General features: G+C 40.5%; 53 protein-coding genes (2 of these 53 running past the window's edge). 21 read left to right on the top strand and 32 right to left on the bottom strand.

Translation table 11 applies throughout. The features are described from left to right. Nucleotides 1-1,194, top strand: partial view of a helix-turn-helix domain-containing protein gene (locus NST65_RS03945; protein WP_251232617.1) — the 3' portion only. Its footprint begins 315 nt before the window's first position; 1,194 of the gene's 1,509 nt are visible here — the last part of the coding sequence; its start codon lies beyond the left edge, outside the window; its stop codon occupies nucleotides 1,192-1,194. 53 nt (nucleotides 1,195-1,247) lie between these two features. Here NST65_RS03945 and NST65_RS03940 read toward each other — a convergent pair whose 3' ends face one another. The 8 genes from NST65_RS03940 to NST65_RS03905 all read right to left on the bottom strand — a co-directional run bounded on the left by NST65_RS03940 (nucleotide 1,248) and on the right by NST65_RS03905 (nucleotide 13,406). Next, nucleotides 1,248-1,529, bottom strand: coding sequence for a hypothetical protein (locus tag NST65_RS03940; RefSeq protein WP_024425245.1), 282 nt, complete (start codon nucleotides 1,527-1,529; stop codon nucleotides 1,248-1,250). A 333-nt stretch (nucleotides 1,530-1,862) separates the two neighbouring features. Further along, nucleotides 1,863-3,146, bottom strand: a complete 1,284-nt coding sequence (locus NST65_RS03935) for a hypothetical protein (protein WP_041116229.1) — start codon at nucleotides 3,144-3,146, stop codon at nucleotides 1,863-1,865. A gap of 23 nt (nucleotides 3,147-3,169) precedes the next feature. Then, entirely contained in the window at nucleotides 3,170-3,739 is a 570-nt protein-coding gene (locus tag NST65_RS03930; protein WP_034283720.1) for a hypothetical protein, read from the bottom strand. A gap of 225 nt (nucleotides 3,740-3,964) precedes the next feature. After that, complete coding sequence (locus NST65_RS03925) at nucleotides 3,965-5,149, bottom strand: DUF1835 domain-containing protein (protein ID WP_061110577.1); 1,185 nt, start codon at nucleotides 5,147-5,149, stop codon at nucleotides 3,965-3,967. A 250-nt stretch (nucleotides 5,150-5,399) separates the two neighbouring features. Then, nucleotides 5,400-6,587, bottom strand: a complete 1,188-nt coding sequence (locus tag NST65_RS03920; RefSeq protein ID WP_061110576.1) for an MFS transporter — start codon at nucleotides 6,585-6,587, stop codon at nucleotides 5,400-5,402. 33 nt (nucleotides 6,588-6,620) lie between these two features. Continuing rightward, on the bottom strand, nucleotides 6,621-7,430 hold the full coding sequence (locus tag NST65_RS03915; RefSeq protein ID WP_061110575.1) for a MerR family transcriptional regulator: 810 nt from the start codon (nucleotides 7,428-7,430) through the stop codon (nucleotides 6,621-6,623). A gap of 210 nt (nucleotides 7,431-7,640) precedes the next feature. Further along, entirely contained in the window at nucleotides 7,641-8,057 is a 417-nt protein-coding gene (locus tag NST65_RS03910; RefSeq protein WP_326135418.1) for a DUF6508 domain-containing protein, read from the bottom strand. A gap of 837 nt (nucleotides 8,058-8,894) precedes the next feature. Then, on the bottom strand, nucleotides 8,895-13,406 hold the full coding sequence (locus NST65_RS03905; protein WP_342489322.1) for a hypothetical protein: 4,512 nt from the start codon (nucleotides 13,404-13,406) through the stop codon (nucleotides 8,895-8,897). A 585-nt stretch (nucleotides 13,407-13,991) separates the two neighbouring features. Here NST65_RS03905 and NST65_RS03900 point away from each other — a divergent pair. Then, complete coding sequence (locus NST65_RS03900) at nucleotides 13,992-14,237, top strand: hypothetical protein (RefSeq protein WP_061110572.1); 246 nt, start codon at nucleotides 13,992-13,994, stop codon at nucleotides 14,235-14,237. A gap of 7 nt (nucleotides 14,238-14,244) precedes the next feature. Here NST65_RS03900 and rlmD read toward each other — a convergent pair whose 3' ends face one another. Together rlmD and NST65_RS03890 are read right to left on the bottom strand one after the other, a co-directional pair. Then, on the bottom strand, nucleotides 14,245-15,633 hold the full coding sequence (rlmD, locus tag NST65_RS03895; protein ID WP_251232620.1) for a 23S rRNA (uracil(1939)-C(5))-methyltransferase RlmD: 1,389 nt from the start codon (nucleotides 15,631-15,633) through the stop codon (nucleotides 14,245-14,247). Nucleotides 15,634-15,735: 102 nt separating this feature from the next. After that, nucleotides 15,736-16,605, bottom strand: coding sequence for a DNA-3-methyladenine glycosylase (locus NST65_RS03890; protein WP_034283708.1), 870 nt, complete (start codon nucleotides 16,603-16,605; stop codon nucleotides 15,736-15,738). A 434-nt stretch (nucleotides 16,606-17,039) separates the two neighbouring features. Between NST65_RS03890 and NST65_RS03885 the strand changes: the two genes are divergently transcribed. The 3 genes from NST65_RS03885 to NST65_RS03875 all read left to right on the top strand — a co-directional run bounded on the left by NST65_RS03885 (nucleotide 17,040) and on the right by NST65_RS03875 (nucleotide 19,171). After that, on the top strand, nucleotides 17,040-17,549 hold the full coding sequence (locus NST65_RS03885) for a hypothetical protein (RefSeq protein ID WP_024425256.1): 510 nt from the start codon (nucleotides 17,040-17,042) through the stop codon (nucleotides 17,547-17,549). 134 nt (nucleotides 17,550-17,683) lie between these two features. Then, a complete protein-coding gene (gene corA, locus NST65_RS03880) occupies nucleotides 17,684-18,643 on the top strand; it encodes a magnesium/cobalt transporter CorA (RefSeq protein WP_025093503.1) in 960 nt (319 codons plus the stop codon). Nucleotides 18,644-18,676: 33 nt separating this feature from the next. Next, complete coding sequence (locus NST65_RS03875) at nucleotides 18,677-19,171, top strand: DUF2716 domain-containing protein (RefSeq protein WP_342489321.1); 495 nt, start codon at nucleotides 18,677-18,679, stop codon at nucleotides 19,169-19,171. 34 nt (nucleotides 19,172-19,205) lie between these two features. Here NST65_RS03875 and pdaA read toward each other — a convergent pair whose 3' ends face one another. Together pdaA and NST65_RS03865 are read right to left on the bottom strand one after the other, a co-directional pair. Beyond that, nucleotides 19,206-19,997: a delta-lactam-biosynthetic de-N-acetylase gene (gene pdaA / locus NST65_RS03870; RefSeq protein ID WP_342489320.1), complete on the bottom strand. Its 792-nt coding sequence runs from the start codon at nucleotides 19,995-19,997 to the stop codon at nucleotides 19,206-19,208. A gap of 101 nt (nucleotides 19,998-20,098) precedes the next feature. Then, nucleotides 20,099-20,290, bottom strand: a complete 192-nt coding sequence (locus NST65_RS03865) for an SE1561 family protein (protein WP_012009274.1) — start codon at nucleotides 20,288-20,290, stop codon at nucleotides 20,099-20,101. Nucleotides 20,291-20,436: 146 nt separating this feature from the next. Between NST65_RS03865 and yfkAB the strand changes: the two genes are divergently transcribed. From yfkAB to NST65_RS03850, 3 genes are all read left to right on the top strand, one after another. Next, on the top strand, nucleotides 20,437-21,558 hold the full coding sequence (gene yfkAB / locus NST65_RS03860) for a radical SAM/CxCxxxxC motif protein YfkAB (protein WP_024425260.1): 1,122 nt from the start codon (nucleotides 20,437-20,439) through the stop codon (nucleotides 21,556-21,558). Nucleotides 21,559-21,565: 7 nt separating this feature from the next. Further along, nucleotides 21,566-22,402 carry a mechanosensitive ion channel domain-containing protein gene (locus NST65_RS03855; RefSeq protein ID WP_041116197.1) on the top strand — a complete coding sequence of 279 codons (837 nt, stop codon included), beginning with the start codon at nucleotides 21,566-21,568 and terminating at the stop codon, nucleotides 22,400-22,402. Between the two features lie 221 nt (nucleotides 22,403-22,623). Continuing rightward, complete coding sequence (locus NST65_RS03850) at nucleotides 22,624-23,343, top strand: YebC/PmpR family DNA-binding transcriptional regulator (RefSeq protein ID WP_024425262.1); 720 nt, start codon at nucleotides 22,624-22,626, stop codon at nucleotides 23,341-23,343. Nucleotides 23,344-23,698: 355 nt separating this feature from the next. Here the strand turns inward: NST65_RS03850 and NST65_RS03845 are convergent, their stop codons facing one another. From NST65_RS03845 to NST65_RS03835, 3 genes are all read right to left on the bottom strand, one after another. Further along, nucleotides 23,699-24,460 carry a YfkD famly protein gene (locus tag NST65_RS03845; RefSeq protein ID WP_223255680.1) on the bottom strand — a complete coding sequence of 254 codons (762 nt, stop codon included), beginning with the start codon at nucleotides 24,458-24,460 and terminating at the stop codon, nucleotides 23,699-23,701. 88 nt (nucleotides 24,461-24,548) lie between these two features. Continuing rightward, nucleotides 24,549-25,616, bottom strand: coding sequence for a calcium/proton exchanger (gene cax, locus NST65_RS03840; protein WP_342489319.1), 1,068 nt, complete (start codon nucleotides 25,614-25,616; stop codon nucleotides 24,549-24,551). Between the two features lie 65 nt (nucleotides 25,617-25,681). Next, nucleotides 25,682-26,059, bottom strand: a complete 378-nt coding sequence (locus NST65_RS03835; protein ID WP_034623162.1) for an OsmC family protein — start codon at nucleotides 26,057-26,059, stop codon at nucleotides 25,682-25,684. Nucleotides 26,060-26,134: 75 nt separating this feature from the next. Between NST65_RS03835 and NST65_RS03830 the strand changes: the two genes are divergently transcribed. Further along, on the top strand, nucleotides 26,135-27,298 hold the full coding sequence (locus tag NST65_RS03830) for an MFS transporter (RefSeq protein WP_326484276.1): 1,164 nt from the start codon (nucleotides 26,135-26,137) through the stop codon (nucleotides 27,296-27,298). A 16-nt stretch (nucleotides 27,299-27,314) separates the two neighbouring features. Beyond that, the gene (locus NST65_RS03825) at nucleotides 27,315-27,821 is read left to right on the top strand and encodes a GNAT family N-acetyltransferase (RefSeq protein ID WP_326484277.1); all 507 of its coding nucleotides are present in this window, start codon (nucleotides 27,315-27,317) and stop codon (nucleotides 27,819-27,821) included. 208 nt (nucleotides 27,822-28,029) lie between these two features. On the opposite strand, the gene NST65_RS03820 is transcribed toward NST65_RS03825, so the two are convergent. From NST65_RS03820 to NST65_RS03810, 3 genes are read right to left on the bottom strand one after another with little or no spacing between them, the layout of a single operon-like run. Next, entirely contained in the window at nucleotides 28,030-28,848 is an 819-nt protein-coding gene (locus tag NST65_RS03820) for a YhjD/YihY/BrkB family envelope integrity protein (protein ID WP_024425272.1), read from the bottom strand. A 27-nt stretch (nucleotides 28,849-28,875) separates the two neighbouring features. Further along, a complete protein-coding gene (locus NST65_RS03815; RefSeq protein WP_342489318.1) occupies nucleotides 28,876-29,199 on the bottom strand; it encodes a YtxH domain-containing protein in 324 nt (107 codons plus the stop codon). A 20-nt stretch (nucleotides 29,200-29,219) separates the two neighbouring features. Continuing rightward, complete coding sequence (locus NST65_RS03810; RefSeq protein WP_024425273.1) at nucleotides 29,220-29,690, bottom strand: low molecular weight protein-tyrosine-phosphatase; 471 nt, start codon at nucleotides 29,688-29,690, stop codon at nucleotides 29,220-29,222. Between the two features lie 173 nt (nucleotides 29,691-29,863). Between NST65_RS03810 and NST65_RS03805 the strand changes: the two genes are divergently transcribed. Beyond that, a complete protein-coding gene (locus NST65_RS03805; protein ID WP_034283694.1) occupies nucleotides 29,864-31,219 on the top strand; it encodes a sodium:alanine symporter family protein in 1,356 nt (451 codons plus the stop codon). A 77-nt stretch (nucleotides 31,220-31,296) separates the two neighbouring features. After that, nucleotides 31,297-31,512 (top strand): DUF1128 domain-containing protein, encoded by a 216-nt coding sequence (locus tag NST65_RS03800; protein ID WP_003214000.1) that lies wholly within the window; start codon nucleotides 31,297-31,299, stop codon nucleotides 31,510-31,512. Between the two features lie 107 nt (nucleotides 31,513-31,619). Here NST65_RS03800 and NST65_RS03795 read toward each other — a convergent pair whose 3' ends face one another. After that, the gene (locus NST65_RS03795; RefSeq protein WP_070326778.1) at nucleotides 31,620-32,138 is read right to left on the bottom strand and encodes a type 1 glutamine amidotransferase domain-containing protein; all 519 of its coding nucleotides are present in this window, start codon (nucleotides 32,136-32,138) and stop codon (nucleotides 31,620-31,622) included. 253 nt (nucleotides 32,139-32,391) lie between these two features. Between NST65_RS03795 and NST65_RS03790 the strand changes: the two genes are divergently transcribed. After that, complete coding sequence (locus NST65_RS03790) at nucleotides 32,392-36,684, top strand: multifunctional 2',3'-cyclic-nucleotide 2'-phosphodiesterase/3'-nucleotidase/5'-nucleotidase (protein WP_342489317.1); 4,293 nt, start codon at nucleotides 32,392-32,394, stop codon at nucleotides 36,682-36,684. Between the two features lie 38 nt (nucleotides 36,685-36,722). On the opposite strand, the gene NST65_RS03785 is transcribed toward NST65_RS03790, so the two are convergent. From NST65_RS03785 to NST65_RS03755, 7 genes are all read right to left on the bottom strand, one after another. Beyond that, entirely contained in the window at nucleotides 36,723-37,157 is a 435-nt protein-coding gene (locus NST65_RS03785) for a terpene synthase (RefSeq protein ID WP_342489316.1), read from the bottom strand. A 46-nt stretch (nucleotides 37,158-37,203) separates the two neighbouring features. Continuing rightward, a complete protein-coding gene (treR, locus tag NST65_RS03780) occupies nucleotides 37,204-37,932 on the bottom strand; it encodes a trehalose operon repressor (RefSeq protein ID WP_024425854.1) in 729 nt (242 codons plus the stop codon). 19 nt (nucleotides 37,933-37,951) lie between these two features. Then, complete coding sequence (gene treC, locus NST65_RS03775) at nucleotides 37,952-39,652, bottom strand: alpha,alpha-phosphotrehalase (RefSeq protein WP_041116184.1); 1,701 nt, start codon at nucleotides 39,650-39,652, stop codon at nucleotides 37,952-37,954. Nucleotides 39,653-39,667: 15 nt separating this feature from the next. Continuing rightward, nucleotides 39,668-41,104, bottom strand: coding sequence for a PTS system trehalose-specific EIIBC component (treP, locus tag NST65_RS03770; RefSeq protein WP_046314249.1), 1,437 nt, complete (start codon nucleotides 41,102-41,104; stop codon nucleotides 39,668-39,670). 168 nt (nucleotides 41,105-41,272) lie between these two features. Further along, nucleotides 41,273-41,659 (bottom strand): DUF1992 domain-containing protein, encoded by a 387-nt coding sequence (locus NST65_RS03765; RefSeq protein ID WP_041116179.1) that lies wholly within the window; start codon nucleotides 41,657-41,659, stop codon nucleotides 41,273-41,275. A gap of 179 nt (nucleotides 41,660-41,838) precedes the next feature. Continuing rightward, the gene (locus NST65_RS03760) at nucleotides 41,839-43,563 is read right to left on the bottom strand and encodes a methyl-accepting chemotaxis protein (RefSeq protein ID WP_342489315.1); all 1,725 of its coding nucleotides are present in this window, start codon (nucleotides 43,561-43,563) and stop codon (nucleotides 41,839-41,841) included. Between the two features lie 31 nt (nucleotides 43,564-43,594). Further along, the gene (locus NST65_RS03755; protein ID WP_342489314.1) at nucleotides 43,595-45,253 is read right to left on the bottom strand and encodes a pyridoxal-dependent decarboxylase; all 1,659 of its coding nucleotides are present in this window, start codon (nucleotides 45,251-45,253) and stop codon (nucleotides 43,595-43,597) included. A 579-nt stretch (nucleotides 45,254-45,832) separates the two neighbouring features. On the opposite strand from NST65_RS03755, the gene NST65_RS03750 reads away from it, so the two are divergent. Beyond that, entirely contained in the window at nucleotides 45,833-47,815 is a 1,983-nt protein-coding gene (locus NST65_RS03750; protein WP_034623135.1) for an LTA synthase family protein, read from the top strand. 98 nt (nucleotides 47,816-47,913) lie between these two features. Further along, the gene (locus tag NST65_RS03745) at nucleotides 47,914-48,492 is read left to right on the top strand and encodes a YjgB family protein (RefSeq protein ID WP_268423941.1); all 579 of its coding nucleotides are present in this window, start codon (nucleotides 47,914-47,916) and stop codon (nucleotides 48,490-48,492) included. A gap of 44 nt (nucleotides 48,493-48,536) precedes the next feature. On the opposite strand, the gene NST65_RS03740 is transcribed toward NST65_RS03745, so the two are convergent. Then, complete coding sequence (locus NST65_RS03740) at nucleotides 48,537-49,040, bottom strand: DoxX family protein (protein WP_135032911.1); 504 nt, start codon at nucleotides 49,038-49,040, stop codon at nucleotides 48,537-48,539. A gap of 195 nt (nucleotides 49,041-49,235) precedes the next feature. Here NST65_RS03740 and NST65_RS03735 point away from each other — a divergent pair, with 195 nt between their 5' ends. Further along, nucleotides 49,236-49,994, top strand: coding sequence for a DUF817 domain-containing protein (locus NST65_RS03735; RefSeq protein ID WP_125587257.1), 759 nt, complete (start codon nucleotides 49,236-49,238; stop codon nucleotides 49,992-49,994). A gap of 18 nt (nucleotides 49,995-50,012) precedes the next feature. Here NST65_RS03735 and nagE read toward each other — a convergent pair whose 3' ends face one another. Beyond that, complete coding sequence (gene nagE, locus NST65_RS03730; RefSeq protein ID WP_034623129.1) at nucleotides 50,013-51,380, bottom strand: N-acetylglucosamine-specific PTS transporter subunit IIBC; 1,368 nt, start codon at nucleotides 51,378-51,380, stop codon at nucleotides 50,013-50,015. A gap of 187 nt (nucleotides 51,381-51,567) precedes the next feature. Between nagE and map the strand changes: the two genes are divergently transcribed. From map to NST65_RS03715, 3 genes are all read left to right on the top strand, one after another. Beyond that, nucleotides 51,568-52,317 carry a type I methionyl aminopeptidase gene (map, locus tag NST65_RS03725; RefSeq protein ID WP_024424611.1) on the top strand — a complete coding sequence of 250 codons (750 nt, stop codon included), beginning with the start codon at nucleotides 51,568-51,570 and terminating at the stop codon, nucleotides 52,315-52,317. A gap of 124 nt (nucleotides 52,318-52,441) precedes the next feature. Further along, nucleotides 52,442-52,603 (top strand): hypothetical protein, encoded by a 162-nt coding sequence (locus tag NST65_RS03720; protein ID WP_087976421.1) that lies wholly within the window; start codon nucleotides 52,442-52,444, stop codon nucleotides 52,601-52,603. Nucleotides 52,604-52,737: 134 nt separating this feature from the next. Then, nucleotides 52,738-52,875: a YflJ family protein gene (locus NST65_RS03715; RefSeq protein ID WP_064497716.1), complete on the top strand. Its 138-nt coding sequence runs from the start codon at nucleotides 52,738-52,740 to the stop codon at nucleotides 52,873-52,875. Between the two features lie 42 nt (nucleotides 52,876-52,917). Here the strand turns inward: NST65_RS03715 and NST65_RS03710 are convergent, their stop codons facing one another. After that, nucleotides 52,918-53,568, bottom strand: coding sequence for an MOSC domain-containing protein (locus NST65_RS03710; protein WP_065215118.1), 651 nt, complete (start codon nucleotides 53,566-53,568; stop codon nucleotides 52,918-52,920). A 122-nt stretch (nucleotides 53,569-53,690) separates the two neighbouring features. Here NST65_RS03710 and NST65_RS03705 point away from each other — a divergent pair, with 122 nt between their 5' ends. Next, complete coding sequence (locus NST65_RS03705) at nucleotides 53,691-53,960, top strand: acylphosphatase (protein ID WP_034283670.1); 270 nt, start codon at nucleotides 53,691-53,693, stop codon at nucleotides 53,958-53,960. Nucleotides 53,961-53,979: 19 nt separating this feature from the next. On the opposite strand, the gene NST65_RS03700 is transcribed toward NST65_RS03705, so the two are convergent. After that, a complete protein-coding gene (locus NST65_RS03700) occupies nucleotides 53,980-55,086 on the bottom strand; it encodes a nitric oxide synthase oxygenase (RefSeq protein ID WP_061110557.1) in 1,107 nt (368 codons plus the stop codon). A gap of 104 nt (nucleotides 55,087-55,190) precedes the next feature. After that, nucleotides 55,191-55,748 carry a PadR family transcriptional regulator gene (locus tag NST65_RS03695; RefSeq protein WP_034283668.1) on the bottom strand — a complete coding sequence of 186 codons (558 nt, stop codon included), beginning with the start codon at nucleotides 55,746-55,748 and terminating at the stop codon, nucleotides 55,191-55,193. 112 nt (nucleotides 55,749-55,860) lie between these two features. Here NST65_RS03695 and NST65_RS03690 point away from each other — a divergent pair, with 112 nt between their 5' ends. Then, a complete protein-coding gene (locus NST65_RS03690; RefSeq protein WP_008341777.1) occupies nucleotides 55,861-56,346 on the top strand; it encodes a phenolic acid decarboxylase in 486 nt (161 codons plus the stop codon). 61 nt (nucleotides 56,347-56,407) lie between these two features. On the opposite strand, the gene NST65_RS03685 is transcribed toward NST65_RS03690, so the two are convergent. Then, nucleotides 56,408-57,671 carry the 3' portion of a M14 family metallocarboxypeptidase gene (locus NST65_RS03685; protein ID WP_111927619.1) on the bottom strand. The gene runs 368 nt beyond the window's last position, so the window shows 1,264 of its 1,632 coding nt (coding positions 369-1,632); the start codon falls outside the window, past its right edge; its stop codon occupies nucleotides 56,408-56,410.

Raw genomic sequence — 57,671 nt, 5'->3', positions numbered from 1 at the left:
TTCTATGAATGGATGGACACGCTGAATATCAGTAGATCCACATTGTATAACACCATTCATAAAATCAATTCGCTCCTTATCTCGTATGACATTGAGTTACGACCAGATAGTATGCAGTTCCATGGAAATGAGAAGGAGATTCGTCAATTTTTTGTGGAATTTTTGTTTGAAGTCTATGGAAGCAGGCTTTGGCCATTCGATGATATTCAAAAGCAAGATGCAGTTGATTTTTTACAAAAACTATTTCAGGTGCTCGAAGTCAATCTACCTGATGTGGCTATAGATAAATTTTGCCTATGGCTCGCCGTTTCCATACACCGAGTGAGGAAAAATTTTTCAATACGACGCAATTATAGGTACTCAATGGATAAGGAAAAACAAACAGCTACAGCTAAAGGTATCTATAATCAAATCAAAAACTTGGAAGAACACGTTTGCCAAATGACAAAGGACACTTTTGGTGTTACGTTGGATCGTCACGAATTTGTCTTTTTACTATTGATTGAACCAGCTATTGGCCATTATAAATCAATTGAAACTGTCGAAGAAAAATTGACGTTCTTTCAATCGCATACACCACACCTCTTCGAAGCCATTCATTCCTTTATCAATCAATTGGAGTTGATTTTTCATCAAGAGGTGGCTAATCGCAAGGTGATGACACTGATTCTTCTCCAATATTATGTGTATTCTAGGGAAATTACCGTAAGAGATGGATTCCTTTTCAAAAAGAAATCGAGGTATTTATCAGAGGTAAAAAAACAGCTTCCTTACTTCTATTCGAGGATTACTCATATCATTCAAGAGTTAAAAACAGACGATATACTTGCTTCTTTTGTGAAAAATGAACGAGAATTGATTCGTATCATTACTTCTAACTGGAGGGGGCTTGTTCATTTGGAAATGGATCGGAGAAACGTGTTGATCATTTTTGTCATTTCAACATTAGGTTATAATCATAGTTTGTTGATTGCAGATTTAATTAAATTAAGATTGCCTCCTCTCATTCATATTTTCACAAGTCCAGAAAATACATTAAATGAACTGACAATGGATCGACTTGGGATTGATATGATTGTGACCGATACTGAGCTTCCTAATCAATTAGGACGGTCTACACTGCTGATCAGCTCTTTTCCAACAAAGAAAGAATTGGACAACTTGCACTCAAGATTGGTTGATATGACAAACTAATATTCACAAGAAAAGCTGCTGAGGAGCTCTCAAGCAGCTTTTTTGCTTCTGTATTAATGAAGCGCTATTTGTTCATTCATCAAATCAATGGCGTAAAGCGATTGCTCATATTCATCTAATAAAAGGTAGACTTTGAGCGGTGCAGCGGTTTGATCTGTCTGCTGCGTGAATAGGACACAAGTGAATTTTTCGATTCCTTCTGGCAGCTTGCTTTTCAGAAAGGGATGAAGAATAGGAGAGATTCGAAGGGTATCAACATCTTTCAGCCAAAGCTCATCTTGTAACGCAGGATAATGGTCAACCAAAAACTGACGAAACACTTCCAATGTACTCAAGGTAGATATCCTCACTTTCTTCTATTTATGGCTTTAAGCTTACCTAAAAACAAACATGTTCAACTCATCCTATGATCTTAGTCCGCCTAGTTTCGCTTACTACTAGAGACACGAATTCCTCTAAAAGATTGTAGATCAACTTTACTGCAATGGGTTTTCAATATGTATGACGTTTACTATATGAAATACGAATTCCAACCGATGGACCTATGATCATATTCTTATCTGTTTCTTTCGTGATGAAACGACAACTTCCTTCTACAAAATTCCATTTTTCTTCAAAAAAGAGGGAGATGGGCAAAAAAGAACAGCTGCTCACTGTTCTTTTAGAAGTTATGAAAGGTCTGTCAAAGAGAACACTTCACCGCTCACTGCATCAACGCCTTCATGACAGTCGAGCTTTCCGCATAAAACATATTGTTTTTGCACATCGTCATAGACGTAGATGGGTGTAAGTTCGAGGCGCTCTCTCAATGTTTCAAAGGCTTCTTTCGGAGATATGGTGATTTCACTAACTGTTTGAGATGGATTGAGTATCCCGCATACTTGAAACATCTCTTTTTTATCTATGTAATTAATGACTTCAAAAGTGCTGGCATCAATGAAGACCTTGATCTTATCCATAAAACCACAGCCTTCTTGCTCATTCGTTTTTAATATCGCTTGGATGTAGCCATGATCACGGTGGAGTGTTTTTAGCACCCACTTCCCTGTATCCTTTGAATATTTTTGTGCCAAAAAGGTTCGAACCGCTTTGATACACGCAGCTTGCTCTTCTTTTGAGATTGGGAAGGTATCTGGTGAAGGCTCCAGTGACAAGGCTTGTTCAGCAGTAATGTCCTCGTTTATATCGATTTCCTTTTTTTCAAAGCCTTTGTTTAACGGTTCATTCCACTCCATCACCTGATTCATGTGTATACAATGTGTTTCTTCACGTCCAATTTCAAACGGTATCGTTCCTGTTCCATCGTTCTTGACATAAATTTCTTCTAACGCATATATAGGGCGGATTCGATTCTGCTCGAAGAATGGCCAATCAAACCGCTGCACTTGCTGCTGGGCTAAATCCTCGATCCTATCAATGGAAAGCACATATTCTTCAGTTTTTAGTCGTTTTTTTGCCATAAATGGCCCTCGATGTATATAGTGAATGAGCTGCCCATGTTCATCCCATTTCACTTCGATTCTGCCTGAAGGCGTCACTTTCACACCATCTATTGCTTCTTCGAAAAAAAGTTCCCCTTTCTCCTTTTGATGCATGTGAAAATGCTCACCATAGACCAATCCTGTTTCTTGTTCGATCCATTGAATGACATAAGCTGGATAAGGTCTCTTAAACGTGACACCATTCTTCGCGAAGGTTTTGTCCATGACAAAAATAACCGATTCAGCTTGGCCTGTATTTAAGTTCACGTCAATCACAGCTGTGCCGTCCGGGTTTAGATCATCGTCCTCGGGTTCAGCTTCATGAGAGGGAAACCATTCCATATTCAATGTATAAACCGTTTCATTGAACATATTGACGTAGCGATGAAAACTGTGTCTTTTTAAATAGTAAAGATCTAAACCAAATTTCGCCTTTGTCTGATCGATCAGTTGTTGAATGTTTGCATTCATTTGTTTCACCTCAACATTCTGTTTTATGGAAGAAAAAAGATGACGATAAATCCGAATATGACAATCACTGATAATAATCCTAAAGCCATTGCCATCATGTTTGATTCCTTTGTAAAGCCTTTTAATCCATGCGCTTCCGTCGATCGGTCGATTTTTCTAAAGCGAAAGAGCATGCTTATATTGATAATGGCTAGAGCCATAACAAATAAGAAAATGAGAAACTTAGGTTCTATATGAAAAAATGGATCTTGCATCGTTTGAAAACTAAATGACTGGAAGAACATTAGTCCGCTCAATATCAATTTCCAAATATTTTCCACTCTTTGTTCTTTCTCCCACTCTTTTCCCAATTTCTCTTTTTCATAAATGGCTACCTGCTCAAATATGGGAATGATAGACTTTGTTGATCCTTTTTTGATCAAGCCGTAAATGCCTTGAAGGAGCATGAAGATTCCTAAACAAAGAAAGAAATATGTAAATTGAATCTCAACTTTTTGAATCAAAACAAAAAAAATCAAGATCATCATGCCAAATAGCAAATTAGAGGTAACTACTTGTTTCGTCCTCATTTTTTTCAGTGCAGCTTGTTCCATGTAATACTCCTCTCCGTTTTAAATGTTTCTGTTGAACGCTCTATCTTTATTACGATTTTACCGAAAAAATGTTTCAATATTTTCCCTTTCCATTGCAGATTCCGTTTTTCTGCGGATCTTAAATTCTTTCATAAATAAAAAATAAGAATTAAACATTCATTTCCATCAGTTCAACGAATGTCTAATTCTTAGAAAACCTACATTTACTTAATTAATTCTATTGTTTTAAATAAAATATCTCGTCATTTCACTTGGGCTGTATTCAATTTGATACGCAGGAGATAATTCACGTTTCACTTCTTTCGTGATACGCTCTCCTTCTTGATTGAACTTCCTTTCCATGTCTACGCCATTTGGCAGCAAATCATCGGTTTCTTCGTCAAACCAGCGACCATACTGTACATTCCAATTCCAAATCTTTGAGAAAAGGGTATCGCTTACTGGTACATCATCTCTTTCTAAATGACATTGACAATGCCCGCAATGAAAGGGTTCACTACCGTAATCTCCTTCAATTTTCACAAAAGGATGATCTACAAACTCTCGACAGCATACCCATTTTTTGAAATTCTGACCGAACTCTGTCAGTTTAATCGAGTAATAACGCATGGAAGTTCGTTTTCCTTTCATGTCAAAAATCCCCTGATCAATTAATATCTTAAGTCGATACTCAATAAAATCATCCCCGATATACTGATCTAAATGACCAATGACTTCCCCTATCAGGCGTGGAGTTACGATGTACTCCTCTTCTGGCGCGGACTGATGAAGCCGCTTAGCCATTTTCACTAAATAAGCATCAAATTCATCTTCTGGTACGCTGATCGTTTGTCCTTTTTGCCATATCCGCAGCGTATGATTTTCTTTAGCAAATGAAAGCCATTCGTTTTGTAATCTTTCTCTTTCTTCTTTTGTCACTGTGTGAATATGCTCTTTACTCTCGTACAAAATTTTAAATTTTTCAGATGCAATTTCTCCGGAATGTCGAATATCCATTCTTCTTGTATTTGTATTGAACAGCTGATCAAATGCTGTCGTTATATTGATTACAGACAATTCAACCCTTTTTTCTTTTAATAAATAGACGGCATATCGCAAGCCAATTTGCTCATGGGCATTACTGCCTGTCCAGATAAGAATACGACTGCCTGCTTTTATCTCCTTTATTTGTTGAAGCATTTTATGCTGATCGTTGACCAAGTCATCAAAATAGCCAAATTCATTTGACATCACATTACGCAGCCATTCTATACGGTTCGCTTGTCCTTTATGTTCGTGTAAATGTAGAAGTGGTCCAATCGAATAAATATCATCAAAAGCGATGATATCATCTATTTGATCTTGCTTCATTTCACGTACTGCTTGTTTTAAACTACCGGCAGCTGCCGCCCCAAATATGATATGTATCATCATCCGTCTCCCTTTATCTTACAGTTTATTTCATCTTCACCTATTCATGGTTCTTACGTCAATTCTATTGAGTCAATTTCATTCAAAAGTATGACAAGGAGATCAGGTATTTACAGAAGTAATAAAGCAGAACTGCAGAGATAAGAATTTTTATAAAAAAAGCCCACGAAATGGGCCAAGGAACTACCCGAAATAAGTAGTTCCCACAATACAATACTAAATTTGTATGTTCACTAGTGAATCGATCATGTTATCTACCTTGCTCCATCACCTTCAAACTCTTCTGCTGAGAGATTCTGTCAAACGCCACCATCAAGATGGTCATGAGTAAAGCGAGAAGAACCGTTCCAGCGCTGATCCAGCTTAGGTGCAATATAGATGTCCTGCTCAATACAAGCCCTCCTAACCCCGAGCCTAAAGCAAATCCGAATTGAATAAACGATGTATTGACACTTAATGCGATATCAGGAGATTTGGGTACAAGTGTGACGAGATACAGCTGCTGAGCTGGAGATGTGCTCCATGTAGCAATCATCCATATCATGATCACCGCCACCATGACCACGAGATTCCCTGACACAAATGCCAGCAGCATCAGCATGATGATTTGTAGAATAATTCCGGAGAAAATCGTGAATGTTGGGCCTTTTTTATCTGCTGCAACCCCTCCAAGACTGGAGCCCAAAAAGCTGCATATTCCCGCTAGTAATAAAATGCCGCTGATTTCTGTTATGCTAAGGTTTGCTGATTCTTGCAGGAAGGGCGTTAAATAGGTAAATAAAGTGGAATATCCGCCTACATAAAAGAGTGTAACTGCCACTGCAAGCAAAATTCTCTTATCTTTTAATATCGATAATTGCATACCTAGCGTCACCGGTTCTTGTTCTTTCATAGAAGGGATGCGCCTATACACAACAATCAGCGGAATGAGCGTGATCAATCCAATAGCTGCGAATAATGCTTTCCATCCAATCATGCTGCTTAGAAATGTCCCGATTGGAACACCTAAAACTAAGGAGCTGCTTAATCCCATTAAAATGATGCCAATCGCTGTTCCTCTTTTTTCTCGTTCGACAAGGCGAGTAGCCACAGCCATTGCCACCACAATGGCCGTCCCCCCACTAATTCCTTGTAAAACCCTAGTCATCAGCACCATTTCAAACGAATGGCTGACACTTGTGATGATATTACTTAAAGTAAAAATGATCAGCATCCATGATAATATTTTTCTGCGGTCGATATTGATGGTCAGTGCAATGACAATCGGCGCGCCGATTGCTGCTGAGAGCGCTAATGATGTGACCAATAAACCAGCAGCAGATGTCGTGACCTGTAAATCATCTGCGACCATTTGAATAATTCCTGTAATGATATATTCGATCGTTCCAATTAAAAAGGCTGCTAAAGCAAGTAAATACACAACGGCTTTATTTTTCATAGTCGCTTTTCTCCTTTGGGCAATGTAGACGATTTATAGTTGAATGGGAATTTGAATTTCAATGAGTCTTCCTTCTTCATTTTCAGCCAACGGGTAATAAATCTCTCGGCCCGGCTGATCTTCTTTCACGCGGTATCCGTTATGTTCGATCCATGTCGCCAGGTCAACACAAGCAGTTTGTGCAAATGGAGAATCTGAATGAAATAAGAGCGTCGCCATGGTTTCTTCAGCTGGTAATGTGCGTATTGTGATGCCCTGAGGCAGAGAGCCTCTTATCGCTTTCGCGGAATACCCAACCTCAAATTCGAACTCACTTTCTTTAGCAATTGATTCCCTCCACAGCACGATTTGCGGCTCAGAGTTCAATTCTTGCGGATGTAACAAATGATGAAACGTTTGAAAGAAGGAAGGGATTTCGTCAACAGTTCCGTTGGATTGAAAAGACATGAAACGTTTGCTTTCAACCGATTTGATGATAACCTCCTGCTCTTTTTCCACACACCCCTCTCGTTTGATGAGGTGCATCCGCTCCTTAATACGCGCTAATTTCTGTTGTTCTCTCTCGATCAATTGCTGAATCTCACTCTCTTTCAAGAGAAACATGCCCTGAATCTGCTCGACAGAAATATCTTCACGAAGAAGCTGACCCATTTGCTTTAACGTAAAACCTAATTCCTTGTACAGAAAAATCCGATTGACCTCAAGCAGCTGTTCAGCTGAGTAATACCGGTATCCGGATTCTTGATCGATCTGCTTAGGCTTTAATAAATCTATTTGGTCATAATACCTTAAGGTTTTGACAGGGACTTTACTTAACATAGAAAAATCACCGATTTTGAACATCCTGCATCTCCTCCGATTTGTTGATCTGATCAAAGTATAAACCTTTCAGTAAAGGGGAAAGTCAATAGAAGAATTTTAAACATGTCGATTCAAACAAAAAAAGCACTATTTTCAAATAGTGCCTGAAACGAAATTTTTTCAATTCATTTTCCGAAAGTTATTTGATAAAAATTGAGCGCACGCCATCATCACATCATCGTTTAAATTTGTTCAATCATTCTCCAAACGTTCCAATCTTTCAAGCCACTTGACAATAGCTCCGTTTGTAAAGAAATCGAGTATGACACCATCGCAAAATCGTTCAGCTCTCAGAACCCCCATGATGAGAGCCAGTACACACTGCGCATTTACATTTGAGGTGTCCACATTCTCCATATCGTTCGTTCCACCCTCAATGCCATTTTCTTTGAGGATCTCACTGTAGCGGGTAAGCTCCATTTCTTGACGTTGTTCTGCAAAGGTATAGACATCCTCGATAAAACGACGGACCGTTTCGGAATAATTCACAAAGGGCGTCTGAATCGGGTGTTCTGCTGTTCCATCATTTTCTTTATCTATTACCCATTCACCAATATCATCGACTTGAAGCATAGGGATATAGTTTGTTAAGATTTTAAATTGACTCAATCTCATCCTCCACCTTTCCATGAATTAAAAATTCTTTGATCGACCTCTCTGAATAAGTTAATAAAAAGTCCGTGATGATCGTACAAACTAGAAGCCAGTATTCAAATCACGACCCATTTTTATTCATTTCACTTTTTACACTCGTACCATCGATACAATTGCCTCCACATGCACGGTATTAATCATCTTGCTCGTCAACGTTTATGTGTCATATTAAATAATAAGCTGATACCAGCTGTGAATAAAGCGTCAAGGAATTTATAAGACGATTCTCAAATATAAAAACACCTCTGTCACATCGTTGCGAAGAGGTTATGTTCACTATTTTGTCTTTATACTTCTTAGAAAGGCACTTCTTTTCTCTCTTGCATTTGTCAGCATCGTACTAAATGAAAACCCTCTTTATTTCTTGCCTCATTAAAATTTGTTATGTAAATTTTAATAAGTCTCACCTCCGGATAAATATTGTACACCTTGCTAAGTAAAAGACTTATTATTGGGCAGCTTGTAAACCTCATGTTGGTTTCCTTTAAATAATACTCGACCTTTTACATTAAACTTTTGTACTTTATATTTTATGAATATGATTTGTTAGATTCATTTCCTAAAAATTGATGAACTTCATGCTTTCTCTGAACACAAAAAAATATTTGGTCGACTAACAAATAACTGAGAAAGAATAAATTCAAACTTCAAAATCGGATCGAATTTAGTTTGGCATAAACAAATTTTTCATGAAGTCTTAAATTTAAAACTTCCTGATGGCAAACCCTATCCCTTCTAAATAACTACATCAGTGGATAATAATACTGTTCTTCCACTGATGCCATAAATTAATTAATTTTTAAAACTATAGTTATCTTTCCAATTTATTTCCATGAAATTTTCCTTTTCCATAGAAATTATATAGTTGAACTCTAATCTTTTTGAAACACTTCCTACATCATTGAAAATTTGCTTTTCTCCGCCGATAAACCAAGTCAACTGTAAGTCATTCTCTTCTAACCATTTTTCAAAATGATCTGATTTAACCAGAGCTGCCGATGGTCCTTTTTCTAATTCACTTGGATCCATAAAGATTATCTCGCCGTCGGAATTCTCCCATGTACTAAAATTCCCTAATGACCACTTTAAATTAAAGTCTTTAATTAATTGTTGATTAGGTAAATAGAGAGAAATATATTGGTCAATGGATTTATCTCTTTCACCTGTTTCCCATTCATATTCGTTAACTGGTACTAAATGTTGAATATTTAAAGTTCGAGAATCTTCACCATTACGCCAAACATCAAAATCCTTATAGTAAGGATGCCATGGATATTCTCGTAAAAAACCTTGGTGTGAGGAACCTCGTGGCGCAAAAGTAGAAGGGGCAAATAAAGCTTTATCCTTCATTTTTTCAAGTACATTATCTACATCATTTTTTGGTACAACGCATGTATTAATTCTATACCACAACTCTTCTTTAGATTTACCATCAATCGTTTTATTCGCCCATTTTCTAAAGCCACTCAAGTTACGCCACTTTTCACCTTTACTATCAGTTACTATCAATAAATTCTTGAAATCAGGAAGTGTGTCTTCATCGAACACCCAATCATCCGATTCATTGACACTAAAAATCGGTGTATATGGTGACCACCAAACCTTTCCAAACTCATCCCAATTTGAATCATTTGTAGCTCTCAGCCATATAGTAGGATCAATGTCGCGTTCCCAAAGCTGCCATGGCCCTTCATATTCTGTTTCATCTTCATATTTGTTAGCCCAAAATAAATTGTCTGCCATTCTAGCTAAAAGTTCATAAAATGCAATCCATTGATATTTCTTACCAATCCGTTCAATTTTTGAACCTTCCCTACCGTAAGTATTACTGTGTCTTCTTTCAAAATCACCAAACATTTTTGAGGTCCAACCAAACTCATATGCTTTTTTGCATACCCATCTTTGCGCCCATTTTCTACAAAAAATTGCTACTCTATCATTAACGCCTAAACCTGTTAGCCACCTAAAATATTCTTTAACCTCTTCTGACAATGCATCATTGATACGTTTCTTTAAAGAATCCCAATTATCACTTGGACTATCTATATTTTTAGTAACAACTGAAATTTCCCTAGGCATTTCATCAACCTCTTTAAATAACTCCTCAAGGTCATATTCTGAATCATTTAAAACATCGTCTATAATATTAACTGTAACGGGCTGACCATATGATTTAATTCTTTGATTGATTTCTTTTAAGTACTCTTCTCTTAACTCACTAGGTACTTTTTCAGCAAATTCTAAATGTAATTCATATGATGTTTTAGGACGACTTTCCGTTAGTGATGTTGCTGACCAGTTATGTACGCAGGACATAGTATAGTTACCAAAATCCCCTGGGAATCCCATAAGAGAACTTTTAATCGAAGAATATTCATCTTCATCTAAATCTTTAATGTCTGATTTAGTAGGATTTTCAATTGGCCATTCACTAATATACGGCGGTCTAAAATTTCTGCTCATTTCTTCAGCGATTAAGTTTTTATATAAAGCGTATTCCATTATCCCTCGAGCATAATCCCTTAAAAGAAGATGTGGTTCTGGTTTCTTATGGGTAAATTGCAACTCATAAACCTTCTCTGCAATTTCTCTTACTTCATCTAAATCATTAATATTGCAGACTACACCATAACTAACTGCATACAATCTTTCTTTTAAATATAAATCGTCTATATCATTAAACTTCGGTAGCAACTCATTAATGATATATGGACGATAACTTAAAATTCGAACTAATGATTTAGTAGCTTGATCCCTTACTTTTCTATTTGAAGTCGTTGTCATCCATAAAAGTGTGTAACTCAATAATCTTATTCGCTCGTCTTCTACATCGTTTAAATCCGCATACAATGCCCAATCAATTAAAGTTCGAGTTACAGATTCAGGTTGTTCTTCATCTTCCTCATAATCACTTACTGCTATATGCGTTGACCATAAGCGGTCTCTTTCCGTCAATTTTCTTCTTTTTAAATTTTCATGTAAAAATTCTGCATTTAATGGATGATTAGGTTCTGTAGATAAAGCTAATATCTTATCTAGCGACTCATTGAAAAAACCGTAACTAGAAATTTTATTTAATAATGCAACTGTCCTATCATTAATAGAGTCTTTGCTACGTAATAAAAGAACATTCGTAAACGATTTATCAAAAATCGAATTATAATGTGTACTTTCTTCAGAAACAAAATCAACAAACTCTAGATTGAATCTTTCTGGGAAAACTATGCCTAATGCTTCAATAATCCCTGAATACTTATATGGGTTCTTTATTATTTCTTCTAACTTCCCATGAGTTCCAAACTCCGCTTCAAGATTTTCTGCATTCAGATTATCAATAATGTTTTCTGCAATGAAATAATCACTAAATCTTTCGTATGTAAACCTAACAACTTCAATTGCATTTCCATTACTATCAGTTATCATATCTAATGCTAGTAAACCTTCTGAAATGAGTATATCGATTAAATCATCATCAAAGTTAGGTTTAGGATCCACTTCTCTAAAAACGTCCGCTGCTAAATTTATTTCAATTCCAAATAATTTATCTGGGTATATTAGTTCGATCAATTTTGATAAAATTCTACTAGAAACATTTCTATTCCCCATATATTTTTTTCTACGTTTAACAACATTTTCAATACTTTCCAAATAAAAATTAAAGATTGCAGTCTGGCCTTCAAGACCTTTAGGGAAAGAAGTCAACCCTTTTGATTTTATTGCTTTACAGCATGTTTTTAAAAACAATGGGTTACTGAATTCTGGAGATAGTAGTGGTACAGAAGGTTTGTCTATACCTTGTTTCGACAAATACTTCATAGCTGCTCGGTGTTCAAATCCTTTAAACCCTGTATGAAAAATCTCCACTATGTTCCCTTTAATATCTTCAGGTAATATGAAATCCTTATAAGTTGATCTACAGCTTATAAGTAAAGCGATATGAGGATAATTTTTTAATTCAGCTATAAATGACATTAGTTGATTTTGCCAATCAAAACGATTATTACCTTCATTTAAGGCATCAATAATAATTAATGTTCTAGTTTTCTTTGCTTCTCCAGCTGCATCCAAAGCCCCTAGTAACTGTTTAAAACTTACGCCCCTCAAATCAAGTTCTTCAGCTATAATATTAAGTGGATTACCTCCAGAATACCTTTGACCTAATAGAAAGACAGTAGGTAAATCTTCAGCTATACGCTTTTGTGCTATATCACATAATAAATGTGATTTCCCTATTCCAGCATCTCCTAATATGACTACACTTTTTGTTTCATATGCTTCCGTAGCAATACTAAATATAAAAGTCTCTATACTATCTAGTGCCTCAATAACTCCTCTAAATTGATACCTAATATCTTTCCATCCTTCGTTCTTATCATTGATATTATCCCAAATAAAATTATTGAAATCAGCAGCTAAGCCTCTTAAACCTTCAAATCCACCCCTAATATTTGTAATCCTAAGTTCATCGTATTTAGTAATTAAAATTTCTAAATACGATTCTTTAAATTTAGTTGCATTCTCTTTGAAAACAGTCCAGTTTGGTCCTTTATTCAAAGTTTTATTTTCAAAGCGATCTAACTGGTCTATCCTATGGATCAAATCGAACAGAATCTTTTTTTGATTATTAATTGCTTCTTTCCATTCAGGAGATATACCTAATCCCTCTACTTTTTTCTGAATAGGTAAATCAATATGATATTCCTCTGAAAATCGCTCACCTAAAGAAATTTTCGATTTATTAGCTAATTCCGTAAAAGTTCCCATACTCAATACTGGCTCATTAAACCAGTATAATGTTCTACCAATATAATTACTTTCGTCCCTTTGTAGCATCATACTTAATTCGTGACGACCCCAATATTCAAACTCTACGTTCATTCCCTTATCTTTGGCTAATTCCGTCCAGCTTTGAACATATTGATTCCATTTATCTAAGGAAGATACAACTTGCTTCCCACCACGACCAGTTTTTCGACTATCGTTTAAATCCTTTGGCACACTTACATAATATTTAGTTAATCTAGGATGTTTATCAATCGCTGTTCTAACTGAACCATCTATTTGACTCCATTGACTACCTTCGAGCCTGTCAGTAAAATATTTTGCTTGCCAAGCATGCTCTGAACCATCTTCCAGGATCCAATAACATTCAACACCGCCATCTCCACCAGCACCATCTTTTCGGATGAAATTCTTCCCTTGATTTGGTTTATTTAAATGGGCTATTTGACAAACTAACTCTTCAAAGCCCCCGTCTTTACTACCATCAAAAGACCGAATACGAGTAAAATCAAGTTCAATCATTTAAACAACCTCACTATTATAGTAAAATAATCATAAAAGTTCTTATATTCAATTATACAGCATTAAAACTAAATAATATAAAAATTTCAAATAATAACAAAAAAACCTAGTTTCCTAATTAGTTACACAATTTGATTCAGCTTGGTTTTTAATTATTTTTCTAACACAACTTAATTCAAATATCTTTTCTAATAATCCGACCAACAACTGGCACACCACTAATCATATCGATTCCTCCCGAAGATGTATAGAATACTGTCCACCCTGTATTTTATAATTTCCAAATCCAGACTTCTAATGATGGTCACCAATATTGGGCTCCCTAACATTCCCCCCTCCAACATAAAAATCTTTATGCTTCTTTCAGTGCAACAATCTAAAAAAGTTAAACTCAAAACCAGTGAATAATCATGAAAAATTACAAAAACAGCTTGCTAGTCTCCGTACTAAGAAACAAAAAGCACTCGATTTGTTGTTAGTTGACAAAATTAACTAAGAAAATTATGACGGTCTTGTAGTTATTTTAAATCCTGAAATAGAGAAACTAGTTGAAAACTAAATTTGTTGCAATATGAGGAAAGTAATATGCAAGTAGATGTTGCTAATTTGAAAGCATATATCCTAAATCAATTAAACCCTAAACAACCACTCACAGAGCTAACTCCAACAATTTTAGCTCGCTTCATTCATAAAATAACAGTAAAAGCAGACGGCCAATTAGAAGTGGATTATCGCACTTCTGAACCGTCTGCTTTTTATGTTTCAGCAAATATTAAATTAGCGATTCCTAAGACACACCCTAATAAAACGTATGTTAAAAAACACGCTTAACTTAGGATTAGTCAATTAATTCGAGCAACGCACAGCACTCAACATGCGCCGTATGCGGAAACATATCAACTGGCTGCATGTATTCGATCTTATAGTCTTTTGACATGTATTCAAGGTCTTTTGCTAGTGTGGATGGGTTGCAAGAGACGTAGACAAAGCGTTTTGGTTTGACTTGTTTGACGGTGTCTAAGAAGGTGCGCTCGCAGCCTGTTCTTGGCGGGTCGACGACGATGACGTCAGGGCGGAAGCCTTCTTTGACCCATTTTGGCAGCCAATGTTCAGCTGTTCCTGTTACATAGGTCGCGTTTTTCATGCCGTGTTTTTTGGCATTTTTCTTGGCATCATCAATCGATTCTTTGATGACATCCATTCCTCGTACTTCTTTGGCGCCATCTGAGAGCCACATCCCAATGGTCCCAACACCGCAATACGCATCGACAACCTTTTCTTTGCCTGTCAGTTTGGCCGCTTTTTTCGCTTCATCGTAAAGCTTTAGCGTCTGCTTCGGATTCAATTGGAAGAAAGCACGTGCACTCAATTCAAATGAGACGTCTCCTAAAAATTCTTGAATGACCATATTGCCAGCTAGGTGAGATGTTTTATGGCCGAAGATGACCGACGTTTTTTCACCATTAATATTGTGCATAATGGACGTCACTTCAGGCAGACGTTTTTGAATGGCTTCGGCTATTTCTTTTTTCTTTGGAAATTCAGGTTTTGATGTGACAAGAACGACCTGCACTTCCCCTGTTTCAAAACCGACACGCACGACAATCGAGCGTACGTCGCCTTTTCTTGTCCGTTCATTGTAGACCGATACGCCGAATTTCTCTAAAATTTTGCGGACAACGCCTGTTGTTTTGTTCGTTTTTGGATGCTGCACGATACATTCCTTGATCGGTACAAGCTTATGGGAATTTAGTCCATAAAGTCCTGCAATGATGTCTCCGCTATGAGAACGTCCTACTTGGAACTGACTTTTGTTTCGGTAGTGCCACGGATCTTCCATGCCGATCGTTGGCCGAATATCAAGCTTTTCAACCGATAGCTTTGTATGACGCTCCATTGATTGAATGACAATATCACGCTTTTCATTTAGCTGCTGCTCATACGCCAAATGCTGAAGCTGACAGCCGCCGCACTGCTCGTATACTGGGCATGGCGGTTTGACTCGATACTCGGAACGCTTTCGCACTTTTCTGACTGTGCCTTCTGCATATTTTGCTTGGACATTCGTTGCTTCAACTACCACTTCCTCACCTGGAAGCGCGCCTGGGACAAAGACCACTTGCTTTTTAAAATAACCGACCCCTTCACCATTAATGCCAAGGCGTTTAATGGTAAGCGGGAACTGCTGTCCCTTTTGCAAAAGGGCACCTTGCTGTTTTTCTTTCACTTTATTCTCTCCGTTCTATTTGAACCCTTAATAGGTTGTCTTCATTTTATTCCATCTCATTAGTATACCACGTCTTAGACAAAGAGAGAAAATGCCTTTCATTTATTTATCTGTCTCAATGCTTCTCCATAAATATAAAGAAGCGTAGCTTAAATATGGGGTCCATTCCTTGCTTAGCGCTGCCATTTCATCTTTTGTCGGTTTTTCAGGCAGGTTAAAATGACGTTTCATTGCGTTTTGAATGCCGATATCTGCCATCGGAAAAAGATTTGGTCTTCCAAGCCCATTCATGAGCACATTTTGAACCGTCCAAGGGCCAATCCCTCTAATCGGAAGCAGACGCTCTTCTACCTCCAGATCAGATAAATCGTGTAATTCCTCTAAACAAAGTGAGCCGCTCACAATTCGTTTCGATACATCGATGACATATTCTGCTTTTCGCTGACTAAATTGAAGCTTTCTCAAATCATCTGTTTCAAGAGAGGCAATGGTTTCTGGTAAAGGATCAAACCATACACCTTCTATTTGCTCGCCGTACGTATGGACAAATCGTTTCGTGAGCTCGTAAGCAAACGAAAGATTAAGCTGCTGATGAATGATGCATTTCATTAAACAATGATATAAATGAAAATCCAGCATGAGCGGCGTTCCAATATGCTGCTCAAAAATGGGCGCTAGATTGGTTTGAGAAAAATGGTCTTGAATCATGTGTAATTGATGCTCCATGCCAAATATCCGTTTCACCTCAGAAAGAAGGGGTTCCTCTGGGCCGTTTGATCGCACCCGGAACATAGGCGCATCCTTTGTTCCAGTAGCTTGAACGATGACCACGTACGGTTTTTGCTCTAATCTGATCGGCACTTTGATTTCTCTTTGACTCAAATCGACTGCTTTTAATGGATCACTTGATAAGCGTCTAAGCACTTGATCGAAATGATACGGCGGCTCTACCGCAAGCTGTTTTTCCCACATACATGTCCTCTTCCTTTCTGCAAACATACGCAGATGTGATTGTTTCATTTTGCATGAATGATTCTCTAGATTGAATACTTTTAAACATAAAGAGTACAAGAATTTATCAGTTATATCTTCCTTATTTGTGGTCATTCTCCTTTTGGATAGATGAAAGTTTTTAGTCGAATTCAGCTAAAATTCGACAGCATCCTTCAACATTTTAGGCTCATTTTCCTTAAATTAGAAATAGAACCTCTGGGTGATATCCTCCATTCAAAAAATATTTGTATAATTATGACATATCAAGGAGGTGAACAAAGAAATTAGCGGATTAGGCAATCATTTGTTTTATCTTGCAGGAACATATTTACCTCATTGATGACCGGCTTCACTTAGTTTCACATTTTACAAAAAAGAAGACCCAAAATTTAAAAACAAAGGAGATCCGACCAATGAAAAAAACAATTCTTTCTGTTGCCCTTGCCACTGCTGTTTCTTCGACACTGCCAGTATTCGCTGACGCTGCTGAGCCAAAAACTTCAGCACCTGTTTCTACTACACTTCAGCAAACTGTCTTAAACAAAGCTGCTGAAGGTAAGGCATCTACAACTGCAGGAAACGTTAATATTAACTTTGATGTACTTGGTATTGCAAATGCATTAATCAATGCTGCAAATGCTAACACAAACCGTGAAGGCTTTGTCAAAGGATTAATGGAGTCTGCTTTCTATGCTGCTGGCGCAAAATACAATGTCATGGTATTTAACTTAAGCCAAGGTTATGAGACTCGTTTCAACGGCGTCAAAACGTTTGCTACTGTGAAATACGGAAGTATTACGTACGGAGTCTGGGTATTCGAAAATGGATCTTTCACAAACAAAGGTGACGGCGGCTACATCAACTGGGCATTTAGAGGCTGGTTCGACCGTAATGGTGGTTTCGTCAACTTCCGTCGTCCTTAATTCTCGGTTTTATCCATCAATCATACACGCACATTGAACCGATCTCAAAAATGAGATCGGCTTTTTTTTATGAAGAAAACGTATAAGTTCACCGGTGCTGCTTCATGATATAATGCAAGTCTGGAGGGGTGCACATGCTGAGAAAACTTGCAGTGACAAAAAACGGCGACTTGATTGAACATGCAACATTGCAGCAGCTTTCAAGCCCCGATATCGCCTGGTATTGGATTGATTTTCATGCGCCAACGGAAAAGGAAGCAGCGCTTTTAAAGGAATATTTTCATTTCCATCCGCTTGCGATTGAAGATTGTTTTCATTATTTACAGCGGCCCAAGCTTGATTTTTATGAAGGGTATTTGTTTTTCGTGCTGCATGCCCTTAATCAAAAAACGCTTCGTTCTGAGGAAGTCGATCTGTTTGTTGGTGAAAACTATATCGTGACCTTTCATTTGAAGGAAGCGCCGTACGTTGAACGTGTGATTCGAAAGCTCAAAGGGTCTGATAAAGCAAGAAACAGCGGACCTGAGCATATTGCCTACATGCTGATTGATCAGCTTGTTGATGATTATTTCCCTATTATTTATCAAATTGAAGACAGGCTGAATGAAATTGAGGATGAAGAAGGGCATAAAACGTATGGCACGTTGATGAACGAAGTATTTGGTATTCGCTCAGATTTACTCAAACTGCGAAGAACGATTATCCCGATGAGGGACCTTTTATATCGTATTGTGAACACAAATATGATGAAAAGCGATACAAATCGTCAAGCGTATTTTAATGATATTTATGATCATCTATTAAAACTAACCGAAATTGTTGAGTCAAACCGTGATATGACAGCCGATTTACGAGACAGCTATCAGACGCTGAATTCCAACCGGATGAATGCGATCATGATGACATTGACCATTGTGTCGACCATTTTTATTCCACTGACCTTTATTGTTGGGGTGTACGGAATGAACTTTGACAACATGCCTGAATTACACTGGAAATACGGCTATTTTGGCGTGCTGATTTTTATGGGTCTCCTCGTTTCGGGGATGCTTTTGTGGTTTAAACATAAAGGGTGGTTTAGGATTTTTAAATAATGTTTTGAGAGAAGTGCTTGGGAGGAAGATCATATGGAAAACTGGATTCCACTGAAAGACAAAGAATTAAAATTTGCCTGGAAGACATTTGCTCGAGAGTTCAAATTTATACCAAGCATCTCTCGCTTTCCCGCTTTTCAAGCACCCCCTCCTTACATCACATATGATATCTCTGCTTATTTTGAGGACTCTTCTCTTCTACATACAGATGAAGATCTTGAAAAAAAGGCACTGCTCTCTTTTCAGGAGAATATCACCGGAACGGACGAATATATGCTGGCACTTGATTGGCAGCACGAATGCTACTGGATCACACCATATGGCTTGTTTGAAAAAGATGAATTTGGAGAATGGAAAGTTCCTGTTCTCCCTAATGGGGATTACTATTTCTTTTTATCAAAAGAAATGGATTGGGGCCTGCTAGGACATCCTTGGGAGCAAAGCATCACCGTTTTCGGTGAGGGCTTGATTGACTCTTTTTCACGTCATCATCCTCTTTTGTTTCAGTGTAAAATCAGAGAGGGATAATCAAAAAGCCTGCAGGTCTTCTGCAGGCTTCTTTCTATAGCTGTGGCAGATGCCATACTTTTTCAAGCATGAGATCGTCTAGGCTTTTAAAGGAATATCCTTGTTTTTTCAGAGCGGTGATGGCCTCATCCAGCGCTTCGGCATTGTCTCTTGAGACGGTATGAAGTAAGTAAATGGCTCCTGGGTGCGCCTGCTTCATCATTTGATCGTAAGCATACTGTTTTCCTTTTTGATGATGGATATGCCAGTCCACAAATGCCACTGACCAGAAAACGGTTTGGTAGCCGAGCTGTTTTGTTTCTTTTAGTACCCTTTCACTGAACACACCGCGCGGCGGACGAAGATAGAGGTTATCTTGTTTTCCTGTGATTTTGTACACAGCTTCATTGACACGGTCCAGTTCTTCTTTGATTTCTTTCGTGCTCTTTGTTGTTAAATCTGGATGATGATAGGAATGGTTGCCAATGATATGACCTTCTTCTGCCATACGTTTGACAAGCCCGGGCTGGTCCTTTACAAAGTGACCTGTCACAAAAAAGGTGCCTGGTACTTGATGTTTTTTCAGCACGTCTAAGATCTTGGGTGTGTACCCATTTTCATAGCCATTGTCGAAGGTAAAATAAATCTCTTTCTTTTTCGTGTTGCCTAAATAGAACGCATCATACTTTTTTAACAGTGCCGTCAATTCTTTGCCCGCATCCGGCGGCCTGTGCTCTTTACTTTTCGCAAATCCCCAGTGGATGGGCTTATTAGACACGGCTTCCGCTTCTGAGAGAGGCATGGAAACAAAAAGCGCACATAAACAGATCAGCATGTATTTTTTCATTTACGTCACTTCCCGGTTTTTCTTCTATTTTGCAGAATAAGACCGAGACTCATACACCGATTCACCTGCCAATTTAAAGAAAAAAGCCCGCATCACGCGAGCTATTCTTCCTTCCAATCGTTTTTAAACCGTTCATATTTCGCTTCCAGATCGTCAATCATCTGGATCAGTCTGTCTATATCCTCAACGTCTGTTGATTCGGGATCTAATGAATCAATCACATTCATAAACATATCTAATCGGTTCTTTAAATAATCAACCTGCTGCTCTTTGCTGTCTGCTGCCTTACCCATCGATACACTCCCTTTAGCATTTGTTTATAGCTTATCTTTTTTTCCCTTGCAAATCAATTGTGTCCCCCTTGCGTATAACCGTGATGAGGCTTAAAATTAACTGTTGGCGGGTCTACGTTTGCCCGAATGAAAAGGAGATAGATACCATGAACCAAAAAACAGCACTTCGTCCGATTACACCTGCATACGACCCCTGGGAAGCCTATCTCGATGTGCAGGATTACGGAGAAATGAAGCTGACAAATATTGAATTTACGACAACAACGCTGTGTAACATGAGATGCGAGCATTGTGCGGTCGGCTATACCTTACAGCCTAAGGATCCGAATGCGCTGCCGATTGATTTGTTACTTCGCCGTTTAGATGAAGTCCCGCTTCTGCGCTCACTTAGTATTACAGGCGGAGAGCCCATGCTTTCTCTTAAATCTGTACGGGAATATGTTGTCCCTTTATTAAAGTATGCCCATGAACGCGGCGTCCGTACACAGATCAATTCAAATTTAACCCTTGATTTGGCGCGGTATGAAGAAATTATTCCATACTTAGATGTCCTTCACATTTCACATAACTGGGGCACTGTCGAAGAGTTTGCAACGGTCGGTTTTGCCATGATGGATCGAAAACCAACCTTTGAGCAGCGCGAGAAATTATTTAACCGTATGATTGAAAATAGTCAGGCACTTGTCAAAGCGGGCGTAACCGTATCCGCTGAAACCATGCTGAATAAGCGCACGCTTCCATATATCGAACACATCCACCGGCAAATCGTCGAGGAAATGAAATGCCAGCGCCACGAAGTTCACCCGATGTATCCAAGTGATTTCGCCAGCGCCCTTGAATCTTTGACGCTTCCGCAAATGCGGGATGCGATTCATCAGCTGCTTGATATTCGTGATCAAAACACATGGATGCTGTTTGGTACCCTGCCATTTTATTCATGCAGCCCAGATGAAGAAGACCAGCGTCTCCTCAACCGATTGCGTCAGGAGAAAAATGTCACGGTACGAAATGACCCTGATGGACGCTCACGGTTGAATGTGAATATTTTTGATGGGAATATTATTGTGACAGACTTTGGCGATACTCCGCCGCTTGGAAACATTGCAACTGATACATTGCAATCAGCCTATACACGCTGGATGAATACAAAATTAGCAAAAGAACTGAATTGTCATTGCCCAAGCGTGCAGTGCCTCGGTCCGAATGTTTTAGTGAAAAACAGCTATTATCAAGATGTTGATTTTACTTCTCGTACAGCCAGGGGGTAACCGATAGATGGACGATACATTTCTGACAGTGGTCAAAAACAAATACATTGAAATTCTCCTTGTTGGACTCATTCTTTGGCTTGCCGTCTTTATGATTAACAAAGCCCTTCAAATTTTCTTTAAACGAACTGAGTTTATAGAGGACAAGAAGAAGAAAACGATCGAGAGCTTGGTGAAATCGGTCACGCAGTACACCGCGTCGATTTGCTTTGTGCTCTATGTCATTTCTCTTTTCTTTCATGACTTTGGGAAAATTCTTGCGGGTGCTGGTGTTGCTGGGATCGTCATCGGTTTTGGCGCACAGACACTGATTCGTGATATTTTAGCAGGCGTTTTTCTTATCTATGAACGTCAGATTCATAAAGGGGATTATGTGACGGTGAATAACCTCTTTAATGGAACCATTGAAGAGATTGGTCTCCGCTCTCTGCAAATTAGAGAATGGAGCGGCAAGCTGTTAACCATTTCTAACGGGGACATCCGTCAAATCCAAAACTATAACATGCACTACATGCGGATTACGGAATCTGTGTTAATTAGCGCGAATCAAAACCCAGATATCGCCTTCCAAGCACTTGAATCAGCATGTGACAATTTAAATCAAATGCATCATGATTTTCTTAAAAAAGATGAATTCCAAAACGCAATTGAACCCTTTCAGGTTCATGGAATTATGGGCTTGAATAAGCTGAATCGCGGGATTGAAATCACAGTAAAGGGAATGGTCGAAGACGAAAAATACTTCGAAGCCGCCCTCGCTGTGCGAAAAGAAATGATCAAACAACTTCATCAGCATGATGTCAAATTGCTTGAGGATCTCGCTTATCCCCAGCCTGCAAAATAACCTCATTTATGATGGGGTTATTTTTTTATATACATGTTGCCGGGCTGACTCGGGCTTGCGAGAAACATGGAACACTTGAACATTCGCTAACAATTCTTTTCATTCCAGCCCTCTTACTTCTATCCTCTTGACTGATTCATGTATAATAGATAGCAGAATGATTTCATGCAGCATGGGGACCCTCATACTGTGTATTTTCTAAGTGAAAGAGAGTGAATAAGATGGGTCGTAAGTGGAACAACATTAAAGAAAAGAAAGCATCAAAGGATGCCAGTACAAGTCGTATTTACGCAAAATTCGGGCGTGAAATCTATGTGGCTGCCAAACAAGGTGAGCCAAATCCAGAATCAAACCAAGCACTTCGTTTTGTCCTAGAACGTGCAAAAACATATAGTGTCCCAAAACATATTGTAGACCGTGCCATTGAAAAAGCCAAAGGCGGTGCGGAAGAGAACTTCGATGAGCTGCGCTACGAAGGATTTGGTCCAAACGGATCAATGGTCATCGTTGATGCCCTCACGAATAACGTAAACCGTACAGCTTCAGATGTTCGAGCAGCATTTGGGAAAAACGGTGGAAACATGGGCGTAAGCGGCTCTGTTGCCTACATGTTCGACGAAACAGCTGTCATCGGTGTCGAAGGAAAAAGTGAAGAAGAAACGCTTGAGCTTTTAATGGAAGCAGACGTTGATGTACGTGACATCATGGAAGAAGATGAAACGGTGATCGTGTATGCTGAACCAGATCAATTCCATCAAGTACAAGAAGCATTCAAACAAGCCGGCGTAGAAGAATTCACTGTCGCTGAAATCACAATGCTACCTCAAAACGAAGTGACATTAGATGATGAATCGAAAGCACAATTTGAAAAGCTGATCGATGTATTAGAAGAGCTTGAAGACGTGCAGCAGGTTTATCATAATGTGGATTTAGGGGAATAAAAAATTTAAGCCATAGTAGTCGTTGAGTTCATTCAACTTCTACTATGGCTTTTTTATTTTCTTAAAAAATGTAATATATGTATAAGATGTTAATGTCTACAATTTCCAAGGAGATGAGTTTCATTTTTAAAACATGGTGGTTTTCTTATTATGGATTTATGATCATCCCTTATTTTGGCCTATGTCTTATTTTCAACAACTTACCGATATTGACTAAAGTTATCTTCTTTCTTTTTATCATTTGGTATTTATATAACGCCTTTGACTTTTACAAAAATGAACTAAAAAGAAAAAAAGAGAAACCCTATTAGCAAAAAACAGTCATCTCCTCTATTGATAAGAGGAGATGACTGTTTTAATTCATCCCTTGAAACCCAAACGTCAAGTGATCCTGAACAGGAATCCAAGCGCCGATTCCTTGTGAGGTCACGTTTTTCACGACGAGTTTTCGTTTATTTCCTTTTAGCACAAGGTACACTTCTCCGTATGTGACCTTACCTTTTTCGTTAATCGCTGGTGCATAGGCATGAAGCGAGGCTGCTTTTTTCGGAGAGACGTGGTATGACTGATCTCGTTTTGTTCCTGCACCAATCACGGTGTCAAAAGCGAGGGGCAGCTTTGTTTTTTGAATCGCTTTTTGCATCATCAATGTTTTCACATCTTCTGGGTTCGGCACTTTTGCTGTGAGCCCGCCGCTTACTTTCACTTGCTGCTTTTGAACGTATTTTCCAATGGCTGTTTTGTTGCCGCCTCTGTTATCAATGTGGTTCGTATTCACTTTTTTGTATTCCCAGTTGGCGACCGTTTCGTTTGAATCGTAGCTCAGCGCCCACCTTCCGAGGAAAATGGTCGCACGGTATCCAACAGCTAATGGCGTTCCTGAAATGCTGGATTCATTTAGCATTTTAATCAAATGAGTATTCTCAATCGGTACACTTGTTGTTTTGAACAATTCAGCCGTCAGCTCGCTCGGCTGGAGCAGCGGCTGATCCTGTGACGCGTTTGGATACGTATTCTCCTTGGAGATACTGGCGACAGAGGATGGCACTTTAAATGGCTTTGCCGCCTCCGCTGGAAAGCTGTATAGAAAACTTAAGGATAAGAGAACAACAAACATGATGCGGAGCATCTTTTTCATATCATCACTCTTTCTCATTCATTTTTCCATAGTATTTTCCGCAAAGACGTCCCTTATCCACAAAAGATTATAAAAGGAAAAATCCAATCGCCATAATAAAATAGGCAGCGAGTAATGTGGCGCCTTCAAACCAGTTTGTATCCCCATCATTTGATAAAATCACCGTGAGCAGCACAGAGGATGCCATCGCAATGAGCTCTGGCAAGGAGAAAATGAGCGGCATCTGCTTATCAAAAAATAGCGAGCTGATGACAAGGATTGGCGCGACCATCATAGCAACCTGAAGTGTGGAGCCAAAGGCAATTTCCACTGCTACATCCATTTTGTTTTTATACGCCATGATAACAGCTGAGGCATGTTCTGCGGCGTTGCCGACGATGGCCACAATAATGACACCGATAAACAGCTCACTCCAGCCAAACTGCTCTCCTACCGTATCAAATGTATGAACAAGTCGCTCTGAAATGTACGCAACTGCGATCGTCGAAAGCAGCAAAATTACGGTGGCAAATTTCCCAGACCATTCAGGTGTTTCTTCTTCCGTCTCCGCTTCACCTTGCCCGCTCTCCTGCTTGGCAACATAAACACCGCGGTGGCTGACTAGTTTGAAATAAAGCGCCGCAACATAAAGCAAAATCATCACAATGCTGATCCCAATGCTTAAAACAAACTGTTTATTCTCTGCCATCTCCACCGAAAACACTTCTGGAACGACAAACGCTACAATGATAGCAAACATGAGCAAGCCTGAATTGTGCCTTGCATCATGGACATTGAACACTTGGCGCTTATATTTTAATCCGCCAACAAAAAAAGACAGCCCCGCCACAAGCAGTAAATTTCCGATGACTGATCCTGTTAAAGAAGCAAGTACGATGGCCGTCAGTCCTTGCTTTAAGGCAAAAAACGATATGATTAATTCCACTGCATTTCCGAATGTGGCGTTTAAAAGTCCGCCAATTCTAGGTCCCGCAATGATGGCAAGACTTTCTGTGGCTCTTCCCATAAAACTAGCAAGACCAATAATGGCGATACAATAAACGGCAAACATGACGACCTGCGGGAAATGAAGAAAACTGCCAATCACCGATAGCGGAACACCGATTGCGACAATTACAAGAAACAAACGATTCATACAGCCATTCTCCTTTACATATGTCTGACTGTTATTCTTTCGTGAGTGCCGGCATCGTATACATTTTAGATTCGCGCGTGTGAGAAAGTGATATCAATACTCCCTTTCACAGACTGCACCATTGAGCAATGCTTCAATGCAAGAGTGATCACTTTATCGATTTGTTCATCAGATGTATTGATGTCTTCAAATAAGATATGTAAATGAATGCAGGAAATTTTGTTTACAGCCCCTGCCCTTGTCGTTTCAGGTGTGATCGTCAGCCCTTCACAGGATATTCGCTTTTTACGGCATACATGAATAAGCATTTCTCCAAAGCAGCCTGCAATGGCTGAGGTGAATAATTGAGATGGGCGGAACCCCAGTTCTTCTGTTCCTGAAATAGGCAGCTGCCTGTCCTCAATATGTGCGATCCAATGATCCTTTTTGTATGTCAGCGTCATTCCTTTTCCACCTTTCTATTGAAACCCCTATGGTTCCATTGTACGATGAAAGCATGAACTTGTAAGGAGCATCTTATGTCGAGAATTCACTTTATGATTTTAATTTTACTTGTATCCGTATCTGGTTTTTCACAGGGGGCATTACTTCCTGTCATTTCCATTATCTTTGAACATGCCGGTACTTCTCCTACGTTAAACGGCCTGCATGCCACAGGCTTATATCTCGGCGTACTGCTTGCGTCTCCTTTTATGGAAGCACCGCTTCGCCGTTTTGGATTTAAGCCATTAATCGTCATTGGAGGCGCTGCTGTTTTTTTAAGCTTGTTTAGCTTTGTGTTTTTTGAATCTTATGTCGTCTGGTTCTTCCTCCGTCTCATGATCGGGATTGGTGACCATATGCTGCATTTCTCTACACAGACGTGGGTGACCTATGCTTCATCATCAAGAAATCGCGGACGAAATATTTCATTGTATGGATTATCATTTGGACTCGGTTTTGCCGCCGGCCCTTTTTTAACGCCGCTCATTGAGATCAATCCAGCCTTGCCTTTTATTGTTTCTGGTGCCGTTAGTTTATGTATTTGGCTGCTTGTGTTTGTTTTAAAAAATACATATACAGATACAGGCGAAGTGCAAACGTCAGAGCAGACAAACAGTTTAAAGCGCTTTAAAAAGGCCTTTCAATTTGGCTGGGTCGCCTTTATGATGCCATTTTGCTATGGCTTTTTAGAAACGACGCTTAATAGTAACTTCCCAGTGTATGCACTCAGAAGCGGTGTGACAGTAGATGCGGTTGCGTTTATTTTACCTGCGTTTGCCATAGGGAGCATTGTCTTTCAGCTTCCTCTTGGGATGCTCAGTGACCGGTTTGGCAGGCGCCGCATCATTTTATGTGTGACACTCGCTGGATCATTCTTTTTCCTTTTGGCAGGGATTTTCATTCAATCCGTTTTGGCTGTAGCCATCTGTTTCTTTATTGCTGGAATGGCTGTAGGCTCTACCTTCTCACTTGGCATCAGTTATATGACCGACTTATTGCCAAAGCATCTGCTTCCCGCCGGGAATTTGATGTGCGGAATGGCGTTTAGTGCAGGCAGTATTCTCGGGCCGGTACTCGGAGGATTCTTTGTGCAAACGTTTGAAGGAATGAATTTACTTTACCTTGTCAGCATCGTGATATTATTTGTGTTTTGCTGCGTTCGATTTGGGAGAACGCAGGCAGTGCTGGAAAGTCACTAAAATGGGGGATCAATCGTTGTTTACATATCACATCACAAATGAATTGACTTTGGCATCTCTACAATTAGATGATGCGGACTCACTATTTAGCCTTATTCAAAAGAATAAGGCCCATTTAGAGGAGTGGCTCCCTTGGGTTCATCAATGCCAAAGCGTAGAAGCTGTCAAAACGTTTATTCAATCAACTCAAACCATCTACAATGAACAAAAAGGGTTGGAAGCTGGCATTCAGCTGAACGAGCAATTAATCGGTGTGTTCCGTCTGACAATTAATCAACAATTAGGCAATATCGGTTATTGGATTGATGAAGACGCGCAAGGACAGGGCATTGTGACAACCATCGTCAAATCTATGACAGAAACCTTTGCTCCTAAAGTCGATGGATTTGAAATTTTTTGCCCTATTGGCCATGTCAGAAGTGAACGTGTAGCAATAAACGCAGGGTTTCAGCATGATCCTCATTACCAGTCAAAACCTGATACAGCTTTTATCCTTAAGCGATATATACGATTGTCGAAATAAAAACTCCCCTGCACCTATGCAGAGGAGTTTTTTTCATTTAATGATAACCATTTTGCCCGTTTGCACTGCCGCTTGTTTTGTGCTTTGGCTGATGGCCTTTGTTTTGTTTCGTGTTGCTTCCGCCTTTTTTCGATTGTTTGGACATATGTGATTCCCCCATCCATCAAGATTGAACATGTTCGTTCTTCTTTAGGATGCCCGGATTTCTTCACACCTTGCCTGGTACGATTTTACGCTTATGTAAAAGCGCATTGAGCTCGCCGCCAAGGATAATCATAATGCCGGTTAAATAGAACCAGATCATTAAAATAATGATTCCCCCAATACTTCCGTACATCGCACTGTAATTCGCAAACTCGCCTACGTAAAATGAGAACAGCATACTCACCAAAATCCATCCAATTGAGGCAAAAATGGCGCCTGGCAGAACAAATTTCAATTTCAGTCTAATGTTTGGGGCGAAATAGTACAAGGCTGTAAACACAATCAATAAAATCAGCGGGCTAATGATCCACCTCATGGCCGTCCAAATGGTGAGAAAGGCGTCTGACTGCCCGACTAATTCAGCGAGAAATAAGCCAAGTTCTTTTCCAAAGACAGGCAGCATTAAGGCAAAAATAATCGTAAGAACCATTGCTATGGTTAAGATGATTGATGTTAAACGTACGAGAATGAAGGAACGATTTTCCTCAACTTCGTAAGCATGGTTAAATGCTCTGACGACGGCATTAATCCCGTTAGATGCAGACCAAAGGGCGGCAATAATCCCGAATGACAGCAATCCGCCGTTACGGCTGTTCAGTGTCTCTTCGGCAATGGATTCAATCATCGAAAGCGCTCCTTCTGGCGCATAACCAGAGATGACGCTTAGGACATCCTTCGACGTCAGCGGCAAATATCCAACGAGCGTCAGCACGAAGATGAGAAACGGAAATAATGAAAGCAAAAAGAAGTAAGCAAGCTCAGCAGATTTTGCCGGTCCTTCATGCAGCAAAAAGCGTTCAATTAACGCTTTAATAAAACCCATACGCCTCATCTCCAATGATCAATCTTTCTATTTCGATCGAAAGTGATCCTTTGTTTCTTCAATAATCTCTAATACTTTTGGGGTTGTTTCCTTTAACTGATTGACTTGTTCATTTAAAAATGACAAATCATCTGAGACTGTTCGCATCAGCTGCTTCGTTTCTTCCATTTTTTTTTTCATGCAAGCAGAAATTCTGGCTGGCTCCTGACGGTATTCCGCCAGCTTTTCCTGACAGTCATTCCATTTGTCTTTGAGCGCGATTCTCGTTGGCCGATGAAATAATGTCAGCAGTGCGCCGCAAGCTGCTCCTATCACAGCTCCTCGAAGCATGATTTGATTTTTTTCTTCCATCTCGTCTGATCTCCTTTCAGTTAAAGGTGTTTCTCTTTTTTTACATACGTCAAAAAACGATCAATTCCTTTTTCAATTAAATCATGTACTTCCTCAAAGTTTCCAGTGTAATAAGGGTCTGGCACATCATCACGATCGTCGTCTTCAACAAAGTCAAGAAGACGGCCAATAAAGTGATGTTTCCCATAGCCGGCTATACTGCGAAGTGCCCCAACATTTTCAGCATCCATCGCAATGATATAGTCGTATGCTGTGATGTCCTCATCTATGATTTGTCTTGCGGACATCCCTTCATAGCTGATCCCTTTTTCATCAAGCAGCTTTCGTGTTCCTTCATGCGGAGGGCTGCCTTGATGCCAGCCGCCAATGCCTGCTGAATCAATGACAAAGTGCTCGCTTAGCCCCTCATCTTCTACTCGTTTTCTAAACATGGCCTCTGCCATCGGTGATCTGCATATATTGCCAAGACATACGAATAATACATGAATCATCCTTCATTCTCCTCCTATCTTTTCCCTAAGAACTGCTTTCGGAAACCTTTTCTCTATCATATCAAGCCCTTTTTCTTTTGAAAACTTTGCAAGAAAAACTCCCATCGGCATTGACACATTATACAAAAAAAGGTGACACTTTAGGAGAAATAAACAAATAAAGGGGGATACATATGGGATGGGTAGAACAGATTGTCAGCAGTATCAATGATGTATTATGGGGACCGCCGCTTTTGTTTTTGATCGTGGGGACAGGGATTTACCTTACCTTTCGCGTGCTCTTCATTCAAATTAGGCTGCTCCCCTATTCGCTTAAGCTGGCATTTTCAAAGCAAGATAAGACATCAGAAGGTGATATTTCTCACTTCCAAGCATTAATGACAGCCCTTGCTGCAACGGTTGGAACGGGAAATATTGTAGGGGTCGCCTCTGCTGTCATTGCCGGCGGACCAGGCGCTGTGTTTTGGATGTGGTTTGCAGCGTTCTTTGGAATGGCGACAAAATATGCTGAAGCTGTTCTCGCAGTGAAATACCGTGTCAAAAATGAAAAAGGGGAAATGTCCGGCGGGCCGATGTACTATTTGGAGCATGGCTTGAAGCAAAAATGGCTAGGGGTGCTGTTTGCTATTTTTGGCGCTACGGCTGCCTTTGGGATTGGGAATCTCGTGCAGTCAAATTCGATTTCTGGTGTCATGAATTCAACCTTTCAAATTCCAACATGGATCACCGGCATTATTATTACGGCCTTTACTGCCCTCGTGATTTTAGGCGGGATTAAAAGCATTGGCCGTGTGACGGCTATTTTTGTACCGGTCATGGCTTTATTCTACGTCATTTGCGGACTGATCATTCTTGTCATGAATGCGGATCTTGTCCCAAGTGCCGTCGGGCTCATTTTTACGGATGCATTTACAGGTCAAGCCGTTGCAGGCGGTGCAATCGGCACCGTAATCCGCTGGGGTGTGGCGAGAGGGGTATTTTCCAATGAAGCGGGTCTTGGTTCTGCACCAATCGCTGCAGCTGCTGCCAAAACAGATATGCCTGCTCGTCAAGCGCTTGTGTCAATGACGCAAGTCTTTATTGATACGATGATTGTTTGTTCCATTACAGGGATCACAATTGTCATGGCCGATATGTACGTCACAGAAAAAAGTGATGCACTCACCTCGTTATCCTTTGCTCATTTCCTTGGTCCAATCGGCTCAATCATTGTTGCAATCGGCTTACTTTTATTCGCCTATTCCACCATTATTGGCTGGTCCTATTATGGCGAAAAATGCTTTACATATTTGGCGAAAGATTCATATGTGATGTATTATCGTGTTGTGTTTGTTATTGCTGTCTTTTTCGGTGCCGTGTTTAAGAATGATTTCGTCTGGGGCGTGGCGGATATGCTAAACGGACTGATGGCTGTTCCTAACTTAATCGGCCTCATCGGTTTATCTGGGGTTGTCGTGTTTGAATCTAAACGAATCATTGATAAGATCAAGCAGGAGAAAAAGGAGAAAAACATCTCGGTGTCGTCTTAATAGCCCTTTTATTCTTTTGCATTTCTGTTAAAATAGACATATTATTCAACACATATGCAGGAAAGGACGTGCCGCCCTTGTCAGAGCAAAAAGCGGCTGAAGTCAATCAGCTGATTGAAGACATTTCGCAAAAGTTAAATATGCTGAACATTGGAGTCATCAAAGCCGAGGACTTCAGTCCAGACAAGTACGAAGATATTGAATTTCTACACCAAATGGTGATGAAAAAATCTTCATTCAGCCCAAGTGAAATGCAAGCCATCGCAAGCGAGCTAAAAAACTTAAGAAAATAATCGTGCAAAGGAAACTGGATTGCGGTTTACGCCGCTTTCTTCCATCCATGCGCAGAAAAAGCCAGCACCCCCCAAGGTGCTGGCTTTGTTTATCCTGTCAAAACTGCTTATTTTGCGAGCAGTTTTAATGATTCACGGTTAAATGCTGGAATGTCATCAGGTGTACGGCTTGTCACAAGCTGATCCTGACAAACGACAACTTCTTCATCTTTGAATTTTGCGCCTGCGTTTTCCATATCTACTTGAATGGATGTATAGCCAGTCGCGCCTCTGCCTTCCAGCGACTTCGCTGTAATGAGCAATTGCGGTCCGTGACAGATCGCAAATACTGGTTTTTTCTCGTCCATAAATGCTCTTGTAAATTGGACATAGCGATCATCTGCACGCAGAATGTCTGGGGAGAACCCGCCAGGAATCAGAAGTGCATCGAAGTCTTCAGGCTTCACGTTATCAATGGACGCATCCACTCTCACTTCTGCTTCTCCTTGCTTCCCTTTCACTGTTTTTCCTTTTTCGTTTTCAATCACTGTGACCTCATGGCCTGCATCTTTAAAGGCTTTTGCAGGCTCGGTGAATTCAACATCCTCAAAGTAATCTGTTAATACAACTGCAATTTTCTTACCCATGTAGAAACCCTCCTGCTTGATTATCGTTACACTACACACTATACCCGGGTACATTGAAATCAAACATCCTATCCCGATCAGAAAACCCCTTATGATGAAAATAAGCATTTAGACTTATTTATATTCCCTCAACAAGGTAATTCGTATGATTTATGTTATCTTTACAATAATCTGCAAAAAATAACTACAAAAGTTAACGAAACATTTCTACAATAGGTATTGTGGTCAAAAAAATTTGAAAGGCGGAGATCAGGTGAAGAAGCAAGCACATAGGTCTAAACGAAGGAAAAACCTGTCTATTCTGCTCACTTCCATTATGATGATTAGTCTCATTCTCCCAGCAGTACCTACTCATGCAGCAATAGAAAACGGCGATGCCGTAAAAGTCAGCATCTTAGCCACAACGGATGTTCATGCGAACATGATGAATTACGATTATTACAGCGACAAAGAAACAAATGAATTTGGTTTGGCAAAAACAGCCGAGCTGATAGAAAAGCACCGTTCACAAAATCCTAATACACTCCTTGTTGATAACGGAGACCTGATTCAAGGAACCCCTCTTGGAGAATACGTTTACAAAAATGAGAAAGACAGTATCATTAATCAAACAAAGGTTCACCCCATTATTCATACACTCAACAAACTAAAGTACGATGCAGGAACACTTGGCAATCATGAATTTAACTACGGATTATCATTTCTTGATGGTACCATTGCCGGCGCTAACTTCCCGATTGTCAATGCGAACGTCAAAAAGTTAAATGGAGAACACCGTTTTACGCCTTATGTGATCCAAGATAAAACCTTTAAAGATGCAAACGGAGCTTCACAAACTGTAAAAGTCGGTTACATAGGATTCGTTCCACCGCAAATTATGACGTGGGATAAGAAACATTTAGATGGACAAGTTCAAGTGCAGGATATCGTCGAATCTGCCAATGAAACCATTCCTGAAATGAAGGAAAAAGGGGCAGATATCATCGTCGCTCTTGCCCATACAGGAATTGAAAAAACCGCTTCGCCTAAAGGGTCAGAAAATATGATCTTTGATCTTGCCACGAAAACAAAAGGCATCGATGCGATCGTGTCCGGCCACCAGCACGGCACATTCCCAAGCGCTGAATATAGCGGCGTCGACAAATTCGATGTCTCAAAAGGAACCATCAACGGTATTCCAGTCGTCATGTCAAAAAACTGGGGAAGCTACCTCGGAGTCATTGATTTAACATTAGAGCCTGACGGCAGCAAATGGAAGGTCACAGATGGAACAGGAAAGATTGAATCTGTTGCAGGAGTCACCTCTCAAAACAGCACTGTGAAAGATGCCATTCAAACAACGCATCAAAACACACTTGATTATGTGAGAAAACCTGTCGGTAAAACAGAAGCAGACATTAACAGCTTTTTTGCTCAAGTGATGGATGACCCTTCTATTCAAATTGTGACAGATGCACAAAAATGGTATGCACAAGAAAAAATGAAGGATACCGCGTACAAAAACTTACCGATTTTATCTGCAGGCGCCCCGTTTAAAGCCGGCGGTCGAAACGGTGTGAATTATTATACGAATATCACAAAAGGTGATTTAGCGATTAAAAATATCGGCGATCTCTACCTTTACGATAACACCGTGCAGATTGTCAAACTGAGAGGCAGTGAAGTCAAAGACTGGCTCGAGATGTCTGCCGGACAGTTTAATCAAATCAAACCAAACGATTCAAATGAACAGCCTATTTTAAACGAAGAATACCGCTCGTATAACTTTGATGTGATCGATGGTGTCACCTATCAAGTCGATGTGACGCAGCCTGCTAAGTACAGCACAACAGGCACCCTTGTCAATGCAAATGCAAACCGCATCAAAAACCTGTCCTACAACGGGAAACCAGTCTCTGACAATCAAGAATTTTTAGTCGTGACGAACAACTATCGAGCTTCTGGCGGCGGAGGCTTCCCGCATCTGACGCAAGATAAAGTGGTGCTTGCCTCAGCTGATGAGAACCGCCAAGTACTGATGGATTATATTATCGAACAAAAAACCATCAACCCAAGTGCGGATCAAAACTGGTCCATTGCACCAATCAAAGGCGCAACAGTCACATTCGAATCTTCTCTTTTAGCTAAGCCGTTTGCTGAAAAATCAAGCAGCGTAGACTTTGTTCGTAACGCCAGCACAGATGGTCTTGGCGTGTACAAGCTAGCCTTTAAAGAGGATGGCACAACAGAACCGCCTGCATCAGACAACTGGAATTTAACGGTGATGCATACAAACGATACACATGCCCACCTTGATGATGCAGCAAGACGTGCAACCAAGATTAAAGAAGTTCGAGCCGAAAGCAAAAACAACATTTTATTAGATGCTGGAGACGTCTTCTCTGGTGACCTATATTTCACAAAATGGCAAGGACTTGCCGACCTAAAACTAATGAACTTAATGAAATATGATGCCATGACTTTTGGTAATCATGAATTTGACAAAGGTCCTACTGTTCTTCGTCAATTCCTGACGGGTGATGCTTCAGATGTAGATGCGAAAAACCGTCATCAATTTGAAAAGCCTGCATTCCCGATTGTGTCATCAAACGTTGATGTCTCTAAGGAAAAACAATTGAGCGGCTTAGTGAAAAAGCCAGCGACATTTAAAGCTGGTGAGAAAAAAGAAGCTGGGATTTACCCATACATCCTGCTTGATGTAAACGGTGAAAAGGTGGCTGTATTCGGCTTAACCACTGAAGACACGGCCATTACATCCAGCAGCGGTCCGAACATTCAATTCAAGGATGCATACAAGAAAGCAAAAGAAACAGTCAACACGATTCAAACAGAAGAAAAAATCAACAAAATCATTGCTTTAACACACATTGGCTATAACCGTGACCTTGAGCTTGCTCAAAAAGTAGATGGTATTGATTTAATCATTGGCGGTCACACGCACACCCTTGTTGAAAAATTAAAGGTCGTCAATAAGAAAGAACCAACGATTGTCGCACAGGTAAAAGACTACGGACAATTTTTAGGAAAAGTAGACGTGGCCTTTAATCAAAAAGGAGTCGTACAGCCAAAGGAATCTTCTTTTGATCTCATCACCATCGATGACTCTGTCAAAGAAGATGCTGATGCAAAAGCGATCCTCGATCAGTACAAGGCAGATATTCAAGATTTAAAAACGGAAAAAGTCGGGTCTGCTGATGTCCTCTTAGATGGACAACGCGAGCATGTCCGTGCAAAGGAAACGAACCTTGGGAACTTTATTGCTGACGGCATGCTGAAGAAAGCGCAAGAATCTGCTGGTGCTGATCTTGCCATCACAAACGGCGGTGGTATTCGAGGCAGCATTGAAAAAGGAGATATCACTTTAGGTGATATTTTAACGGTCATGCCATTCGGAAACACACTCTATGTCGCAGATCTAAAAGGCAGCCAAATTAAGAAAGCACTCGAACAAGGGCTTTCAGGCATTGAGGAAGGCGGCGGCGCATTCCCTCATGTAGCCGGCATTGAATATACGTTTACACTGAGTAAACCAGCTGGCAGCAGACTCATTGATGTCAAACTGAAAGACGAAAACGGCAAACTATCAGACATTGATGATAAGAAAACATACCGCGTGGCTACAAACGCATTTGTCGGCACAGGCGGAGATGGCTACAGTGTCTTTACAGAAGCCTCTCACGGCGAAGACTTAGGCTATGTTGACTATGAAATCTTCAAAGAGCAAATTGAACAGGCAGACGGCGGGCATATTTCTCCTGTCATCGATCACAGGGTGAAAGAAGTTTTCCTTCCGCGTGCGAAAGGAAAAGGCACCTATGACATTCAAGATGATGAGAAATTCCAAACGTATGTGCAGCATACAAACAAAGCATTGCTCTATTTAGACAAAGCGAGCGAAGCGAAAAACGTTCAATTGTCTCTATCAAAAGCGCAGGTAGCCGAGCTGAAGAAAAGAGAGCAAGATCCAAACGTCACCATCTATCATGACAAAGTGGGACTCGCATTACCGCTCTCTAACTTGTCCGAGAAAAGCGCAGATATATGGATGACAAAGACGGATAAGGTGAAAAATGCATTAACGGATACGTATGATTTCCAAATCAAACAAGATCAGAAAAAGGTTTCTACCTTTAAAGATCCTGTCACACTATCCTTTACATTAGATGAGCCTCAAAAGGCGAAGAAACCTGGTGTATATTATGTAGACCGCAAGAAAAACCGTTATGCAAAAACAAGTAACGGATCGTTCGAAAATGGTGTCGTATCAGGTCAAACTGAACACTTCAGCGAATATACCGTACTCAACCAAAGCGGGGCAGCTGGAACAACGCCAGATCAAACTGGCGGAGACGGCGGTACATCAGCGCCAGGCGGAGGTACAGGTACAAATCCAAACCAAGATGGAACCGGACTCCCAGGCGGCACACTCCCGAATACAGCAACAATGATGTATACAGCTGTATTGATTGGCGTACTCATGCTTGCCTCAGGCGGTATCCTATATTACTACCAGCGCAAGCGTACAAGAAAAAATGTATCATCCTAAAAGAAAAGGACAGAGCCTATGCTCTGTCTTTTCTCATCTCAATCTTGAGATAAATAAATCCAATTGCGTTTATCAAATTGTTTCACCTCATCTGATCCTATATGACGCAGCATTCTATTGAAGAATGTGATGTCATCTTCATCATCGACGGCATATAAATCCTCTTGAACATAATCTCTTATAATAAAATTCGTTAAGTTTGTATTATTCACAAAGTCTGCAAAATAATCTTCTACAAGAGTTAAATCCTCTTCACTTAATTTGTCATCATTGATAATGGAAATATGAAAAACATTCAAATACGCTTGTATATCTTCTTCATCCATATAACATAATGGATCTAGTTTTCGATCTTCTTCCGTAAACGGTTTTCGCGTATCTTCAATAATCACGTAACATAATATTCGATGATCTTTCATCACGCTAAAAATTTCTAAATCCCTTAATTTTAGTGGTCGATTCAGTCTAATCATTTTTCCTCCTATAAATCATTTCTCCAAAAATTGAAACGGACAGAGCCTATGCTCTGTCCGTTTTTTCTCTTCTAGCAAAATCGACGAATCTGAAGCGGTCTAATCGGTGACGGCTTTCTGTGTATTGAAATAGACTCGTATCCTCTAAGAACACATAATTCTTTACCACAACGACATGGTCAAATCCCTTCAAATCAAGGTACTTGGCGTCCTCTTCTGTACATGGCTCTACCACAAATTCTTTTTGAGCATAGCTGATCGATACACCGAGTTCTCCCTCAATATACTCGTAGATTGATCCTTCGCATATGTCTTTAGACAATACTTCGACATGCTTTTGCAAAAAGTAGTCCTTGTCTAAAATCACCTCTTCCCCGCTAATATTGCGAGATCGAATGACTTTCCAGACGTCTGTCTGTTCATCAATTTTCAGCTGAGACTGAATATACTGATCCGGTTTGATTAAACCAAATTCATGAACTGTTGTGACCGTCTTTCGGCCAAGCGTTTGGGAAAGCTCTTTAAAGCTGACAAGACCTGATACAGGAAACTGCATTTTCTCCCGATTCAGCAATACAGAGCCTTTCCCGCGGATTTTTTGAATATAGCCATTTTGCACAAGAATATTTAATGCCTTTCTCACCGTCTCCCGGGACGTGTCGTACATGATAGAAAGTTCATGCTCTGATGGGAGGATGCCTTTATCCTGCCATTCACCTTGCTCAATTCGTCTTGCGAGCTGATCATAAATCACTCGAAACTTATTCTCTTTCATTTTCCCTCCGCCCCATTTTCTAGCGTTTGGTTAAATGATAAACGATTGACTCATATGGGCGCAACGTAAATCCCTTGATATGTGCCGGCACATCCTCATAATTGGATAACAGGACTTGCCCCTCCATCTCATCTACAGCCTGCACAAGCTCATCAGGAAGCGTAAAGTCCGCCTCCCCTGCATAAAAGTGGTTGATCACGAGGAGCTTCTCATTCTTGCTTTCTCTAACATAAGCAAAAATCTTTGGATCTTCTGCTAAAAGTAAGGAGAAGCTGCCATATGTGATCACATCAAGTTCTTTACGCAGTCTGCAAAGGGCTTGGTAATGATAGAAAATGGACGTCCGGTCTTTTAACGCAGCTTCGACCGAAATGTCGTTATCGGCTGGCTCAATCCAAGGCGTTCCTGTTGAGAAGCCTGCATTCTTCTCTGAGGTCCACTGCATTGGAGTTCTCGCATTATCTCTTGACTTGACCTGTAAAATGGCGAGTGCTTCTTCCTTTGATTTTCCCTTTTCAAGCATGACTTCGTACATATTGAGTGATTCGATATCACGGTAAGACGAAATGTCCTCAAAGCGAGGATTCTTCATGCCAATTTCCTCACCTTGATAAATATAAGGAGTCCCCTGCATCAGATGAATCGTGGTCGCCAGCATCTTCGCTGATTGCTGATGATACGTGTCATCATCACCATATCTTGAGACGATACGCGGCTGATCATGATTGCACCAGAACAGCGCATTCCAGCCGCCGCCCTCATGCATTTTCGTCTGCCATTCAGACAGAATCGACTTTAATTCTTGAAAATCAAATGGTGCGATCGCCCATTTTTCGCCGTTTGGATAATCCACCTTTAAATGATGGAAGTTAAACGTCATATCCAGCTCCTGCCGATCAGGTCTTGTATACCGAATGCAGTCTGCGATATTCGTTGAAGACATTTCTCCAACTGTCATGCTATCGTATTTCGAAAAAACCTCCTGGTTCATTTCATGCAGAAATTCATGAATTCTCGGCCCGTCCGTATAGTACATGCGGCCGTCGCCTTGCACAGATTGTCCGGCATCATCTAAGAAGCGCTGATCCTTTGAGATGTTGTTGATGACATCCAGCCTGAACCCATCAATTCCTTTTTCAAACCAAAAGTGCATGATGTCATATACTTTCCTGCGCACCTCATCCTTCTCCCAATTGAGATCCGCCTGAGTGACATCATATAAATGGAGATAATAATCTCCTGTTATTTCGTCTAGTTCCCAGGCTGGGCCGCCAAATTTCGACTGCCAATCATTCGGAGGAGATCCGTCCGCTTTTGGCTCCTTCCAAATATAATAATCTCGGTAAGGGTTATCCTTTGACTCACGCGAGGCTTGAAACCACTCATGGAAAATGGATGTATGGTTAACGGCTAGATCCATGATGACTCGTATTCCTCTCTCATGCGCTTCCTTCAGCATGCGTTCAAAATCTGTCATTGTGCCGTACATGTCATGGATTTTTGTATAATCACTAATATCATAGCCGTTGTCATGCTGCGGGGACTCATACATTGGCGTGAGCCAAATACAATCCGCCCCAAGCTCTTTGATGTAATCAAGCTTTTTCGTCACGCCATTGATATCCCCTGTACCAGAGCCCGTTGTATCTAAAAAGCTCTTCGGATAAATTTGATAGACCACCGCTTTTTTCCACCACGGTTCATTTGATTGCTGATTCAATTTCCTTCACCACCACTAGTTAAGTTCTTCTGAAAAATCCTTCTTCTTTTTTAGTTTTGCATATAAAAGAGTACCGATGAATGGGAGGATGAGTACAATCACCATTCCAATTGCAAATGCCCCCCAATATTTCGGGATAATGGAGAAAATTCCTGGAATGCCTCCAACACCAACTGAGCTTGCCAGCACCCCTTGAGAGGCGATAAACATACCGGCTAATCCTGAGCTGATCAGTGCAAAAATAAATGGGAATCGATAACGCAGGTTGACCCCAAACATCGCCGGTTCGGTAATTCCTAAATAAGCAGAAATACTTGATGTCAGCGAAAGTCCTTTTTGCTTTTCATCTTTTAAGACAAACATCATTGCCAGTGCAGCTGATCCTTGTGCGATATTGGACAGTGCAAGCATTGGCCATAGGAACGTGCCGTGCAGCTTTGAGTTAATCAATTGAATATCCACAGCGAGGAACGTATGGTGCATTCCTGTAATGACTAATGCTGCATACAGTCCGCCATATAATAGACCGCCAAGTGCTGCGAATTGCTGGAATACAGCTACAAGTCCAGATGTTAAAACATTACCGATTGCAAAGGTAACAGGTCCAATGACGATAAATGATAAAAATCCAATGACTAATAACGTAATCGGTGCAACAACTAAAAGCTGAATACTTTCAGGTGTCCGTTTTGTAATAAATAATTCGAGCTTTGCAAGTAAATAAGAGGCAACGAGTATCGGAAGAACCTGTCCTTGATAGCCTACCTTCTGCACTTCAAGTCCAAACAAGTTCCAAACAGGAATGTCACCGGTCTTCTCAGCCGCTCCATAGCCCCATGCGTTTAACAAGTCTGGATGTACGAGCATTAGCCCAAGGACCATTCCTAAAAGCGGATTCCCCCCAAACCGCTTCACAGCTGACCAGCCAATTAATGCTGGCAGGAAGGTGAAGGCAGTGCCTGCAATTAAGTTGATCATATTCGCTAAATCAGCCCATGCCGGATACACATCCACAATCGATTTTTGATCAAAGAAAATATCAGGAGCTGTTAAAATATTATTAATTCCCATTAATAAACCGGCTGTGACGATGGCAGGAAGAATCGGTATAAAGATATCCGCAAGCGTTTTCACAGCACGCTGCAATGGATTCAATTTCTGATCAGAGGCACGCTTCACGTCCTCTTTTGTGGCTTCCCCAATCCCCGTCTGTTTCACCATTTCGGCATATACTCGATTGACGACCCCTTGACCGATCACCACTTGGTATTGACCGTTCGCTGAGAAAGATCCCTTCACTTCTTCAATTTGTTCAAGTGCTTTCTCATCCACCTTACCTTCATCTTTCAGCACAAAGCGCAGCCTTGTCACACAATGTGTCGCTTGATCAATATTTTCTTTGCCGCCGATGGCTTTCACAATCTGATCTGCTGCTGCCTGATAATCAGCCATACTATCCCCTCCGAGATCGTTTTTTTATATAAGAAAAAAGAACCAAAAAACTTGTATATACATGTTTGATTCTTATTTTATATTTATATATACATGTAGTCAACAACAAAATGTAGCGCTTACATAAAAAAAGCCCCCTCAATGTGCTCAGGGAGAGGCAGCGTGTCATCATCTTTTTTTATGCTCCGTTAATTTCTCGTAGACCTTATTTTTATAAAAGGAGGAAGCTGGACGGGCAAAAGTTTGGCGCTTAGATGTAAGTTCATCCAGACGTTTTTGTTTTTCTTCACATATGAGAGACAGCTTTTTTCTCTCCTCTCCGTCTATACTGGAGCGAAGCAGCTCTTTGACAGTCATGAGTTCTTTTTTCAGCGCTGTTTCTTCCCCAGCAAATCCGGCATTTTTCATGATGCGGTAGCCCATTCTAAGTTCTTCTGGTACATGAGCAGCATCATCTTTTGGCAGAGGCTTCCCAAAGCCAGATAATCCTTCAAAAGCCCCGTTATCCATCGCTTTTTTGATCCGTTCTTCTGATAATCTCTGCGCAAAATCCATAGCGTTTCTCCTTTCGCCGCAAGTATTTGATTAAGCATAGCAAAAAAGCTGGCTCTCTCACAAGAGCCAGCTTCAGCATCTAGACAACCCCTCGCATTCGGTGTCTATCCTGCGCTCAGGTGCTCGTCCCTTCTTCGCTGAAAAGAGAAAAAGGGCTAAAATATTTTAGCCCTTTCTCGTTATTTATTGTCGACTTTGAAGGTTGAGACCATTTGTGCTAAGTCATCCGACATATCAGAGAGCTGTTCAATCGCACTTGAAATTTGCTGCATACCAGCACTTTGCTGTTCTGTTGCTGCCGCTACTTCTTGAGAGCTGGCTGCATGTTCTTCCGATACAACAGAAATTTGCTCAATCGATGTAGAAATCGTTTGATATGCTTTCTCAACTTGCTTAATAGAAGCAAGCAAATTGTTCGTTCTTCTTGAAAACTGGGACACACCGTCGTAAATCAAAGCGAAGTTTTGTGACGTGCCTTCCATTTGCTCACGTCCTTCTTCCACTGCTTTACTGCTTTCCTCTACGCTTTCAAGAACGCGCTGACTGTTTTCCTGTGTACCGATTACAAGGTCTGAAACGGTTTTAGCCGCATCCGCTGATTGCTCAGCTAACTTGCGCACCTCATCTGCCACAACAGCAAAGCCTTTTCCTTCTTCTCCAACACGTGCCGCTTCAATGGAAGCATTCAGTGCAAGCAGATTCGTTTGTGCTGAAATGTCTGTAATAATCGAGATGACACTTTCAATCTCCGTTGAATGAGATTGTAATTCTTCTGCTGCCTGCTTTGAGTTGGTCATCTTGTCATGTAGCATATTCAGATGATCAAGCACATGGTTCACTAATTTTTGACCAGATTCTGACTGCTTTTGTACGTCAGATGAAACAGATTTCATTTCGTCAACTTCTTTTGTGACGCCTTCGATCTGAGTATCGATCTCAGCAACGGATGTCGTACAATCCGTAATATTTGCGACAGAATCATTGATTCCTTCACTCATATTCGTCATGGCTTCTGATACTTGCTGCGCACTTTGACTCGATTCGTTCGTCACCGTACGAAGCTGTGAAGACATTTTCGACACTTCACTAGATGAGTGTGAGATTTTCGAAATGAGCTCTTTGATCCGCCCCTGCATCTTTTGGAAGGATGCGGCAAGCTGGCCGATCTCGTCTTTACTTTCAACCTCTACCACACCAGTTAAATCACCGTCAGCAATTCGGTTCGCTGATTCCATCAATGAACGTGCTGGTTTCGCAATTCTTCTTCCCATAAAGTATGAGAAGAGTAATCCACCGATGAGCACAATGGCAGATGCCACTGTGATATAGATCGTCAGCTTCTGCGTTGTTTGAGGCACGACAGACGCATCTAAATCAATGCCTAAAATCCCTGTCAGCTCACCGCCTGAATCCTTGATTGGCAAAAAGACTGATTTATGTGTACCAAATGAATCTTTGTAAATATCACTTTTGACCATTTTATCTTCAGAAAGAGCTTGTTTCATCTCATCTGAAAATGCATAATCCTGGTCAAAATCATTGTCTTCTCCAGTTAATACGATAATTCTTTCTTTACCGCCTTTATTAGATAACACGTATAAGTTCTCAAGCGTATGATCTTTTTGAAGCTCTGTGAATTTCGTTTTAATCTCGGCATAAATGGGGTCATCCTTCCCGCTAATGCTGAGCACGTTTCCATCGATGTTATCGATTTCTTTTTTGGCAGTATCAATATCTGTTGTTAATCGATAATCAAATTGCTTTAATAACTGGGATGATAAATCCTGGCTGACTAGATAAAAGGTTAGAACGAATAATGCAACGGTTGCGAGTAATGTTACGGTAACGACTGACATGATTTTAGAGGATATCGTGTATCCTCCAAATTTCCTTTGTTTCGCCATTTTTTCCTACATCTCCACTCTCAGATTTGATTTAAGCATGTACATTTTCAAATTGTCCACAAACAGATGCAATCACATCTTTTAAATAAGATACGATATGAGGGATATGCTCTGGTAACGTATAAGGTGAGATGACAAAAAACTTACTAACACTTAGATAGAATTCTTGGCCTTCTTTCGAGTTGACAAGTAAAAACTTCGTTGTATCGCCAAAGAACATCTCATCTCTTTTCTCTCCAAGCTTTTCAAACAGCATTTTGTTCAATTCATTGTTCCGCTCAATTTCGATTGAAGTCGCTTCGCCAGAAATCTCTTCTTGAAAACGCGGTGAGCCGTCTAGGTAAATTCTAAATAATGTAGCCATTCCGACGTTGTCCTCATTCACGACTTCTGCTTGCGGAATTTCCCGACTAAGTGCTTCTCTGAAGGCAAGGTTCACTTCTAAGAATTGACCGAGCAAGCGCTGATAGCCTTCAATCCCAAACGTTAACAGCACACTCAGCATACTGATCGAGCTTCCCATTCTTGAGCATTCCAGTGTATAACCCGTATGGTATTCCCCGTAGCCTCTATGGCCAACATATGGTGTCTCCTGTTCTTCCAGGTCCAAACGCTTTAAGTCACCAGCGTTTTTCACTAGGAATAAACTGGATGTGTAAGGTGTTTGGCCAAGCTTTTGAAAATCAAAGCACATCGAGTCTGCAAGAGACAGATGCTGGAATTTCGCTTTGATTTCTTTTAGCATACGAAGAACACCGTCTGAGAATTGCAGCGGGTTTTCCGATACATCATACTCATTAAAGAAAGCAAAGAATCCACCCAGCGCCGAATCTGCATGAATATGCGGCACCTTTAGACCATACTCCTCAGCAATGGCTTCTGCTGTTTCACGTACCCCTTTTACATCATCAATTGCAATGGCATCTGTTGTTCCAGTTGTTGCAACAATATAAACGGGAATCCCGCCACCCTGTGCAACACGTTCCATTTGACAACGCAAATCTTCCATATCCATTGAATGATCTTTATTCGTCTTAATTCTGATTAAGTTGTTTGTGCCAAGTCCTGTTGCTTCCATTGACTTAAATAAGCTGTAATGTGCAGCATCAGAACAAAACGCATAAAGATTTTGTGGAACTCCTTTTCGCAGTGACTCCGGCGCAGCTTTTGCGATCGCTAAACGAAGTCCTGAAAAAATCGCTCCTTGACCTCCCCATGTTGTGTATCCCCCGCTCATATTTGGATCATATCCGATGAGCTTAGACATCATTGAGACCACTCTGACCTCAGCTTCCGCACCTGCTGGTCCATAAACATCCCAAAGGTTGTTTCCGTTTACCAGCATAGCTGTCAGCATGCCTAAAATTCCTGGTGTACTTGCCATTGGCAAAATGTTCGTGAAGAAATACTTGGTGTGGTATGGATGGTTATGTAAAAGCTTCAGTAATTCTTCATTTACAAGTTCCGCTTGCTGGCCGTTCATCGGAATTTGACTTGTTTCAGTGAGCTTTTTGTAAAAGTCCTCCCCACGATTCTTTTCACCTTTAAGGTGTGCACGGTTGGGATCTTTCAGGTCATCGACCCCTGAAATGATCTGCTCCATCAATTTGATGAGTTCTTTACGCTCTCCTGCATTTCCGTCCTCACTCGGAAACCAGTTCTGAACGAGGTTCTCTGCTCGTACAGTCATATACTATCAATCCTTTCAATGGAAGATTTCCTGTCACTGTCTATATCGACCCCAATTCAGAAGTTTATAGTCTCGATATGTTCACTTAAGTATATTTAGATAATTTGTTCACTTATTAAAATAAATGAAACCCTTAAAAAACACATGAAAACCATTATGTTCACGAAACACAAAAATATATTGATATATCGTATAGGAGGAATTTTTATCCATCGTCTTATTCCATTACATGGCTCATTTTTTTTGTTTAACCTGCATAAACATTAATAAACAATGGAAATACTCTCTAAATGACCATTGTAGAAATTAAATTAATTCTTTAGACTTGTATCTTTTTACCTGTTTTATTGATATAGCAACTGAAAAATTGCTGAATTTTCTGTAAATAATAGGTCGATTTTCATAAAAAGTTTTTCGACGGGCGAATATTTTCATTTTCTCTCCTTTTATTGCTCGGACAGGCTTGCAAAGGCTCTTCACTGGTTATGACTTTTCTATTTGTGCATTTCGTGGTATATTCTAATGGTTCGTTTTCTTTCGTTCCGCCTCTTCCGTTTAACGGAGAAAAGGAGTGTTTATATGAAAACATTTATTCAAAAAAGAGGTCTCGGCTTCTTTCTGATTGCAGCCACCTTACTATGGCTCAAAACGTATTCAGCGTATTTAATCGAATTTAAACTTGGTATATCAAATGTGCTTCAGCATATTTTGCTTTTCGTGAATCCTATTAGCTCCAGCTTGTTCTTTCTTGGCTTTGCATTATTGTTCAAGAAAAAATGGCAGCCTGCCGCTATCATTGTGATTCACTTTTTCATGTCTTTTTTACTATACGCAAACATCGTGTACTATCGATTCTTCAATGACTTTATCACGCTGCCTACAGTGATGCAGGCAGGAACGAATGGCGGACAATTAGGTGATAGTGCATTTTCACTCATGCGTTGGACTGATGTGTTTTACTTTATTGATACAATCATTTTGATTGTACTTGCAGTCCGCATGAAAAGGCAGCAGCAAACAAGTACAGCCACTGTACCTGTTCAGAAGTCAAAATCGTTTAGACTCGTCCTTGTGTCCTCTGTTGTGATCTTTGTTTTAAACTTAGTTGCTGCAGAGATCGATCGTCCAGAGCTTTTATCAAGATCGTTCGACCGCAATTATTTAGTTAAATATTTAGGTGCTTATAACTTTACTGTGTTTGATGCCATTCAAAATGTGAAATCAAACAGCCAGCGTGCTCTGGCAAATTCAAATGACGTGACAGATGTAGAGAACTATTTAAAAGCGAACAGCGCTGATCCTAACCCTGCTTATTACGGGAAAGCGAAAGGCATGAACGTCATTACAATTTCTCTTGAATCTCTGCAAAACTTTGTCATTGATTATAAGGTGAATGGAAAAGAAGTAACGCCATTCCTTAATTCATTGGCACACGACAACAAAACGTTTTACTTTGATAACTTCTTCCATCAAACAGGACAGGGAAAAACGTCTGATGCTGAATTTATGATGGATACTGGGTTATTCCCATTATCACAGGGCTCTGTTTTTATTAACAAAGCGCAAAACACATATCAAGCACTTCCTGGTATTTTGAAGAAGGATCAATATACGTCAGCAGAATTCCATGGCAACACGAAAACCTTCTGGAACCGTAATGAAATGTTTAAGTCCTTTGGATATGACAGATTTTACGATTCTGAGTACTACGATATGAACGAGCAGGATACGAAGAACTATGGACTGAAAGACAAACCGTTCTTCAAAGAGTCGATGCCAATCCTTAAAAACATGAAGCAGCCGTTTTATTCGAAATTCATTACCTTATCGAACCATTTCCCATTTGGAATGGATGAAGGTGATACTGATTTCGAGCCTGGTGATTTCGGTGACTCTGTCGTCGATAACTACTTCCAATCGGCTCATTATTTAGATGAAGCGATTGAACAGTTCTTCAACGATTTGAAAAAGTCAGGTCTCTATGACAACACAGTCGTCATTATGTACGGAGATCATTACGGTATTTCTGAAAATCATAATGAAGCGATGGAAAAAGTGACAGGACAAAAAATCGGAGATTATGAAAATGCGCAGCTCATGCGTGTGCCGCTCTTTATCCATGTTCCTGGCGTAAAAGGCGGACAGATTCATAAATACTCTGGTGAAGTCGATGTCGCACCAACCCTTCTGCACCTGCTTGGCGATGATACGAAGAACTATTTAATGTCTGGTTCTGATATCTTATCGAAGAACTTTAAAGAGCTTGTGCCATTTAGAAATGGTGACTTCGTGTCTAAGGACTACACGAAAGTAGGCAATAACTATTACAGCAACAAAACAGGCGAGAAAATCGAGCCAACTGACAAGGCATCCCAAGAAAATGAAACGGTGAAAAAGATGCTGGAGACATCTGATAAGATTGTCACCGAAGATTTACTCCGTTTCTACAAGCCTAAAGGCTTTACACCGATTGACCGCAATGATTATGACTATACAAAGAAAGTACAGGATGAAAAGGATTCCTCTTCCGCCAAAGATGAATCCAGCTCTTCTTCAAAATAACGTTCTCATACTAAGAACCAGCCGATCCTTGATCAGCTGGTTCTTTTTACGTTTGATCATGATTACTCCGGGTATAGGAGAAGAAGGAGGGATTTATCATGAAGAAAACAGCAGCTTTTGTCGTGACTGCCTCACTTGCTTCGTCTGCCCTTTTCGCTTTCAGCCCTGTTGTCTCAGCACACGCCATGGTCGCAGAGCAATCCGTTCCTCAAGGTCCAAAAGCCGCACTTAACAGCATTTATAAGCTGGCACATAAAGGACAAATGCCCTACTATGCTCAGGGACTGAAAATAGGCGTTCAAACAAAAAAAGACGTTCATCATCAGCTCGGCAATCCATATCCAGAAACAGGTCAAAGCAGCTTTGATTTGTATCATGCGGAAATGGGGAATCCCGGATTTGCTTTTCACTATGATGCAAAAGGCAAAATTGATGAAATCCGTTATTTCGGTACAAATGTAGAAAAAGAAACAAATATCGGCGGTATGACCCCTTCGTTATTAAAGAAACAGCTTGGACCAGCGGATTCAGTGAGCACCATTCCGCAGACAAAAGAGAAAAAATATGTGTATCGTACCGGTGATTATGAGCTCGAATTTATCGTTGGACATGATCCTGATATTAGCCAGCATGAACTCACCGTGCTGCATATCAACTTGATAAAAGCCAATTCTTAAATAAAAAAGCATCCTGAGCGTTTACTCAGGATGCTTTTCTTTTATTATGATGCCACTTCTAATTGCGGCTTTCTTTTCAATTTTCGTTTGAGGACTGGACCTGCTACATAATCAAGTCCAAATTTGCCTGCATTCCCTTTCGCTGCCATGATGACGATAGCAATGAGCAGAAGCAGCGGGTTCACAGAGACAGTTCCAGCTAGTAAGAAAGAGACATTCATCACGCTTCCAAAAAAGGCTGCCGTTGTTGTAAACAATCCAACAATTAATCCTAGGCCTACTAAGATTTCTCCCCACATGACCATGGCACTGAATAGTCCGGCATTTGGCAAAGCGACATTTTCTAAAAACCATACATAGAACGGATACACTAGATGACCATCTTTGACGACAGGTTCAGATATTGCAAATTGCAAATAGCCTGATGCATCAAATCCACCTGTTAGTTTTCCAATACCAGATGTCAGCCAAGTCCATCCGATATAAAGTCTTGCTGCCAAAAGGATAACGGCTGCCCATACATTCGTTTGTAAGAATTTTGTAAACATGATGATGCCCCCTTTTAAATTATGTGAAATATTTCACATTTTCTTTATGATCTTATTATACTATTCAAAATGGTATTTGTGATCTTTTTCACATATATATTCACAAATTGTTCATGAATATCTAGTTGAGGTAAACTTTTCCCTTGCTAAAACCGTCTAAGTCATTTCAGACAGTGAAAAGGGGTTTAATTTTGTATGAAAACACTATTTCATTTTGCTTATTTACAGGCCATCTCATGTCTATTCCCCGTCATGATCTTTGCGGCGCTTGCCCTATCAAAGACGGTGTCTATACCTTTTCTTCACCGGTATGATTTCATTCTACTGCTTTGCCTAGCGGCTCAGATCCTGATGCTGACGCTGCGGCTGGAGACTTTGGCGGAGCTAAAGGTCATTTGTCTATTTCATCTCATAGGAATCTGTTTAGAAGTGTATAAAGTACATATGGGCTCTTGGTCCTATCCAGAAGAAGCTTATACAAAAATATTTGGGGTTCCACTTTATAGCGGCTTTATGTATGCGAGTGTGGCTAGTTATATTTATCAGGCATTTTCACGTCTTCATGTAAAAGTAGCCGACTGGCCTCATCCATTTCTTTCAATTGGCATCAGTTTGTGCATTTATCTCAATTTCTTTACGCATCACTGGCTCTATGATGTCAGATGGTGGCTGACATGTCTGCTTGTTGTTGTGTTTCGGAAAACATCGGTTTCGTTTCAGGTTGGTCCATCTTCCTTTCGAATGCCGCTTGTTGTTTCATTTCTCCTGATTGGCTTTTTTATTTGGATTGCCGAAAATGTCACCACCTTTTTAGGCGCATGGCAATATCCAAATCAGCAGCATGCTTGGTCCATTGTTCATCTAGGGAAAATTAGCTCATGGTTCTTACTCGTTGTGATCAGTATTGTGCTAGTGATCGAACAGCGTAAACAAAAAAACGTTCAGCCCATTTGACCTGGCTGAACGTTTTTTTTAATCTCGATCGACTTCCTTACGGAGATCATCTGCGACAAATTCTACATTCGTTCCAATAATAATTTGTACGGATGTTTTTCCAGAAGTCAGCACCCCTTTGGCACCTGCTTTTTTCAATGTACCTTCATTTAATAAATTAGTATCCTCTACTGTTAAGCGAAGACGTGTGGCACAATGATCAATCGTGGTGATGTTGTCTTTGCCGCCAAGTCCCTCTACGAGCATACTCGCCCCACCTGCCGTCACCGCATCATCCGCTGCGATATCTTCCATGTCATCATCTTCCCTGCCTGGTGTTTTCAGCTTTAATAGTTTAATGAGGAAATAGAAAACGACAAAGTACACGACGCCATAAATAATTCCTACTACAAGAAGCAAGATCGGTTTTTGCGCAATTCCGAAGCTTAAGACGTAATCAATCGCACCTGCTGAAAAGGCAAAGCCGCTATGAATCCCGAGGGTGTTTACAATAAAAAGCGAAAGTCCCGTCAAAATAGCATGGACACCATATAAAAGTGGAGATAAAAACATAAAAGAAAATTCAATTGGTTCAGTGATCCCTGTTATAAATGATGTAAGTGCCATCCCAATCATCAGACCCGCTGTTGCTTTTCGCTTCTCAGGCTTTGCAGTCACAACCATGGCTAGACATGCCGCTGGCAGACCAAACATCATCACTGGGAAGAATCCGGTCATAAAGACACCCGCGCTTGGATCTCCTTTAAAGAATCGCGCTAAATCCCCTGTTGCCCCGCTGAATTCCCCGAATTGAAACCAAAATAAGTTATTCAAGACATGGTGAAGTCCTAATGGAATGAGCAATCGGTTAAAGAAACCAAACAGCCCTGCACCTGTTGCCCCAAGACTTAAAATCCATTCTCCTAAATCATTGATCACACTTTGAATCGGAGGCCATACATATCCGAAAACGGCTGCTAATAGAATGGTGAAAAGTGCGGTCATAATAGGCACAAGCCGCCTTCCGCTAAAGAAACCTAAGTATTCCGGCAGTTTCGTATCCTTAAATTTATTGTAAACATAACCTGCCAAAAGTCCGCATAAAATACCGCCCAATACCCCCATATTGTTGGTTGAGTTAATCGACGTTGTACCGGCTGACAAAATAAAATAAGAGATCGCTCCTGATAATGCCGCTGCCCCGTTCCCATCCTTTGAAATACCAATCGCTACACCCATTGCAAAAATTAAAGCCAAGTTCGCAAAAATTGCATTCCCTGCCGCATGAATAAACGGGATATTGAATACATCCTCCCGCCCAATGGCCAAAATAATCCCTGCCGCTGGAAGTACAGCGATTGGAAGCATAAATGATTTTCCTAGCTTTTGAAAAAACTGAAACACCATCTGATTTCCCCCCTTTGTCATCATCATGACCAAATCATTCATGATGTTCATAAAAAATATATCATATGCACGTCTAGTTATCTATACCAATTTGTCCACATTCATTTGAATTCCGCTCTTTACTCTTTTTGCGTAAAATGTGGTAAGCTATTGAATAGAATGAAGATATAGAAAGCGGGAATGAACAGTGATTGTCAAACATGATCATGAGTTAGAAGCCTTAAAAAAAGTCGGCCGAATTGTCGCTTTGGCAAGAGAAGAAATGAAAAGCCAAGCGAAACCAGGCATGTCTACAAAAGAATTAGATTTGATTGGGAAAAAAATATTAGAAGAGCATGGTGCCAATTCAGCACCTGAAAAGGAATATGACTTTCCTGGTACCACTTGTATCAGCGTAAACGATGAAGTTGCACACGGTATCCCTAGTGAAAAAACCATTTTACAAGAGGGAGATCTCGTGAACATTGATATCTCAGCAGAGCTTGACGGATATTATTCCGATACAGGTATTTCATTCGTTTTAGGAACAGGTGATGCTCGTCTTGAAGCATTATGTAAGTGTGCGGAGGATGCGTTCCTTGAAGGATTAAAGCATGCAAAAGCCGGTAAAAGACAAAACCAAATTGGCCGTGCGGTCTACAATACAGCGAAAGAACAAGGATTTACTGTCATTAAAAACCTGACAGGACACGGCATTGGGAAGAATTTGCATGAAGCACCCAACCATATTTTGAACTACTATGATCCATTCGATAATGCTTTGTTTAAAAATGGCACAGTCATTGCCTTTGAACCTTTCATTTCAACAAATGCTGAATCGATTTATCAGGCTGATGATGGCTGGACATTTAAAACACCAGATAAAAGTCTAGTGGCACAGATTGAACATACGATTGTGATTACTAAAGACGAACCGATTATTTTAACAAAGCTGTAAGCCAAGCGGGTCCCCTCCTTCACTGGAGGGGATTTTTTCATGCCCGTTTCACGAATCTGTCACGACTAAACAAAAAAGCCTGTGGTAAAATAGGCAAAGATATGCGAAAGGGGTCTTATTTGATATGTGGTTCATCATCATAGGTGTTATCTTTTTCATCGAAAGTATTATCTTAACGGTTGTAGGGATTAAGAAAAAACAATCCATGATGACCTATCTTGGTGTTATCATCATGATTATGACGGTCGGCATGATCCTCGTTACCCTCAACCCGCCAAATTCATAAATCAATATTTCCAGCATATACATGGATCATAGGCAGATAGAATCAGTTTTCATTTCTTGACACCTGCACGCTTTTCACCTCCTTTTTTGAGATGTTACAATGCAGGCAGTTTCAATTGAAAGGAGTTTTCTATCATGCATTATGGTAGCAAAGGCTGGTATGTCGAAGAATTAAAGAAGCTTGGTGTGACCAAGCATGAAGGAAGAAAGCTTCAAAGCTTAAAAACATATTTCCTTGCAAATCTTCTTGAGCAAAAGAAACGCAGCTCATAAGCTTAGAAAAGCCGCACATCTTAAGCTGATGTACGGCTTTTTTTAAATGTGCTGAATTCGTTTTTCTAAAGACTTCCTGACCACATCTGCTAAGCCATCTACTTCAAGAACGGCTTTCAGTCTCTCTGGACTTGTTTGTCGATATTTGACTTCATTGACTTCATGGACCGTAATCTGATGGGACGCTTTTTCTACTAATACTAGCGATGCATCAGGCGGCACCATGCCTTCTTTCAATACACGTAAATAAAAGCCTGTATACCCTGTTTTTTGCACTTCCTTTACAAGCTTCATGTTGCCATGCTTAAGAGATAATTTCACACAAGGCTGTCTTGGCTGGCTCACCTCAACAAATGCATCCCCAAGCTGAAACACATCGCCAATATGCACATTCGTTTCAACTAGCTGGCGTACTGTTACATTCTCGCCAAAGGCAGCTTCCTGTAATGGAACCCCTAAAAATTGTTCAAAGTGAGCATAATGATCATACGGAAAGACGCAGACGGCTTTATCATAACCCCCATGATGAACCAAATCCCCCTGACCATCTCCTTCAAAATTGACCTGACTTAAATACACAGGCTCATGAATGCGCCTTTTGTTGATGGCTGTTTTGATTTCTTTTCCATTCGCATAGGTAATGATAGGTTGTCCTACTTGGATTCCTTCTATGTCGTATCTCTTTTGTCCCACGATGGCCATCTCCTTTGGTTGTCTACTGGCTTTTATTTTACATCGTTTGACAATCAAATCATAGTCGAGGCGTGAAGATCAGATGCAGGCTATGGTACGATGTGAAAAAAGGAGTGATGATCATGATTCATTATCACGCCATTGTAAAAGGACGTGTGCAAGGAGTCGGCTTTCGTTATTTTGTTCAGGGAGAAGCTGTCAATCGTGGAATGAAAGGCTGGGTACGCAACACAGATGAAGGTCATGTCGAGTTAAAGGTAGAGGGTGAGCAGCAGAAAGTGATTGATTTCTTAGAGACTGTCCGGAAAGGAAGTCCTTTTTCAAAAGTCACCGACATGCAAATGGAGCCGCTCACTGAGCTGGCTCATTATCAGGATTTTCGAATAAGATAATAAAAAAACCTAGCTTTCGCTAGGCTTTTTCTGTCCCGTGATAGGGCTTGTCCTGATAAAAATAGTTTGGTTTCACAATGGTATTGTCGTAATTCTTGTGGAATATGTGGGTAGCAGCTGGTGATACTGGGGGAATCAGCCATGTCCAGTCCCCAGTCAGCTTGCGGTCAGCCTTTTCTTCCTGCTTTTCAAACTGCTTGAATTGATGTGCTGCTGTGTGATGATCAACAATGGTCACCCCTGCTTCGCGATAAGAATGGAGAACCGCCTCGTTCAATTCGACAATGGCTTTATCCTTCCAAAGGGACGAATTCTTGGTTGTGTCCAGTCCTAAAAGAGAAGCGATTTTTTTCAGCATATTGTAGCGGTTTTCATCCGCTAGGTTGCGTGCGCCAATTTCTGTGCCCATATACCAGCCATTAAACGGTGCAGCATTGTAATGAATACCGCCAATCTCTAATTTCATATCAGCAATAATTGGAACCGCATACCATTTCAGTCCTAAATCACGGAATTCATCGTATTCAGGATGGGTGATCTCTACCTCTTGGACGATTTCTTTCGGAAGCTCATACAGAACAGGCGGCTGATCTTTTAGCTGAAACATGAGAGGCAGAATATCAAAATGTGTGCCCTCCCCTTTCCAGCCATGTTCTTCACATAATTTTGTTAATTCAAGAGATGCCTCGTCGCCGATGATGCCATATTCAGTTTCATAGCCTGCATAACGAACGAGCTGATGATTATAAATGACGACTTCCTTCTGCCTGTTCTTCTCTGGGGGAAAGATCGTAATGGACGGTTTGATTTTCCCGCCATTTGTCGCATACTCAATATGATGAAAGAGCGCCTCCTTCACCTCATCCTCTGTCTTTACATGCCGGCAGTCATGCACTTGCAGGGTCGACCAAAACAATCGGCCAATGCAGCGGTTACTGTTGCGCCATGCCATTTTCGCCCCGTGAGCTAATTCCTCTAGTGTATGCGTATAAATTCCTTCAGACTCAATTTCTTTTTTTATTTCATGCAGACGTGCTGCTTTCTCTTCATTTGACTTGTTTAATTCTTCATAGCATACAGAAATAAAAGCTTCTGCTTCATTCCACAACGCTTCTTGATTACTCAAACATACTCGCCTCACTTTAATACGAATATATCCATTGTAGCGGTTTCTATTGATAAATTCACTCGTTTCAAACCATTTTTTATCATATCATCCGACCATTGTCCTTAGACCATAGATGAATCAATACGTTTAAGGGTCTTTTGGAGCCAGCGGACATAGCCTTTTTCTCTTTCAATTGCCCTTGTCAGCACTAAGTAATGCCCAAATTGAGCTGAATGCAGCGATTCAGCAGAAGGGTCTTCCTCTGTCAAAGCGTGCAGCTTCTGTTCCAGCACATCTACTTTCTTGGTGCGCTCTAACAGTTGATAGGCAAACAGGTCAGCCGCTTCTTTTTTGTCCATGGAGGAGATGAAAAAGGTTTTGAGCATGAATTCATCCTTTGTTGTTTCCGGAATCGGATCTTTTGTTTTTAACCACTGACGCAATTCCTCTTTTCCTGCCGCTGTGATTTGATAGACCTTCTTCTCCAGCTTTTTTCCTTGTATGTGAATATCAAATTCAATAAATCCTTCCTCTGTAAGACGCTTCAGCTCAGGGTAAATCTGACTGTGCTTCGCACTCCAAAACTGTCCAAGGGAATCCTTAAAATGTTTCGTGATATCGTATCCCGTCAGCTCATGCTGATCCAGCAAGCCAAGAATGGCATATTTTAGTACTCTCATGATGTGCCTCCAACGCTTATTCTTTGACAATAGTATACCATAGACTTTAAAATAAATATGTAAATCACAACATGTTTGAAAAAACATCATTCTAATGAAAGAAGGAATAAACATGGATCAATTCGTTGGACTTCATATGATTTATACGTATGAAAATGGCTGGGAATATGAGATTTACATTAAAAACGATCACACCATTGATTACCGCATTCATAGCGGAATGGTTGGAGGACGCTGGGTCCGTGACCAAGAAGTCAATATTGTGAAGCTGACAAAAGGCGTATACAAAGTCTCTTGGACAGAACCAACTGGTACAGACGTCTCTCTGAACTTTATGCCTGAAGAAAAACGCATGCATGGCGTCATCTTCTTCCCAAAATGGGTGCATGAACGTCCAGACATCACCGTCTGCTATCAAAATGACTACATCGATCTCATGAAAGAATCTCGTGAAAAATACGAAACCTATCCAAAATATGTTGTCCCAGAATTTGCGGACATTACGTATATCCATCATGCAGGTGTGAATGACGAAACCATTATCGCAGAAGCACCATATGAAGGCATGACAGATGAAATAAGAGCTGGACGAAAATAAAAAAAGCGGCACGCCTAGTGCCGCTTTTACATTTGATAAAGGGCTATCATTTTAGTCCTTTTTATTGAATGCCTAACGTCTTTTTTGGAAGCATGAAACGGTAGACTGGCAGTTCATCACCTGCTTTTGAAGCAATAAACCCTGATGACATATAGCTGTCCTTTGATTCTGGTTCAAGGGCAAGTGAGAGCAAATTGGTTTGCGGCTGTGCCGTGACATATACCTTTGTTCCTTTTGGCAGCTGGCGTTTCTTGTCAACGAGCTTTGTTTCAAGCTGAATATCTGTTTTGCTCTTTTCCTCTCGCTTTGCCACCTGATAGGCTTGTACCGGCACTTTCATGCCAGCCGGCAATGTGACACTTTTTAATCCTAATGTTCTGAGTTTCCTTTCTACTCCTTCATGCCCCGGAAGAATGAGATAAGCTGTCGGCCGTTCTCTTGTTAAGATGGGAACAGCATCGCTCGCACTGTGAAAGCGTACAGGAACTTGAGTCGTTTGTCCCTTCTCAATATCAACCATTTCCAGCGAGTCATTGACAGATGCTTTGAAATCGTCTTGAATGACTACCTGATCATCATCATTTGGCAGCAGTCCTTTTTTGACCAGCTTCAGCCGCTCCGTCACCATTTGCTGCTTCACCTGTTTGGCATGTTTCACTGTAGTTTCAATGATTTTTTCATGGGTGGCTACTTGGGCAGCGACGCGGCGGGCAAAATCCTCTCTTCCAATCCCAATCCCTCTGCTTTCTACAAGAAATGACAGGGCTGGCGAAAGTGCAAGGGCATTACGGCCAATTCGCGCATCCGTTCCACCTTCATAGATGTCGATCTTTCCATCCTTTCCTCTTGTGTTTGTATAATACAAATCGTTAGAAAACCCTTTATTTGTCAGCGTTTCACGAACTCCGTTTACATACAACTCATTTGATGTCAGCCGGATGCTTTCTGGAATATTTAGATTCTTCCCTGAAAGAATAAGCAAATCATGATATTTGAGAGCGCCTGATGAACCGATATTTTCAAACTGCTTTTGACCCACATCGTATTCATGGGCATCAATGACCACTTCTGGCGCATACCGATTAAATTCTTGATGCAGGGCTGTCAGTTCTGGAGATTCTAATGTCATATGATCACGGTTTCCGTCTAATCCGTTTGCCAGTCTGCGGTCAAACGCATAAGAACCATCAGGATTGATTCTTGGGACAATGATGATATTGACATGATTGAGTATACGCTCTCCTTCTTCACCTGCTAATCGTTTTGCAATGACGAGAGCAGATTCACCGGAGGCTGGTTCATTTCCGTGTATTTGTGCTTGGAGC

Source organism: Bacillus sp. FSL P4-0248, assembly GCF_038593305.1.
Lineage (GTDB): Bacteria > Bacillota > Bacilli > Bacillales > Bacillaceae > Bacillus > Bacillus safensis.
This window is presented reverse-complemented; position numbering and strand designations above follow the sequence as displayed.

Coding starts and splice junctions, on each gene's coding strand:
- treP (WP_046314249.1), bottom strand. CDS start 41,104: ATGGCTGATTATCAGGCAGCAGCAGATCAGATTGTGAAAGCCATCGGC.
- NST65_RS03695 (WP_034283668.1), bottom strand. CDS start 55,748: ATGAGAGTACTAAAATATGCCATTCTTGGCTTGCTGGATCAGCATGAG.
- NST65_RS03845 (WP_223255680.1), bottom strand. CDS start 24,460: ATGTTTGTTGTTCTCTTATCCTTAAGTTTTCTATACAGCTTTCCAGCG.
- NST65_RS03705 (WP_034283670.1), top strand. CDS start 53,691: ATGATTCATTATCACGCCATTGTAAAAGGACGTGTGCAAGGAGTCGGC.
- NST65_RS03885 (WP_024425256.1), top strand. CDS start 17,040: ATGAAAAAAACAATTCTTTCTGTTGCCCTTGCCACTGCTGTTTCTTCG.
- NST65_RS03930 (WP_034283720.1), bottom strand. CDS start 3,739: ATGGAACAAGCTGCACTGAAAAAAATGAGGACGAAACAAGTAGTTACC.
- nagE (WP_034623129.1), bottom strand. CDS start 51,380: ATGGTGTTTCAGTTTTTTCAAAAGCTAGGAAAATCATTTATGCTTCCA.
- treR (WP_024425854.1), bottom strand. CDS start 37,932: ATGAAAGAGAATAAGTTTCGAGTGATTTATGATCAGCTCGCAAGACGA.
- NST65_RS03820 (WP_024425272.1), bottom strand. CDS start 28,848: ATGGGTTTTATTAAAGCGTTAATTGAACGCTTTTTGCTGCATGAAGGA.
- NST65_RS03735 (WP_125587257.1), top strand. CDS start 49,236: ATGAAAACACTATTTCATTTTGCTTATTTACAGGCCATCTCATGTCTA.
- NST65_RS03855 (WP_041116197.1), top strand. CDS start 21,566: ATGGACGATACATTTCTGACAGTGGTCAAAAACAAATACATTGAAATT.
- NST65_RS03875 (WP_342489321.1), top strand. CDS start 18,677: ATGGAAAACTGGATTCCACTGAAAGACAAAGAATTAAAATTTGCCTGG.
- NST65_RS03835 (WP_034623162.1), bottom strand. CDS start 26,059: ATGACGCTGACATACAAAAAGGATCATTGGATCGCACATATTGAGGAC.
- NST65_RS03890 (WP_034283708.1), bottom strand. CDS start 16,605: ATGTGGGAAAAACAGCTTGCGGTAGAGCCGCCGTATCATTTCGATCAA.
- NST65_RS03755 (WP_342489314.1), bottom strand. CDS start 45,253: ATGACTGTACGAGCAGAGAACCTCGTTCAGAACTGGTTTCCGAGTGAG.
- NST65_RS03925 (WP_061110577.1), bottom strand. CDS start 5,149: ATGATACATATCATATTTGGGGCGGCAGCTGCCGGTAGTTTAAAACAA.
- NST65_RS03715 (WP_064497716.1), top strand. CDS start 52,738: ATGCATTATGGTAGCAAAGGCTGGTATGTCGAAGAATTAAAGAAGCTT.
- NST65_RS03830 (WP_326484276.1), top strand. CDS start 26,135: ATGTCGAGAATTCACTTTATGATTTTAATTTTACTTGTATCCGTATCT.
- NST65_RS03810 (WP_024425273.1), bottom strand. CDS start 29,690: ATGATTCATGTATTATTCGTATGTCTTGGCAATATATGCAGATCACCG.
- NST65_RS03815 (WP_342489318.1), bottom strand. CDS start 29,199: ATGGAAGAAAAAAATCAAATCATGCTTCGAGGAGCTGTGATAGGAGCA.
- NST65_RS03850 (WP_024425262.1), top strand. CDS start 22,624: ATGGGTCGTAAGTGGAACAACATTAAAGAAAAGAAAGCATCAAAGGAT.
- NST65_RS03690 (WP_008341777.1), top strand. CDS start 55,861: ATGGATCAATTCGTTGGACTTCATATGATTTATACGTATGAAAATGGC.
- NST65_RS03805 (WP_034283694.1), top strand. CDS start 29,864: ATGGGATGGGTAGAACAGATTGTCAGCAGTATCAATGATGTATTATGG.
- yfkAB (WP_024425260.1), top strand. CDS start 20,437: ATGAACCAAAAAACAGCACTTCGTCCGATTACACCTGCATACGACCCC.
- NST65_RS03905 (WP_342489322.1), bottom strand. CDS start 13,406: ATGATTGAACTTGATTTTACTCGTATTCGGTCTTTTGATGGTAGTAAA.
- NST65_RS03740 (WP_135032911.1), bottom strand. CDS start 49,040: ATGTTTACAAAATTCTTACAAACGAATGTATGGGCAGCCGTTATCCTT.
- NST65_RS03720 (WP_087976421.1), top strand. CDS start 52,442: ATGTGGTTCATCATCATAGGTGTTATCTTTTTCATCGAAAGTATTATC.
- NST65_RS03745 (WP_268423941.1), top strand. CDS start 47,914: ATGAAGAAAACAGCAGCTTTTGTCGTGACTGCCTCACTTGCTTCGTCT.
- NST65_RS03795 (WP_070326778.1), bottom strand. CDS start 32,138: ATGGGTAAGAAAATTGCAGTTGTATTAACAGATTACTTTGAGGATGTT.
- NST65_RS03935 (WP_041116229.1), bottom strand. CDS start 3,146: ATGAATGCAAACATTCAACAACTGATCGATCAGACAAAGGCGAAATTT.
- pdaA (WP_342489320.1), bottom strand. CDS start 19,997: ATGAAAAAATACATGCTGATCTGTTTATGTGCGCTTTTTGTTTCCATG.
- NST65_RS03915 (WP_061110575.1), bottom strand. CDS start 7,430: ATGTTCAAAATCGGTGATTTTTCTATGTTAAGTAAAGTCCCTGTCAAA.
- NST65_RS03760 (WP_342489315.1), bottom strand. CDS start 43,563: ATGGCGAAACAAAGGAAATTTGGAGGATACACGATATCCTCTAAAATC.
- NST65_RS03750 (WP_034623135.1), top strand. CDS start 45,833: ATGAAAACATTTATTCAAAAAAGAGGTCTCGGCTTCTTTCTGATTGCA.
- cax (WP_342489319.1), bottom strand. CDS start 25,616: ATGAATCGTTTGTTTCTTGTAATTGTCGCAATCGGTGTTCCGCTATCG.
- NST65_RS03865 (WP_012009274.1), bottom strand. CDS start 20,290: ATGGGTAAGGCAGCAGACAGCAAAGAGCAGCAGGTTGATTATTTAAAG.
- corA (WP_025093503.1), top strand. CDS start 17,684: ATGCTGAGAAAACTTGCAGTGACAAAAAACGGCGACTTGATTGAACAT.
- NST65_RS03900 (WP_061110572.1), top strand. CDS start 13,992: ATGCAAGTAGATGTTGCTAATTTGAAAGCATATATCCTAAATCAATTA.
- NST65_RS03765 (WP_041116179.1), bottom strand. CDS start 41,659: ATGGATTTTGCGCAGAGATTATCAGAAGAACGGATCAAAAAAGCGATG.
- NST65_RS03785 (WP_342489316.1), bottom strand. CDS start 37,157: ATGATTAGACTGAATCGACCACTAAAATTAAGGGATTTAGAAATTTTT.
- NST65_RS03920 (WP_061110576.1), bottom strand. CDS start 6,587: ATGAAAAATAAAGCCGTTGTGTATTTACTTGCTTTAGCAGCCTTTTTA.